Source organism: Pseudomonas sp. CC11G, from assembly GCF_056174845.1.
On record NZ_JBWBZC010000027.1, the window covers coordinates 1 to 57671 of the forward strand.

The window sequence follows — 57671 nt, forward strand, 5'->3', positions numbered from 1 at the left end:
AACGAGCTGTCCGTTTCTCAAGCAAAGGAACTCATGGAAGTGCAGAAGTGCGCTTGAGCTTTCTCGCTACCAAGCGTCGCTAGCGAAGCGCCTGCGGCGTGTCGACATCCTGCAAACGCCTGGGTCATCAACCTTCACTCGCTGCACGGCCTCGGGATGCGCCTGCAGGACGGACCTGGCGCCTGTATCGCCTGTGACGAGCAGCAGCTCGGGCCAGAAACGGCGACCGAAGATCACCGGGTGCCCTGGTTGCCTATTGAATTCCGGCAAAACGATTCGATCAGCAGCCGCGGCTGCAACCAGGCGATCAATGCTTGCTGCTGTTATCCAGGGCATGTCGCCAAGAAAAATGGCCACCGCGTCCGCGTGGAGTCACGGATGAGGGTACTCATGCCACTGGCCAAACTATGCCCTAGGCCCAGCTCGGCGGATGGGCTGTAAACCACATTCACACGGTGAGTGAGGCCCAGCGCGTCAGCGGTGTCTGAGGGGCGCAGCACCAGCCAGGTATCAGGTAAACGAGCAACTACCGCGGCTACGCTGGCACTTAACAGTGTGAGCCCGGAGCTCATTGGCGCGCGCCGTTTTGTCACTACCGAACCGACGTCCGAACCCTGCTGCCAAAACCAGGCCTGCAACTGAGATCATGGATTGTTCCGTGTTGGTGGCTGGCAATTTGCAACTGGCTAACAGTGCCGAGAATAACCTTCGCCGTGGACTCCACCAGCAGATCGATGGGCAGTTCGTAGCGGTTGTATACCCAGAGCGCACCGGTCTGGATGACCGAGCCGGCCAGTGCCGTTCCAACCAGTTGCATTTCGCGCGGGTCATGGGCCGCGACTGGCACTCCGGCGCTGCTGAGCAAGTCCATCATCAGCGCCGCAAAATCAGCGACCGACTGCATGTACAAGGCATCTACCCGCGGGCTGACCCCGAGCACTTCACCATGGGTGATTCGTGCAAAGCGTGGGTTGGACATGGCCTCGAAAAAGCAGGTGAGCCCGGCCCGCGTGCGGATTTCCACGTTGGCGGTCGCGTCACTCAGCACTTCACTCAATTGCGCGCGATAGTCGCCAATCAGTTGCTCGTAGCAGGCCACCAGCAAGTCTTCCATGGTCTCGAAAGACTCATAAAAGTAGCGATTGGTCAGGCCCGATGCGGCCGTCAGGGCGCGCATGGTGGTGCCGTGAAAGCCCACGGTGCCGAACAGTTCAATGCCGACTTCGATAAAGCGCTGGCGGCGCGAGGCCGCGCGCTCGGTGACGGCGATACCTGAGTAGGTTCGCTCACTCGAACTTTCGATTGGGAAGTTGGGGTCATCGGTCATGGGCGAATCCTACAGATTGACAACGCTTGTTGCCACAATCAAAGTAGTGAGAACGAACGTTGTCACATTGAGAGTGAACCCATGACCGAAGCCCGCTCCAGCCTTGCGCCTGTCGATGTACTCATTATTGGTGCCGGTGTATCGGGTATCGGCGCGGCGTATCACTTACAGAAGCGTTGCCCGACGCTGTCGTACACGATCATCGAGGCGCGCGCTGACTTGGGTGGCACCTGGGATTTGTTCAAGTATCCCGGCATCCGTTCCGATTCCGATCTGTTTACGTTCGGCTACGACTTCAAACCGTGGGAGGGCGAGAACGCCATCGCCGACGGCCCGTCGATCAAGGCCTACATTGCCGAAACCGCCCGCGAAAACGGTATCGAGCCGAACATTCGCTTCCAACAGCGGGTGGTTGATACCAATTGGCTGAGTGCCAAACGCTGCTGGGAAGTCACTCTGCGGCAAGAAGAAACGGGTGACGAGGTGACCATCGAAGCCCGCTGGCTGTTCAACGCCGCCGGTTATTACCGCTATGACGAGGGGTTCACACCCGACTTCCCGGACCAGGCGCAGTTCCAGGGGCAGATCGTGCACCCCCAGCACTGGCCCGAAAACCTGGATTACACCGGCAAGCGCGTGGTGGTGATTGGCAGTGGCGCCACTGCGGTCACCCTGGTGCCTGCGCTAGCTGACAAAGCAGCGCACGTAACCATGCTGCAGCGCACGCCGACCTATGTGCTGGCCGTACCGACCAGAGACCCGATTGCTCGACGGATTCGCCCCTTGCTGGGGAACACCATCGCTCACTCGTTGGCGCGTCGTTTCAATATTGCCAAGCAGCGTTGGGTGTTCGCGTTCTGCCAGCGTTACCCGGCTGCTGCACGCAAGCTGATTCGCAACATGAACGCCAAGATGCTGCCTGCTGGCTATCCCGTGGACGTGCACTTCAATCCGCCTTACAACCCTTGGGAACAGCGCATGTGCGCGGTGCCCGGTGGCGATTTGTTCAAGGTGATATCCACTGGTGCGGCATCCGTCGTCACGGACCAGATCGAGCGCTTTACGGCCACCGGTATTCAGCTGCGTTCGGGGGCGCATATCGACGCTGATGTGGTGGTCACCGCCACCGGGCTGAACCTGCAGCCGTTGGGCGGCATCCTGCCGAAAATTGATGGGGTGCAGGTGCGTTTGTCCGAGCATGTCGCCTACAAGGGCATGCTGCTCAGCGGCATTCCGAATTTCGCCATCGCGATCGGTTACACCGCGTCGTCGTGGACCCTGAAGATTGGCTTGCTCTGCGAGCACTTCACTCGCCTGCTCGGCTACATGGAAGCGCATGACTATGCCGTCTGCACACCCAAGGCCGACCCAAATATGGAAACCGAGCCGCTGTTGAATTTCGGTGCCGGCTACGTGCAACGCTCCTTGTCGCAACTGCCACGGCAAGGCAAGGCGTACCCCTGGACCATGTCGTGGAACTACGTGGCGGACGTGAAAATTCTGCGCAACGGCGAGGTCGGTCACCCGGCCTTGCAGTTCCTGCCCAAAGCGGTGCAGCCATGAGCCTGGCTACCCATAACGAGCAGTTCGCCACGCTGCCGAACGGCCTGCGGCTGTGCTATGCCAGCCATGGGCGCGAGGATGCGCCTACCGTGCTGCTTATTGTCGGGCTTGGCCTGCAGTTGGTGTATTGGCCGGCGGTATTGATTGATCAGCTCGTGGCCGGGGGCTTTCGCGTTGTCTGCTTCGACAACCGCGATGCCGGGCGCTCGCCGCGTATGGCGACGCCGCACCCGAGCAAATGGCAGCAGCTCACCGGCAAGGCGCCTGCAGGTGCTTACGGCCTGGAAGACATGGCCGACGACAGCGCACAGCTGCTCGATCATCTGGGAATCGACAGTGCTCATCTGGTGGGTATGTCGATGGGCGGAATGATCGCCCAGGCCCTGTCGTATCGACACCCGCACAAGGCCAAGTCGCTGGTGTCCATTTTTTCCACGACGGGCAATCGCAAGGTTGGCCAGCCCGCTGCGTCCACGCTATGGCGCATGGCGCGAGCCAAAGCGCCGCGCACCGAAGCCGAGGCGGTAGAAAGCTTTCGGCAAACGATGCTGCACATTGGCGATGCCAAGGCAGCCGGCGCTCCCACCTTGTGGGCGCACTACGCCAGCCAGGCCTGGAAGCGCAACGGCGAACGGGCCGATGCGCGTGCGTTGTTCCGCCAAATCGGGGCCATATTGAAGTCAGGTGATCGAACCCCGCGTTTGAGCGCCATCCAGGCGCCCACCCTTATCGTGCACGGTGGGTTGGACCGCATGGTGCACCCCTCCGGCGGCGTCGCCAGTGCCCGTGCGATACCGGGCGCCAGCCATGAAGTCATTGCCGATATGCGCCATCAAATCGACGCCCCTCAGGCGAACGCCTGGCGGCGTTGATCCTCAACCACATTCGCAGCCAACCAGGACAACAAGCATGAAACTCGATAATCAAGTAGCGGTTCTGACCGGGGCGGCAAGTGGTATCGGTCGCGCCTTGGCGATGTTGTTGGCTGAGCGTGGGTGCCACTTGGCGCTGGTTGACCGCGATGATGCCGGGCTGCGCGAAACATTGGCCTTGCTGCCACAACGCGGCAAAACCTTCAGTACCCATGTGGTCGACCTGGCGGACCGGCAAGCCATCCGCGCCTTGCCAGGCGAAGTGCTCAAAACCCACAAGACCGTTCACCTGCTTATCAACAACGCCGGTGTGGCACTCGCGGTACGTTCGAGCAGGTAACGGAAGAAGACTTCGACTGGATCATGGACATCAACTTCCGCGCGGTGGTGGACAGCACCCGCGCGTTTTTGCCGATTCTGCGCGGCAACGGCGCGCCGGGCCGCATCGTCAATCTGTCGAGCCTCTTCGGGCTGGTGTCTCCGCCGGGCAGGCCGCTTACAGCGCCAGTAAATTTGCCGTGCGAGGTTTTTCCAACAGCCTGCGCCACGAGCTGGCGAGCACCGCTATCGGGGTCACCGTCGTGCACCCGGGCGGTATTGCCACGTCTATTGCCGACAACGCCAGAGCGCCAAAAGGCGCCGATGCGTTGGAAGTTGCACGGCATAAAAAAGAAATGAACAAAGTGCTGAAAATGCCCGCGACCAAGGCTGCGCAAATTATTGTGCAGGCATTGAAGGCGATAAGGCACGGGTAATTGTGGGCACCGACGCGCTGATCCTGTCGATACTCGAGCGCCTGATGCCGGTAAGTTATTGGGGCGTGGTAGAGCGGCTGATGAAGCGGTCGCAGCGCTAGCGGCTTACTTGCTCAACCGCACCCGGGTTACGCGTCGTTCGGCCACCCCAACCACAGTCAATTGCCAGCCGGCCCATTGCACACGGTCACCCATGACAGGTAGCCGATCCAGCAGGCTCATCACCAGCCCTGCGATGGTTTGGTAGTCGTCGGTTGGCGTCGCTTCAAAACCAATGCGCTCGCGCACCAGGCTCAGGTTAAGCGCGCCACTGACCAGAAACGCGCCGCCCTCGTCGACGATATCCGGCCCATCGACCTCGCTGGCGTCGGGCAGCTCGCCGGCGATGGCTTCGAGAATGTCGGTCATGGTCAAAATGCCCATAAAGTCACCAAACTCGCTGACCACAAAGGCGATATGGGTCGACTCTTTGCGCATCTGCTCCAGCGCATTGAGCAGGGTGAAATGCGCAAGCACGTTGATGGCTTGCCGCGCCAGGGTCTGCAGGTCGGGCTGGTTGCCGGCGAGCATTTCTTTGAGCAGTTCTTTCTTGTGCACAAAGCCCAACGGCTCGTCGATACGCCCTTCACGAATCAGCGGCAGGCGCGAGTACGAGGAGTGCATCAGTTTCTGGCGGATGTCTTCAGGGCTGTCGGCGACATCGAGGTACACCACCTCGGGGCGGGCGGTCATGGCCGCGCGCACCGGGCGTTCGGCCAGTTGCAGCACGCCGCTGATCATCACGCGCTCGCGGCGGTTGAAGACCGGCTCGTGGCCTTCACCCACCAGGTCGGTGATGTCTTCGCCCACTTCGTCCGCACTCAGCGCGCGGCCCCCGAGCAAGCGCATCACGGCGTGGGCGGTGCGTGCTCGCAGCGGGCGCTGGCCTTGGGCGGAGCGTTTACGGCCACGGCGGGCCAACTGGTTGAACAGCTCGATCAGAATCGAGAAACCAATGGCGGCGTACAGGTAGCCTTTGGGGATGTGAAAACCCAGACCCTCGGCGGCCAGACTGAAGCCGATCATCATCAAGAAGCCCAGGCACAGCATGATCACGGTGGGCCGCGCATTGACGAATTGGGTTAACGGTTTGCTGGCCACAATCATCAGGCCGATAGACACCACCACGGCAATCATCATCACCGCCAGGTGTTCGACCATGCCTACCGCCGTGATCACCGCGTCCAGCGAGAACACCGCATCGAGCACCACAATCTGCGCGACGATGGGCCAGAACAGCGCGTAGCCGCCACTGCTGGAACGTTCGGCCATATGGCCTTCGAGGCGCTCGTGCAGCTCCATGGTGGCTTTGAATAACAGGAACACACCACCGAACAGCATGATCAGGTCGCGGCCGGAGAACGCCTTGCCGTACACCTCGAACAGCGGTGCGGTCAGCGTCACCATCCAGGAAATACTGGCCAGCAGGCCCAGGCGCATGATCAGCGCCAACGACAACCCAATCACCCGCGCGCGGTCGCGCTGCTCGGGCGGCAGTTTGTCCGCGAGAATGGCGATAAACACCAGGTTGTCGATGCCGAGCACCAACTCCAGAACGATAAGGGTAAGCAGGCCCAGCCAGGCCGTGGGGTCAGCGATCCATTCCATGGTGGTTACGCACCCCGCTTGGCGGTGGAAGGTGAGGTAGCCCGGTGCGCGGGCAGGGCGGCGGTAGCGGTGGTGCGGCAGTAAGTCGTGCGCGGTTGCACGCGACTCGGGGGTTCCTGGAGGGTGTTCATTGAGGCCTAAACTGATTTCGGGCGGCCATGCTAGCGCTAAAAAACCGCCGGGTTTGCTGACATGTATTTCGGAATTTGTACCGGCGGGTTTTTCGGCGCGCTGATTGACACCTCGTTGCAGCAACTACTCACGCCCATAAACCACCACCGAGGCGCGTAGTTTGTTCGCGCCGAAACAGCTCATGCGCTGAAAGTCGGCATGGCTCACCGGCATGTGTTGGCAGTCGAGGGCCGAGCGGTGTTGGCTGTGGTCGATGTCCGGGTCGTGAAGGTAGACAAAGTCTTCATCGCAGTCGGTGACGATCACCCAATGCGGCGCTTTTGAGTGGGTGAGCCGGTAGCTGCTGATCAGCACCAGGGGCTGGCCGCCGTCGCTTAGTAGCTGGCGCAAGGGGCTGGCGTGCTCGCGCACCTGCTGCACGTCGCTGTCTGCCAGTTGCGCGCAGAACTCGTCGTGCACCAGGCGCATCAGTTGTTTCTTGTGTTCGCTGCGCACGCCGTTGAGAAACAGCGGCCCGCCCACATTCACCTGCAAGCACACGCGAAAACCCCGGCGCCATGCCGCCAAGGCCAACCCCTGCGGGCTACAGCCGCCGTGGCCGGCGGTCATGAACACGGTGGTGGCTTCCCGCCAGAGCTGCACTTCTTCACGGCGTTCGGCTTTACGCGGCGTTTGCAGGGCGGCCATCGCCATCAACAGGCACGCCGGGCCGCAGGTGAAGTCGGTGGTTTGCTGGTAATAGGGCACCTGGCGCTTGCCGGTCTGGCGGTAGTGCGCGATGCGCTTTTCCAGGCGCAAGGCGGTGCCGTGGTCTTCGTAGTAATCGCTGAGCACGGCAAATTGCCGGTAGCCGCTGCGCTCGTACAGGGCGATGGCAGCGTGGTTGTCGGTGCGCACTTCCAGGCGCAGGTAGGCACAGTCGTGCGCCAGTGCGTGCTCTTCGGCCCGCGCCAGCAGTTGCGCACCAAGGCCCCGGCCGCGCGTTGCCGGGCTGATGGCCAGCGAATACAAGCGCGCCAACGACGTGCCGCGGTGAAACAGCACCAAGGCATAACCCAGCAACTGGTCGCCGGCTTGCGCGACGGTAAAGCTGGCGTGGGCGCGGCTGAGCATCCACTGAAAGCTGCGGGCCGATAACCGATCGTGGGCAAAACACTGGCTTTCCAGTTCCAGTAATGCCGGCAAGTCGTCCGGGCTGGCAGGGCGAACAATGCATTCCATATAACCACCGTAAAAGTTGCGTAACGAAAGGAGACTTTTCCAAAAGCCCGTGCTTAATAGAAAAGGACTTGTTCTCCAACGGACCCAACTCCATGTCAGCGGTAAACAGTAGCGTACTTGTTCCGGCAACAACGGTATCGACCACGGCGTACTCTAAGCCCAGTTATTTGGCAGATACAACCAGAAGTTCCAGTCAGTTCATTATCATTGTTGAGCGCAAAGAAGACTGGGCCTCTTACTTGCCCTACGAAGATGTAATGACGGCGCAGGAATACCTGGAGCATTCCTGCGAAGTTGAAGGCGGCAAACGGGTGCAAGTAATCAACTTGTGCCGCAGTTATAAATACCTGGGGCACGGCTATTACTGTTCGTTATTGGCTGAGGCGCGTGGCCATCGGGTATTGCCGTCGGTGCGCACCATTAGCGAACTTACCCGCAAGGCGCTCTATGGCCTGGCACTCGATGATTTGGATAAGACCCTGGAAAAGGCGTTGAATAATCACCCCTACGGTAATACCGAGGGGTTTACGTTGAGTCTGTACTTCGGCAAGACCGACCTTGAACCCTTGCAGGATCTGGCTCGCCAGGTGTTTGAAGTGTTTCCCTGCCCGATTCTGCTGGTGGAGTTTCGCAACGCCAACGGCTGGCACATCGAGGGCATCAAGGCCGGCGCCCTGCCCAAGCTGCGCGATGACCAGGAACACCAGTTTGCCAATTCCCTCGATGCCTTCAGCCGCAAGGTCTGGCGGTTGCCGCGCTCGCGGCGCCTGGCGCGCTACGACCTGGCCATTCTGCACGATCCCGACGAAGGCCTGCCGCCGTCCAATGCCAAGGCGTTGGAGAGTTTTATCCGCGTGGGCAAAGGGCTGGGCATCGATGTGGAGCTGATCGAGAAAAAAGACTACCCGCGCCTGGCCGAGTACGACGCCCTGTTGATTCGCGAAACCACCAGTCTGGACAACCACACCTACCGCTTCGCGAAAAAAGCCGAGAGTGAAGGGCTGGTGGTGATGGACGACCCGACCTCGATTCTGCGCTGTACCAACAAGGTCTACCTCACTGACCTGCTCAAGAGCCACCAACTGGGCATGCCTGCCACCGAGATTCTCTACAAAGACCGCCCCCAGGAGCTGGAGCAGGTGGCTGCGCGCCTGGGCTTTCCGCTGGTGCTGAAAATTCCGGACGGTTGTTTTTCCCGCGGGGTGACCAAGGTCGAGAACCAGCAGGCGTTGCTGGAGGCCACGGCGCAGCTGTTCGAGCACTCGGTGCTGCTGTTGGCGCAGGAATTCTTCTACACCGAGTACGACTGGCGCATCGGCGTGCTCAACCGCAAGCCCATCTATGCCTGCCAGTACTTTATGTCCAAGGGCCACTGGCAAATCTACAACCACAAGGCCAAGGGTCAGGACATCAACGGCGAATGCCGCACCCTGGCTGTGCATGAGGCGCCCAAGGCCGTGGTGGAGCTGGCGGTGCGCACCGCCAACCTGATTGGTGATGGACTGTACGGCGTGGACCTCAAACAGGCCGGCGACAAGGTGGTGGTGATTGAGGTGAACGACAACCCCAACCTGGATGCCGGCATCGAAGACGCCTATCTGCAGGATGACCTCTACGCCTTGGTGCTGGAGGAGTTCATTCGCCGTCTGGAACTCAAACGCCGTGGTCAGGCCTGGTAGTTGCCCGAATAACGAGGACTGCGCGTGATCAATAGCTTCCAAATAGCCCGCCAGGCGCTGGTGCCGGTGTCGCACCTGAGCGCGCCGGTGCTGCTGTTCACCAACCCCGACACGGCCGAGCGCGATGTTCTGCTCTGCGATTTCAAATTGGACGAACACGCGTTGGCCTCGGCGCTGGACCCGGACGAGGTGTCACGCATCGAGTTTCACCCCGAGCACCTGTTTCTTATCTGGAAAAGCCCGGAGAACTACTGCGGCGGCGACAGCCTGTCGTTCGAGGTGTCGTCGTTTGGCTTGCTGTTCTGCGGTCAGCGCCTGGTGGTGATTTCTACCGACAGTGGGCAATTGACCGGGGTGGGCGCGCGGCAACCGTTGCACACGCCGCTGGATGTGCTGCTGGACGTGTTGTTCAACAATATTCACCACTACCTGGGGCATTTGAAAGTAATCAAGTTGGTGGCGCGTGAACTGCAACAGAAGTTCAACGCGTCCATGGAAAACCAACACCTGATTCAAATGTTCAACCTCAGTGAAAGTCTAATTTATTACATCAATGCTATTCACAGTAATGGCGCGGTATTGACCCGCTTGCGTAATCACGCTGAGCAACAGCAGTTTGGTAGCGAAGCGCTGGCGCGTATTGATGATCTTATTATCGAAAACAACCAGTGTTACAAACAGGCGGAAATTTATTCGACGGTGTTTTCCGGGCTTATCGAAGCGCGCGGCAACTTGATGAACAACAGTATGAACTCGCTGCTGCGCAAATTGACGTTGATTAACGTGGTGTTTCTGCCGTTGAACTTGATTGCCAGTATTGGCGGCATGTCGGAGTTCAGCATGATGACCCACAGCATTCCTTGGTGGTACGCCTACCCACTGTTTCTGTTGGCGATGGGATTTATGGGGGCACTGGTGGTGTTTGCGTTAAAGCGCATGACCCCAAAAGTGCTAACGGCTAACTGAGTGTTGCAACGTCAGCGTAATTTTATGGGGGGAAATAACCATGACTTCGACCGAGATAGGTCTGTTGATGGTGAGCGTAATTGTTCTATTTGGTGTGGTGAATTTTTACTGGGATCGCGTCAAGCAATCGCGCCACAAACGCGAGTGACCGCAGTTGCCGGGCCGCCGAAACGACCCGGCCGGCGGCTACATTTCCACCTGCGTACCCAACTCGATCACCCGGTTCAGGGGCAGCTTGAAGTACTTGAGGTTGCTGTTAGCGTTCTTCAGCAAAAATGCAAAAAGGTGTTCGCGCCAGCGCGCCATGCCGATGCGCTTGGTCGGGATTACCGTTTCACGGCTGAGGAAGTAGGTGGTGCGCATCTGCGTAAAGGCCAGGCCATCGAACTGGCAGAGGCTCAGGGCGCCGGGCACATCGGGTTCTTCCATAAAGCCGAAATGCAGACTCACGCGGAAAAACCCTTCGCCATACGGCTCCACGTCCAGGCGCCGGCTGGCCGGCACCCGTGGGCTGTCTTCGAACACCACGGTCAGCAGCACCACCTGCTCATGCAGCACCTGGTTGTGCAGCAAGTTATGCAGCAGCGCATGTGGCACGGCGTCGGCCCGGGCGGTAAGAAACACGGCCGTGCCTTGCACCCGGTGCGGCGGTTGCGCGGCAATGCTGCTGATAAACAGCGGCAGCGGCAGTGCGGTTTCGTCCAGGCGCTCGACGATGATTTTTCGTCCGCGTTTCCAGGTGGTCATCAACACAAACAACCCGATGCCGGCGATCACCGGAAATGCGCCGCCTTGCAAAATTTTTGGCGCGTTGGCGGCGAAATACAGGCTGTCTACCAACAGAAAGCCCAGCAGCAACGGAATCGCCAACCAGCGTGGGGTTTTCCACGTCAACAGTACGACGGCAGCGGCGAGGAGGGTGGTAATCAGCATGGTGCCCGTCACCGCCACGCCATAGGCAGCGGCCAAGGCGCTGGACGATTCAAAGCCGATCACCAACAGCACCACGCCGACCATCAGTGCCCAGTTCACTGTACCGATGTAGATCTGGCCTTGTTCATGGCTGGAGGTGTGCTGGATAAACATGCGCGGCACATAACCGAGTTGAATCGCCTGGCGCGTCAGGGAGAAGGCACCGGAAATCACCGCCTGCGACGCAATAATGGTGGCCAGAGTGGAGAGGGCGACCATGGGCAGCAGCGCCCAGCTTGGTGCCAACAGGTAGAACGGATTTCGCACCGCTTCAGGGTTCTGCAAAATCAGCGCGCCCTGGCCAAAGTAGTTCAGCACCAGCCCCGGCAACACCAATACAAACCAGGCACGGGCGATGGGCTGGCGGCCAAAGTGACCCATGTCGGCGTACAGCGCTTCGGCGCCGGTGAGGGCCAGCACCACGGCGCCCAGAATGGCCACGCCCATGCCCGGATGCACCAGAAAAAACTGCACGGCCCACCATGGGTTGAGCGCCTGCAACACTTCCGGGCGTTGCACGATGCCGTACACCCCGAGCGCGCCCAACACCACAAACCACAGCACCATGACCGGGCCAAACAGAATGCCGATGCGCGCGGTGCCATGTTTCTGAATCAGAAACAGCCCCACCAGCACGATCACCGACAACGGCACCACCCATTTTTCAATGCCATCGAACGCTAGCTGCAGCCCCTCGACCGCCGAGAGTACGGAAATGGCCGGGGTGATCATGCTGTCGCCGTAAAACAGCGCGGCACCAAACAGCCCAAGCAGGACCAGCACCTTGCTCAAGTGCGGATACGCGGCGGCGGCACGTCGGGCCAGGGCGGTCAACGCCATGATGCCGCCTTCACCCTGGTTGTTGGCGCGCAGAATAAACAGCACGTACTTGACCGACACCACCCAGATGAGTGACCAGAAAATCAGCGACAGAATGCCCAGCACCCCGTCATGGCTGACCTGTACGCCGTAGTGGCCGGAGAACACTTCTTTCAAGGTGTACAGCGGGCTGGTGCCGATGTCGCCGTACACCACGCCAATAGCCGCTATCAGCAAGCCGGCGGCTGAGGTTTTCACGTGTTGTGTTGGCTGGGCCAAGGCTGCTGTTTCAGTCAAAAGTGCACGCTCACGCTAGGTCAAAGAGAAGCCCGTCGTGCCGGCAAGCAGCCTTTAGCTGGCTGGCTCCAGGGGCAAACGGCGAGCAAAAAAACGTCGCCAGTATCATCTCGGCCGGCAGGAGCGCTCGTAAAGAAAGCGTAAAAATTCTGGAAGTTCTTGGGATGCACGCAAGTGGAACTGTGCGTTGGCTAGAGCGTTCGCGATCAGCCTACGGCGAGCTTTTAGAGTAGGGAAGATGCGCACGAGGCATTAGTTCGGCGAACGCGTTGGTGCGCCAAATACACCCTGCGCAAAAGCGGTTTCGTGCTTTGGCCGAAGGGAAAAGGGGATAAATCTATTTTCACTCCTTTGAATTCAGGTCCGTCAGAAAATGTAGAGCAGCAAAAATCAATCCGTCCTTTTTTCAGTCCCTTTTGCTCACTTTTTTAATACTTGAGTCCGGCCCCTGCCACTGGGGAAAAACAGACACTGATTGCGGTTGAGTCATTCCTTGCGACGATACCTTGAAGATTCAAAAACGATTGGTCGCTCTCATTGGTTTTTGTTCCATTTCCCTATTCCAACGCCGTGCGCCTCGCCGAGGTTGGAGTGTGTCGCTCAAGGATATCCACCCACAATAAATCTAATTAAATGGATGCATGGAATGAACAATAATTTAACCACCAAGGCTCTTGCCGGAGCCTGCGTGTTGGTAGCGTTTGTCGCCAACACGGGCGCCGCAACTGCGGCAGTGGAAAAGAAAAAAGAGACGGTTCCCGACTTCGGACCGAATGTGACTATCTTCAAGCCATCCACACCGCTTGCGCAGATAAACCAGACGTTGCAGCGCTTCTCCGAAGAACCCGAATTCAGCACCAATCGCCATGCCGTGTTCTTTATGCCGGGTACGTATGGCAGCGAAGCTGGCAAAGACGATCCCGCTACGGCAACAGGCATCGTCAACGCTGAGGTGGGCTATTACACCGCCATCTATGGCCTTGGGCGCTCACCAGAAGACGTTCGAATCAATGGGGCGCTCCACGTTGAGCCTGTTCAATACAACCCCTCCGGTAACCCCCAGGACGATAACCTCGAGTCCAACTCGCTTACCCAGTTCTGGCGCTCGATGACCAACCTCACCATCAATCCCATCCAGCGGCCGGTTGGCAAAGACGCTGAACGGGCTTACCCAGAAGGAGTGGCACCGCCTTATACCCTGCGTTGGGCGGTGTCGCAGGCAGCACCGCTACGGCGGGTCAATGTGCTCGGTGATCTGCAACTCACCGGGCAATACGGCGCTTATGCCTTTGGCACCTATATCGCCAACAGTCGAGTGCAAGGGTCTGTAATCAGCGGCGATGGCAAGGTGCAGAAAGCTCAAGCCCATTGGTATACGCGAAACAGCTCGATCGGCTATTGGGACGGGCGCGCGGTTAACTATATGTTTTCTGGAGTAGATGGCGCGCCGGTCACTGACTTTGACCCGGGCAGCATTACCAGCCTGCCCACAACGCCGACCTCTCGTGAGGCGCCATTTATTTACGTCAATGAAAAAAACAACTTCTACGTGTATGTGCCGCACGCGAAAACCCATAGCTCGGGGTTTGACTGGTCAACGTCTTCGCGGGACGGCCGCCAACTTTCCATTCAAACTTTTTACATCGCCAAGCCCGGTGATTCGGCGCCAGCCATTAACCGGCAGTTGCGCGAGGGCAAAAATATTATTCTGACACCGGGGATTTACATGCTTAGTGAGGCATTAAAAGTCTCCCGCCCGGACACGGTAATACTTGGCCTTGGTTACCCCTCGCTGGTAGCCGCTAATGGAACGGCTGCCATTGAGGTGGCCAGTATCACCGGCGTTATGCTTTCCGGTTTGCTAGTTGAGGCAGGCCCAACCCCCTCAAAAGTGCTTCTGAAAATAGGTGAAAAGGGCAGCTACGCGGGCGAGCCCCATGACCCCACCACGGTGAGCGATGTGTTTGTACGGGTGGGCGGCCCGCTGCTGGGCCAAGCCAAAACCAGCATCGAGGTGAACAACAACAACGTGATTCTGGACCACACGTGGTTATGGCGTGCCGACCATGGTACCGGTGCAGGGTGGGACTCCAATAAGGCCGACCATGGCTTGGTGGTAAACGGTGACGACGTCAACGCGCTCGGGCTCTTTGTTGAGCACTACCAAAAAAATCAGGTTATCTGGAATGGCGAGCGGGGCAGGACGCTCTTTTATCAAAGCGAAATGCCCTATGACCCACCCAGCCAAGCGGCGTGGAAAAATGGCGCTAAGGACGGCTTTGCATCCTATGTAGTGGGGAAGAATGTTAAGTCCCACGACGCTGCCGGGTTGGCGATCTATTCGCTGTTTGTGATGGGGCAGAATGTGCATGCCTCCAGCGCCGTTGAGGCGCCAGCTACTCGCGGCGTACGACTTAGGTCCATTAGCAGTTCCGTTATCGCCGGGGATGGCGGCATTTGGCATGTGGTCAATGACCAGGGGCCGTCTGCGCTGGCGAACCAGCCAAACTCAGAGGTGTATCGCATGACCTCGGTGATTCGCCTACGTGAGTTCCCGTTATCCGGTCCGCGCCAAAAGGACTGAATACTGAACGCTTGAGTAAAGGCTTTTGGCTGTGGCTGATGCTCCAGCCAAAAGCGACTTGCAAATCTCTCGACGCAGCGCCAACACCTTGCGTACCGCCAGGCCACCCAAGAAACGGCTGCATACTCAGGCCGTTGGGAACGCCATAAGGCTTTGATGATCCAGACATTACGTAACCGTCCTGGCAACAAACCTTCCTGACATTGGTGGCCAACTCATTGGTGGCCAAGTCTGTACGTCCGCAGCCAATGGCAGCTTTTCAGGACGGCTTTTATCCTTCAGATTTACCGTCTTCTTTTCTCCGCCTGGAACATCTCGAATGCACCTGCCTACCCTGACCTCCACGCGCCTGCGCCTGATGCCGCTGCGCACCGAGCATGCCGCACGCCTGGCTGAATTGGGTGACGATCCGCTGGTAGCCGCCTACACGGCCGGCATGCCGTCGCCCTATACGTTGGCCGCCGCACTCGACTTTATCGAGCGCTCGGCACTGGCCGCTGAGCGCGACGAGAACGGCGTGTTCGGTATTTTTTTGCCCACGCAGGAGCTGATCGGAGTCATCAATTTGCGGCCGTTACCGCGCCATCGCAGTGGGCATCTCGGCTACTGGATGGGAGCGCCGTATCGCAACCAGGGCTACGCCACTGAAGCCGTGCGGCTGGTTATCGAGTTCGCCTTCGAGACCCTGAGTCTGCACCGCGTACATACCGCATGCATGGCCGTTAACGGGGCATCAGCGCGGGTGTTGGAAAAGGCTGGGTTGCGGCAAGAAGGGGTGAGCAAGCAGGCGTTTTTCAAGCAGGGGGAGTTTCATGACCTGTTGCAGTTCGGGGTCGTCAGTGAGGACTGGCGTCGCACGTAAACGGCGTGCCCCATTGCGCTTTTAGTCACTGCTTTGAGCCTTTCCGATACTCGCTCGGTGACTGCCCATGCCAGCGCCGAAACGCCCGCGCGAAGGCGGTCGAGTCTGCGTAGCCAAGCTGAAACGCCACATCCTCCTGCTTCATCTCGGTGTTTTCCAACAGCTGCCCCGCGAGTTGTTTACGCTCCGCCTCGACGAGCGTGCGCAGGCTGGTGCCTTCCTCTGTCAGCCGGCGGTGCAGGCTGCGCGGCGCCATCGCCAGCTGGCTCGCAACGTCTTCGAGAGAGGCCGCCAAACCCGTTGTCCCCAGGAGCAGTTGTCGAACCTGGCCGGTAATGCCGCCGACCTGCCGTCTCTCCAGTTGCGTGCGGCACTGCTCTTCCAGCAGGCGCACCAGATGCGCGTCGTACATCGGCATCGGCACGTCCACATCCTGGCGCCGCAGCACGATGGCGTTGCGCGAACAACCATAGCGGGGCGCGATGCCGCCGAGTGCTTCGATGTGGTCCGCGTGGGCCGCCGGCTTGCCCTGGAATTCGAGCCGCAGCACCTGCAAGCCGGATAGCGTCAGCTCGTCGAACAGGCGCATGGCGGTGGCTGTGTCGCGCTCCAGCAGAAACTGCTGCAGGTGAGGCGGGATCGCCGAGGCGTCCAGGCTGGTGCCGTATTCGTGCTGATCGCAGACTATTTCCAATCGGCAATACGCCGTGCTCAGCGGCAGGTAACGCAGCGCATACTGGATGGCCTCGCGCAGCGTACGACTGGTGCGCAGCGCAAACCCCCAAATGCCGAACGTCGCCACGTTGTAGCGCAGGCCCAGTTCGAAGCCGAGCGCGGGCACGTCCGGCAAGGCGAGCATCAGGTTTTCGATCAGGCGCATTTCCTGCTCGCGTGCGATCAGAGCGTCCGCGTCGCGCAACTGCGCTTCGCTGATGCCAGTGCCTAGCAGGCAGGTTTGTGCAGTGACGCCGTAACGCGCGGCGAAGTTCACCATCACCTGGCTGATGGCGATGGGGTGCTGAAAGCGCGCGTGTGTGGGTATGCCCATGGCGGATCTTCTGAAACAGCTGAGCGATACGACCTGGCCAGAAATGCATGGTGAAAGGCCGCCCTTATCCTTCTAAAGGTACACGAGTACCCGATAGGGTTGCGCCACCAACAATAAGAACGTCCGGGAGGACGACCATGGATGCGGATCTCACAGCGTTGAACAAACAAGCCATCGCCACGGCGCGCGAATACACCACGGAACTCGCCTGGCCAACATTGGCACTGGTGCTCCTGGTGTGGGCAGCGCTTATCGGCAACTTTTACCTGTTCGCCACAGGCCAGTTGTCGCTGGCAACGGCCACCCTGATTTATGCCGTCGTCACCTACATGTCGTACACACCCCTGCATGAGGCCGTGCACGGCAACGTTCATGGTCGTCATGAGCGACTGCAGTGGCTCAATGATCTGTGTGGGTATCTGGTCGCACCGTTGATCATGGTGCCGTTCTCTACGCACAAGGTTGAGCATTTCACACACCATCGCTTCACCAACCAGCCGGACAAGGATCCGGACTATGTCGTAAAGGGCATGAGCGGTGGCTTGCTCGCCTTTCTGGTGTGCGGACTTCGTTTTCTATGGCTTCAGAACACCTTCCTGTTCCGCGAATTTTGGCCGACCGCTGCGCGGCGAGTGAAGGTGGCTTACGTAGTGGAAGTGTTGATCGCGATCGGCTGGCGTGTCGCGTTCGTTACGCTGATTGCGCGAGAACATGCTTGGGTATTGTTGATGGTTGGCTACCTGGTCGGTGCATTCTTCGTCGTGTACTGGTTCGCGTATCGCCCCCATCTGCCATACAACGACGCTGCGCGTTACCGCACCACCAACAGCCTGATCATGCCGCGGTGGATGAAACCGTTGGAGTGGTTCTGGCTGGGCCAGAACCTGCACTCCGTGCACCACCTGTTTCCGCGCGTGCCGTTTTACCGCTACCACGCATTACACCATCGGATTGAGCCGATCATGCGCGCTCACGGTACGCCCATGATCGGCATTTTCAGCCGACGCAACGTTGAATCCGCGCGGCGGTCCGGCGATTCAAAATGACGTGGCCGCCCAGCCTCACCACCAACCGTTATCGACTTCCACGGTCTTTTATAGAAGTCGATATTGGCGCGCAGCCCGTAAACCGCGGCGAGGCCAAAGTGCAGGGAGCGGGCCAGCGTGCCAAAGCCAAAGTACTCAAGCAGCAGCCCAACGATCACAATCGCGACCGCACCCAGCGCGAAGTAAACCAGGCCGCGTTTCCACATGCCTTTGGCGAGGTAGTAAAAGGGGCCGAAGAGAAACGCCAGCACGTTCAGGCCCATGGCTTTGCGTCTTTCGGTTTTGGGCAACTGTTTGAAGTGGGGCAGTTTGGGGCCGCCGGCATGGGCGATGGCGAGAAAACGTTCTTTCCACTTCGCCGATACGTCCAGCGCGTTGATGCGCTCATCGGAAGGGGGCAGGTCGGCTGCGCTGGAGGCAGGCGGGGCATAGGGGTTTGGCGATTCCATGGAACGTCCTTGTGTCGGAGGAGGCGAGTGCCTGCGCGCAGTATGCTGGGGCAGCTCGGGTCACGACAACACGCGCGCCTCATCGATCTGCAGAGAAAAATGATCAGCCTGGCCGGCCCTCATCAAGGGGCGGACGCATGGCGACGTTGCCGACGGTTGTCGAGCAGATACACCATCGCACAGGCATACAGCGTGACCAGAATAAACAGCCCCATGCGAATGGCGAAGGCGGTGTATACATCTTTGCCAGCGGCACTGTCTTGCACCGACTGGCCGAGCAGAATGATCAGGGTCGTCAGGCTGTTGAGCCAGAAGCCCGGCGTGTAGGTGCCTGGGCTCAGCCCATAGAGTTTTCGGCCCAGCAGCAGCCCGAACAGAAGCATCCATAGAAAGAACATCCACAGGTTGACGAACAGGCCGAGCGCGAACCAGAAAACAATCGCCAGCAGGCCGCCGAGCAGAGTTGAGCCGAGCAGTTCGCGCCCGGCCGTGCGCGCCCTGGTGACCGTGCTCTGTTGGCCGAGGTTGACCGCCTTCATGATGATCGGCATGTAGCTGGCCGGATCGATCAGCGCCAACAGAAATGCCGGCATCACCACCAGCGCTGCACGCAATGCCAGCCAACTGATTGCCTCGGCCGAAGGAGCAGGTGCGGGGGCGGGCGGTTGGGCGCCGAGCGGGTCGGGGAACAGCCAGTGGCTGATCGACACCGCCGTGACGGCCAGGAGCAAGCCCTTGACCAGCGAAACGACCACCTGCAGGGCCAGGTCGAAATCGCTAGCGCCGGCCGCGCTGATCATCGTCAAGCCCACCACCATGAAAGTGGCGACCAGCGAGTTGCCGCCACGCATGCCATACCTGAAAACCAGAAACAGGCACAGGCCGACCAGCATCACGCCGGTTGCCGCGTAGTAATGCAACAGCGGTATCAACAGCAAGCCACTGCCGGTAGTCACCATCAGCACCATGGCCAGGCCCAGGCTGGCCTTTAACGGCAGCGGTCGATTCATTGCGGCCAGCATCGTCAGCGCCAGCATCGGTGCAATGAAGGGGATGGGCAGCGCCAGGCCGAAGCTCGCGGCCAGGCACAGCGCAGTGCAGTGGCCAGGCGCAGGGCTCGCCGCGCCCGAACCTGTTGCTCAGTAGGCATACGACAACCAGCTCATCACCCGCAGGAACAGGCGACCAAGCGGGTTCAACGGGTTGCCTTCGCTGGGGAACGCCATGACTTCGGCCTGGCCACCGACCCGAATGCCGCTGATGTCGCTCAACTGGCCGGGTTCAAGCTCGATGATCACGGGAAAACGCTGGGCCGGGCGTAGCCAGTCTCGGCTGTTCTGCACCGTGGGCAAGGAGCCGGCTGGCGTACTCTGGCCGGTGCTGACGCCATAGCCCACGCTGCGCACATGGCCTTCGAACAGGGTGCCGGGAAGGGCATCCAGCACGATGCGCACCGGGGTGCCGGGCCTTATCTTGCCGAGGTTGTTCTCGGTCATGTCGGCCGTGACCCACGCATCGTGGATGGCGATCAAGGTCATCAACGGCGCACCGGCTGCAGCGAACTGGCCGACATCGGTGCGCAGGTCAGTAATCAGGCCGTCGGAGCGGGCACGCACGACGCTGTTGGCCAGGTCCAGCTCGGCCTTGTCCAGCGTGGCGATGGCGCTGAGCAACACGGCATTCTTCTCGTCGCTGCCACCCTGGGTTTCGCGGGCACGTTCTACTTCCGCCTGCGCTGCCGAGACGTGTGCGACGGCCGCATCGAGGGTGGAACGGGACACTTCCAGCCGACGCAGGGAGATGGTCCCCGCGTCTTCTTTGTACAAGCGTTCAAGGCGTTGCAGGTCCTGGCGGGACATGACTTCGTTGGCCTGGGCCGCATTCAGCGACGCCGTCTTGGAGTCGATGCCAGCGGTGTTGGCGCCGATCTGCTTGCGGGTGGTCTGCAAGTCGGCACGCGCACGGTCTACCGCGATCTGGTACGGCTGCGGGTTCAATTCGAACAGCACATCGCCGGCCTTTACCTCTTGATTGTTACGCACATTGACCTTGGTGACCCGGCCTGCGACCTCCGCTGCCACCGGAACCACAAACGTCTGCACCCGCGCCTGTTGCGTATAGGGGGTATAGCGGTCGGCCAGCAGGTACCAGATCAGGCTCAGGAGGATGAGCACGGCAACCCCACTCACGGTTTTTTTCGCCGGGTCGGCTGCAGGCGCAGGGGCGGCTTCTTCTGTTTCGTGTTGGCGGTCACTCACTGGGCACCTTCCTTTCCTTCATCGAGCAGGTTGCCCCAGTCGGTGCGTTGCTGCATCTGTTGGCGAGTGGCGGGGTCGAGCAGGGGGCGGTCGCTGTACCAACCGCCGCCGACGGCCTTGTACAGAGCGATCAGGCTGTTGATGGCCGTGCTGCGATTGACCAGGTAGTTATCCTGTTGGGCGAAGAGGGCCGCCTGGGCATCGAGTACCCGCTGGAAATCCGAATAGCCTTCGCGGTACTGGGCATTGGCCAGGGATACCGAGCGCTCGGCGGCAATCGACGCTTCGCTGAGGATACGCTCGCGCTCCAGCGCCTTGATCAGGCCGGTCGCCGCGTCATCGGCCTCACGCGCGGCCTGGCGAACACTGTCTTGGTAGACGACGATCAACTGCTGCAGACGGGCATCCTGAACACGCACGTTGTTGGTAATTCGGCCATGGTCGAACACGTCCCAGCGCAGGCTTGGGCCGCCGATCAGGTCCAAGGTATTGGACGTGCCGTCAAGGGAGTTCGCAGACCAGACGATGCTGCCGAACAGGCTGATAGAGGGGTAAAGGTCGGCCTCGGCGACACCGATCAGCGCCGACTGGGCTGCGACCTGGGCTTCTGCGGTACGCACATCCGGGCGGCGCAACAGCAAGTCGACCGGCACACCCTGCAGCACGGCACGGTCAACCAAGGGCACCACTCCCGTGCTGGTCTGCAGTTCCGGCATCGCGCTCGGCGGGCGGCCCATCAGGGTGGCCAAGGCATTGCGCGTGCTGGCGACCTGCGCCTCGAAATCGGGGATGGTGCTCAGCGTGCCGAGGTACTGGGTCTTGGCCTGTTGCAGATCGAGTTCGGCATTGTCGCCGCTGGCGAACAGGCGCTCGGTAATCTCATAGCTGCGCTTTTGCAGTGTGGCGTTGTTCTTGGCGATCAGCAGGCGTGCCTCGGCGGTGCGCAGCGCGTAGTAGGTTTGTGCCACCTGCGCGTGCAGCAGCACCAGCGCGTTTTCATAGTTGCTCTGGGCGGCGAACCAGGCCGCATCGGCTGACTCGATGGCGCGACTGAACCGGCCCCAGAAATCCAGTTCCCAGCCGACATCGAACCCCGCACTGTGTTGCCAAAGATGGCTGTCCTGCGGGTTATCGCCGCCCCATTGGCGACGCTTGAGGTAGGCGCTGTCGGCGCTGACCTGTTGCACTTGCGGGTAGCGGCTGCTGAGCGCGATACCCAATTGTGCGCGCGCCTCCATTACCCGCAGACCGGCGATTTCGAGGTCGGCATTGTGGGCGTCGGCCTCGCTGATCAGGTGGTCGAGCACCGGGTCGGCAAACACGTGCCACCACTGCCTGCTATCGGGCTGTGGGTGTTGCTGGCTGGCCAGCGCCAAGGCTGGCGTATTCCAGTGCTCCACCCAAGGCTGGGTCGGTGACTGAAAGTCCGGGCCCAGGCGCACACAGCCGCCCAGGCCCAGGGCGCCACACAGCACTAACCGGCTCATGCGAACAGGGCACGCCTTGAAGCGCATGCGCTCAGACCGGCGGAAGCGTGTTCGCCGTCTCAGCTCGCAGTTGCTCATCGCTCAGCTGTTCATCCAGCGCATCGACGTGCGGCTGGTCGTCGACCCACTGCCAGAACAGCTGATAGGCCACCGCCAGCATCACCGGCCCAATGAACAGGCCGATAAACCCGCCGCTGACCATCCCGCCCAAGGCACCAATCAGAATCACCGGCATCGGCACATCCACGCCGCGGCCCAGCATCAATGGCTTGAGCACGTTGTCAGACATGCCGGCAATCAGGCTGTAGATGCAGAACACGACAGTACCGAGCGTGGTGCCGTCAGTGGCAAAGACATAGGCGATTACCGGCACCGTCACGAGAATCACCGGCAACTGCATGATGCCCATCAACAGCGCGACCATGGCCAGCAGCCCGGCACCGGGCACCCCATAAGCACGAAGCCGACGCCCACCAGCAGCATCTGGATAAAGGCGATACCTACCACGCCCTGGGCGACCGCGCGGATGGTCGCGGTGCACAGGGTGGCGATGCGCGGACCGCGCTCAGGGCCGGACAGGCGGGTGGCGATCGCGATGGCGCTGCGTTCGCCGGTGTCGCCATAAGCCATCAGCACACCGGCAATGATCAGGGCACCGATAAACAACAAAAAGCCCACGCCAACACCGGCCAGCTTTTCCAACACCGTTAAGCCGATCGTTTTGAAGTACGGCATCAACTTCGCCACCACGCTGCTCATGTCGGTCGCCGACTGATACCAAAAGGCGTAGAGCGGTTTGCCAATGAGCGGCAGGGTGGCGATTTTTTCGTTGGGCAGCGGAATGGTCACGCTGTCGGACTTGAGTATCGCCAGGGTGCCGTTGACCGACTCACTGATCGATGTGCCCAGCAAGTAAATCGGCACCATCAGCAAGGCCAGGGCGACCACCACGATCAGGGTCGCGGTGCGGCCATCCTTGTTGCCCAGCTTGCGCTTGAGCAGGGTGTGCAACGGGTACAGGGTTATGGCCAGGATCATTGCCCAGAGCATCAGATTGAGGAACGGTTCGAAGATCTGGAAACAGAACAGCACCAGTACCGTGATCAGCCCGGCGCGAATCAAAACATCGAGCAAACCACCGGATAACGCCCTTGCGGAAATGTTTGTACCTAACATGGCTGAGCTCCTTGCTGTGCGATGTGAATGCCGCTATCCGTCACTGGCTACCGGCGGCGCCGTCTGTATCGTTCACTGCCTGCCAACTGCTGTCAGGGTCGAAGCGGGTCATGGCCGAGGCCTGCTTGCCACCGTCGGGGCCCAGGTCTTTTTCGAAGACGCTGCCGTCATGGCTGATCATAAAACTCATCACCCCGCTGTCGCCGTAGGTTACCGGCCAGGCGACCAAGGCGAAGCCACGGCTCATGTTTTCGCCCAACAGGTAGTTATAGGCGCCGCCGGGCGCCGAGGGCCCCTGGGCGGTAAGGATGCGGTAGTGGTAGCCGTGCCACCCGCCGCTGGGCAGCCCATCGACGAATAACGCGCCCAGCGGGCTGGGCGGCTCACCGTTCTGATCGGGCCAGTACAGGCCGTCGTGCTGGCCCTTGCTGCTCACGAACTTTTGCGCGTATTCGAGAACACCATCGCCGTCGCGGTCCACCTCGGCGTAATCCATCTGCGCGTCGTGGTAAGCGCGTACGGCCTGCAAGGTCGCCTCTTCGTTGCGGCCAATACGCCGCTGACGAATAAGCGGCACGCCGGCCTTGGCATCGAAGCCCCAGCCTTGTTTGCCGTGCACCAGCGGCAACGGCAACTCCCAGCCTTGCTCGCCCACGGCCAGCAACGAATAGCCCTCGGCCTGGCTGCGTATTTCGTGCTTTTCCCGGTACAGCGTGAGGAAGGCTTCGACGTCTTCACGCTCCACGCCCACCGCCGGAACATAGCGCCGCCAGTCTTCGCCGAGCAGCGCGACCAGGCGTTTTTCGTCTGCTTTCGTCGTACCCAACGCGGCGACAAACGCGTCGGCCGCCGCCTGGGGATTCTCGAAGTGTTGCTGGGCCTGCACGAGGGAAGCCGGTAGCACCAGCAGGGCAAGCAACGCAAAGCGCATCACTGCATTCATAACCAAGCTCCTTGTCAGCGCCGCCGGGCGGCACCGCGGGAAGAGGACGCCGCCGGGCGACTGACAGCATGCCCGCCGGTACGCGCCGACTGAGGTCGCCGGGCCGCGGCCTGGCTGGCGTGCCCGCGTTGTTGGTTGGCGCGCGCGCGGTCCGGTTCACGCGCCCCGGCGAACGCATTGTCGCGGGTGCTGCGGGTAGCGGGGCGCTGTTGTTCGCGGTGCTGTTCGCGTTTTTGACTGTGGTCGGCAGTGCGCATGTTGCGGTCCGCTGCCTGAGCGCGGTCACGTGCCTCGCGGTTATTGGTGGCCGGGCTTTCAAAACCACTTTTTTCCAGGCTCTGCCGCGCACGGTCGCGCTGGGCGGCGGTGTCACGGCCACGCAGGGCTTCGCGTTGGTCGCCATTGGCCAGACGCTGCCCGTACTGCTCGCGGCTGGTGCGGTCACGGTAGGGCACACCGTCACGGTGCGTCGGGTCGTGCTTCCAAGTGTTGTTCTGGGCGTTGATCTGGCGGTTGACGTTGATGTTGTTGTAGCGGTTCACGTCGATATCGACGTCGCCGCGTCCCCAATTGCAGTCGCCCCATAGCGAGTCGACCACCGCCACGCCGACGGCAAAACCGATTCCTGCCACCACCGCGCTACCAAAGTAATAACCGGGCGGCGGCGGGTAATACACCGGCGGATACGCCGGATACGGCCAGGTGCCATACACCACCGTGGGGTTGTAGCTGGGCACGTAAATCACCTGCGGGTCGGCCGACTCGATGATGATGGTCTGGGTGCTAGTGGAGGACGAGGTGGTCGTTACCGGCTGTTCGCTCACTTTCTGTTTGTCGTTGGAACTCAGGTTCCCGGCTTCCATGGCCTGACGGCGCAGGCGCTGCACCGACTCCATCACCGCATCCGGCTGGGCCAGAAACGCATCGCCGACGCGCTGTACCCAGGCCGGGTCCTGGCCAAGCGTGGCCAGCACCGCCGGGAAGGCCACCAGTGATTGCACGCTGGGGTCCCAGGGTTTATCGGCCACCTGGCGCACCGCATCGTCGCCCGTGGCCTTTGGATTGGCCTTGGACCAGGCCGCAGCATCGGCGACATCGCCGGGATAGGTGGCGGCCATCAGCACCTGAGCCAGCAGGGCGTCGGGATATAGCGCCAGGGGCGCGAGCATCTGATCCCGTTCCTGCGCGCTAAACACCTGCTCGGTGGCGGCCGGAGCGCCGGCCTCGGCAGCCCAAAGCGAGCACGGCATGGCGGCCAACATGACCAGTAACGACCACATCGGGATGCCGCGAAGGACATGCATGACGATTCTCCTGAGGGTTACAGGCAGGGCGCAGACGAATGAATTGAGTAGTGGGCTAGATCGGTCTAGCACAGCATTGCGTAACGTGCCGTAAATTGGGCGTGCGGCAGCCCTACGCGGTTACAGATTTTCCACGCACCATTTCACCCGTCTTCAAATTGAGCGATGCTTTGCATTCATTTGAATCAGTGTGCTGAAAAAAATACCTGTGGCTGTCGTTGGGAGATCGGTTTGCCTACTGTTCCGGTAAATACATACGGTGATGAGGCCTTGTCTCATGTGCTGAATGCCAGTGAGCGGCTGGTGATGGCCGGTTCGGTAGACGAAGTCGTGGCCGTGCTGCGCGACACCGCGCGGGCCACTGTCGGCGCGGAAGGCATTGCGGTCGTCATTGCCAGTGACGGCTACTGTTCGTATGTCGCCGAAGATGCGGTAACTGCGCTTTGGCAAGGCCAGAGCTTTCCTGCCGACCACTGCATTTCCGGATGGGTGATGCGCCACGGTGAAACGGTCGCCATCCCTGACGTGCGGCTGGACTCGCGCATTCCGCAGGACGCCTACGCGCCAACGTTCGTTCGTAGCCTGGTGATGGTGCCCATCGGTAAACCGGTGCCCGTCGCCGCGCTCGGCGCTTACTGGTCGGATGTTCGCAGCCACGACCCCGATACGATCAAACGCCTGGAAAGTCTGGCGCGCTTGGCCACGATTGCCATTGAGAACGCGCGCCTTACCCGAGCGCGAAGCCGCGCGGCAGAACTTGGCGCTGCGCAGAACCGCATTCTGGAACTGGCCGTTGAAGAAACGCCCCTCAACGTCACGCTTGATGCAATCGTCCGCGAGGTTGAAGCGCTGTCCACGTCCTGTTTTCTGGGAAACATCTTGCTTCTGGACGAGGAGGGCAGGTATCTGCGCCATTGCGCAGGACCAAGCCTGCCGAGCGCTTTTACGGATGACCTGGAAAGCATCGCTGTCGGCCCGTGCATAGCAGGCGAGTCTGATCTCCCATCGGATATCGCGCGTGACCCCCGTTGGGCCGAGTTCCGAGAGCTGGCCACGAGGCATGCTCTGAACGTGTGCTGGTCAACCCCAATTCGTTCGGCGCAGGGCAGCGTGGTCGGCACCTTTGTGCTGTACCACCCTGAGTCGCGCACGCCACGCTCGGAAGATACCGAGATCGTTGACTTCGTGGTGCAAACCATCGGGCTTGTGGTGCACCGCGCTCACGCGCAAACCGCCATCCGGGTCAGCGAGGAGCGCTTGCGCCTTGCCGTCGACCACGCCGAGGTTGGCTTCTGGGACGTGGACCTGGTGCAGAACACGCTGATTTGGCCGCAACGAACCAAAGCGTTGTTCGGCATCTCGGCCGATGTGCCCGTCACCATGAATGACTTCTACGAGGGCTTGCATCCCGACGATCGAGAAGCGACCAGCGAAGCCTTCGCCGCCGCTGCCGACCCTGATCGCCGTGCGGTCTACGACGTCGACTACCGCACCATCGGCAAGGAGGATGGCGTGGTTCGCTGGGTGGCGGCCAAGGGCCGGGGCGTGTTCGATTCGGCTGGCCGCTGCCTGCGCGTTACCGGCACGGCAGTGGAAATCACCGCCCGCAAGGCCGCCGAAGAAAACCTACGCGTGCTCAATGCCACACTCGAAGGCCGCGTAGCTCGGGCCGTTGCCGAGCGCGAAGAAGTTCAGGCGGCGCTGCGCCAGAGTCAGAAAATGGAAGCCATGGGGCAGTTGACCGGTGGCGTGGCCCACGACTTCAACAATCTGCTCACCCCCATCGTCGGCACGCTCGACTTGCTGCAACGCCGGGGCGTGGGAAGCGAGCGGGAACAGCGGCTTATCGCCGGCGCCATGCAATCGGCCGACCGAGCGGCGACCCTCGTCCAGCGCTTGCTCGCCTTCGCTCGCCGTCAGCCGCTCCAGGCCGTAGCGGTCGACGTGGTGAAACTGGTGAGCGACATGGGCGAACTGGTGGCCAGCACCAGCGGGCCGCAAATCAAGGTGGTCGTCGATGCGCCGGGCAATCTGCCGGCAGCGATTGCCGACCCGAACCAGCTCGAAATGGCACTGCTCAATCTCTCCGTAAACGCACGCGACGCCATGCTTGAGGGCGGAACGATGCGGATATCGGCGAGCACCGCATCGGTCAGCACGGGGCACCGTTCTGGCCTTCCGGCAGGCGAATATCTGTGTCTGTCGGTCGCCGATACCGGCACCGGCATGGACGCGGCCACGCTCGCCCGAGCGGTCGAGCCATTCTTTTCCACCAAGGGCGTCGGTAAAGGAACGGGCCTGGGCCTCTCGATGGCACACGGTCTGGCCTCCCAGCTGAACGGCGCGCTGACGATTCAGAGCTCGCCCGGTCTGGGCACCAACGTGGAGCTTTGGTTGCCGCGCAGCCAAACCGTGCCGGTAGCGGCGTCGCGCAGTGTCGACGCGCCGGAGCCCCGCTCGGTGCGAGGCGTGGTGCTGCTGGTCGACGATGAAGAGCTGGTTCGCACCAGCACCTCCTACATGCTCGCAGACCTGGGCTTAGCGTGATCGAGGTCGCGTCTGGCGAGGAGGCCATGCGGCTGCTCGACGCCGGGCAGCCGTTTGACCTGCTCGTCACGGACCACCTTATGCCCGGCATCAGTGGTACCGACTTGGCCAGGCGGGTGCGTACAACCCGGCCCGACACGGCCGTGCTCCTCGTCTCAGGCTATGCCGAGCTTGAAGGGCTCGACCCGGACCTGCCGCGCCTTGCGAAACCGTTCCGCAAGAGCGAGTTGGCAGAACGTTTAGCTGAACTTGGCGGCGAGTCTTGAAACAGCCCACAAGCGTCTCTTCTTCGGAAACCGTCCCTATGCCTGCCTACTTGAGTCGCCCTATGCCCGCGCCGCTGCTCGCCCACGGAGAAACCGTGGTGCTCTTCGACGGGGTCTGCAAACTGTGTAACGGCTGGGCCAAGTTTCTGATTCGTCACGACGCTGATCGGCGAGTTCGACTCGCCACCGTGCAGTCACCCGAAGGCCAACTGTTGCTCGCCTGGGCCGGGCTGCCGGTGAATGAATTCGACACCATGGCCGTCATCAGAAACACCCACTACTGGGTGCGGTCAGACGCGTTTTTCGAAGTGATCGCGCAGCTGCCAGCACCGTGGCCCCTGCTGAGAGCGCTGCGCGTTTGTCCCCGGCCAATACGGGATTGGCTTTACGACCGTATAGCGCTGAATCGGTATCGGCTGTTCGGTAAACATGAGGCTTGCCCACTGCTTACTGCTGACCATAAAAACGCTTTTTAGAAGCGGCGCCCTGACCCGCCCTGACGACGCTCAGGCTCTATGCCGTGAACAAATACGCTGTAGGTATCCGCCGGGCGTTTGCCGCCGGCCAGATCCAGAGCGTGACCAATCGCCCCCCGGTGGTAAGTACCGTGATTGATCAGGTGAAACAGCATTTCCTCGCACGTCATAGCCCCGTTCTGCCCGTCGGCAAACACAAAGACTACCAAGCGACCAAGCTGCGCCGAATTGGTCCGCGCCAGGTAATCGGTTGCCCAGGCATTGCAGGCTGCCAGGCGCTGCGTGAGCGCTTGCAGGCTGGGAACCACCTCGGTGTTGGTCGCGCGATGTGGCGCTTGCTCGCCAGCAGACGGGCTTTAAACAGCTCCTCAACGATGACCATATGGTTGAGTTGTTGGCGCATGAACGCCAGCGAGGGCGAGGCAGGGTCCTGCCGTTCAAGGTCTGTTACGGCCTGCAGGGTGCGCTCATCGGCCCACACTTTGTAGCGGTATGCATCCACCAACATGACGTTCTCCCCGGCGCGTCGACTTCAGTTCGGCGCATAGGTTAACCCGCTGCGATAGCGCATGTTTTTATAAGCGGGGAACACCGCTGTCAGGCGAGCTCGGTGTCTGCTGCTGGCCGATTGCAGCCAGTCGCCACAGGCTGCAATCCGCCAGAGGCGGACATCGTGCGTTTGTGATTTTCGAGAACATTTCGTTGATCCATACTCTTGCTGCGTCAACAATGATGAAGCTGATGGTATCCGGCTTCGTACCCATGAAGTTCGCCCGCTACAACGCTCACCTGCGCGACCTGCGCGGCACTGCAAAACCTGAAAGGAGTCAGGCGATATGGAAATCGATCCGAATGCTTCATTGAAAGAAGCAGTCACTCAGTTCTACAGCCATAATGGATTCCCTGCCGATGGAGGCATCCGTGACAAACGCTGGTCCCTCCTGGGTTGCCGCGACCTAAAGGTCTACCTTCCCAATTTCGAGTGGCGCCGCCAAGCATTGCCTCTCCACGACATCCACCATGTCCTCACTGGCTACCCGTTCCGCCCAACGGGCGAATTCGAAATGGCCGCCTGGGAGTTTGCCGCTGGCCGGTACCCCAATCCTTTCAGCACACTGTTTTGCCTTCCGCTGGTCAGCATGGGCACATGTCTCGTTCCCAAACGCAGCTTCTCGGCATTCGTGCGCGGGAAGCACAGTCGAACTCTGTATCAGGGCTACTCCTATCCGGAGCTGCTGGAGCGCAGAGTGGCTGAGGTTCGGGCCGAGATACTGCCTTCCGGCCCGGTATCTCCGACGCCCAGGCATTACTTCGAGTACCTGATTCTTGTTGCCTGCTCGGCAAGCATGATTGCGCTGCCGCTACTGGCCACCGCTTTTGTCCTATCGGAGATTTCTGATGTCCACTCACGCAGGTGCTGCGTCCGGCGCGTTCAAAGTCAATTCGCTAGTTCTGGACAACGGGGCCAGCCCACTGACAGGAACCATTGTCTGGGACAAGTGGCGGTCGCTCTGGAACAGCTTCATCTTTAGCAGCGCCCTAGTACTGGCCCCCCTCCATTTCAGCTGGGGCGCGTTCCTGGTCTTCCTTACGCTAAGTGCGGTGACCCTTTGTGCGGGGCATTCGGTGGGTTTTCATCGGCGCCTAATTCACCGCAGTTTTAAATGCTCCAAGTCCACTGAGCGCTTCCTGGTGTGGATGGGGACCATCGTCGGCATCGGCGGCCCGTTCTGGACCATTCGCACACACGACACTCGCGACTGGTCCCAGCGGCAGCCTGCATGCCATGACTACCTTGCCCACAGGGAGGGGCTTTTCAAGGACGCATGGTACAACCTGCACTGCAAGTTCGTGCTCGATCACCCGCCAGGCTTCAATCCAGGCCCGGAGATAGCGAACGACCGCTTCTACCAGTTCCTTGAAAAGACTTGGATGCTCCAGCAGCTTCCCATCGCGATTGCCCTTTACCTGATCGGGGGCATGCCTTGGCTCGTGTGGGGTGTGCCGGTCCGGGTGGCGGCTTGTACAACCATGCACTGGTTCATTTCCTACTTCGCCCACACCCAAGGTCCCCAGACCTGGCAGGTGGATGGCGCCGGGGTACAGGCCCATGACGTTCCGATTGCCGCCATCCCTACCTTCGGTGAGAGTTGGCACAACAACCACCATGCGTTTCCGGCCTCAGCTCGCCATGGTCTATATCCCGGTCAGATCGACCTTGGTTGGCACTTTATCCAGCTTCTCCAGCGTGTTGGCCTCGCCTGGGATGTGAATGTGCCAAGCAACCTGCCACCCCGCGAAGGGATCACCGCACTGAAAGTGGGGGCTGAAGATGTCATGTACCGCAACGACTAAAGTGTGCTCGCGTGAATGTATGACCGGCAGCTAATGGCCGATACTGCCAGTGAAGACCGGCTGCAATCGGCCAGAAGCGTCTTGTCTGCCCGCCACGTAAGACCAAAATCATCGCGGCTGAAGCCGCTCCCACAAGTAGCTGCGACCCCCTGTAGGAGCGGCTTCAGCCGCGATGCTTTTTGATGCAGGGAGGGCGCATTGCTGTCTGCAGCGAACGCCAGCTATTGGCCGTTACCAACCTTTCACCAACGCTGCTCAAGTGACAGCGGCAGCCGCAGCGGTTCTATCGGCCCTTCGCGCGTGCCGCACATTTCGTCGTGGACGCAGTGCTGGATCAGTTCACAGGGCAAGCGGGGCAGCTCCTGCAGCAGCTCGCGCACTTGGGTGGTCGAGCGCAGGTGCAGCACCTTGCCTTGCTCGTCCCGCACGAGCTGAATACCCGAGGCGAGCCGTGCTTGCAGGAGGTAAAAGCCGCCCTCCAGGGACACCACTTCAAATCCCTCGATACGGCCTGCCCGCGCCGCCTCGCCCAGTTGATGGAGATTCATTGCCAGGTCCTCCTGCCAGTCAGACGTTCTCAGTTATTCGCCGCCGGGGCGGGGCTGCGTCGGAAGAAGAGGGTCACCTGGCCGAGTTCCACGCCGAGCTTGCTCATGCTCGACCGGTTGATGAGGGTGTCCTCGTCCATCAGGTACATCCAGTCATCGAAATCGACATTCCAGGTCGTGCCATCCACGTCCAGCTTCAGTTGATAGCGCCAGCGCAACGCGTTGCCGGCGAGCTCGCCCTTGGCTTCACCAATAACATCGGCGGCGCGGCCTCGCCACTGGCCATCGGCAGTCGGCACCAGAGTCCACACGCGTTGCTGGCGGGTACCGTCGCTGTAGAGAAAGCGCTCATCGAGAATCAGCTTCTCGCCTTCACGGTGGCTGGTGATGTCGACCGTGAAGCGCTTGACCACTTCGCCCGAGCGATTCTGGAAGATGCCCCAGGCCTGCATCGGCCGGGAGAAGAAACCGGGCAAGTCGAACTGCGGGCGCTCTGCCGCGTAGTGACTAACCTCTACACCGCCGCAACCGCTTAGCAGCAGGGCGCATAACAACCAAATTTTGGCTCGCATTGTCGTTCTCCTCGGAGGCGGCTTGCCTTGCCTGACAGGCAACGTGCGGTGCCGCGTCTTGGGGAAATACTTATACAGATATTATTTGGTGTATAGGTTTTTGTGGGCAAGGGCGGAAGAGGGTGAATTTCTGTGCTTGAGATTTTTGGCTGATAGCTCTTGGTCTGATCATGAGGATTCAGCGCATTTTAATGCGCTGAAGGACGCATCTTTAGATGAATTGGTGCATTATATTGCTCTATTTTTTCGTTATGGCTATTCTCAGTAGCATTATAATGCGCTGATGATGGGTTCTATCGTGGCCAAAGAGCTTACTGTTCAAGTGTTCGCTGAGGGTGTCTGGCAAGACGCCTACAGCTTGAGGTTCGAAGATCCGTTGAATCCGCGTGAGGGCACCTGCATCACGGGTTACCTCACGCGTTTCTACGTCAACAACATGGAGCACGAGAACTCGTTCTTCGAGAACTCCGTAAGCGTTGTGCATCGTCTGGACATGAACATAAGCACCTCGCGAGGCTACCCGGCATTCCTGCTGGATATCATTCCGGCAGGCGCAGCTTTTCGTTCGCTCAAGAAGCGATTCGCGACCCGCAAGCCTGATGACATCGCCCTCGATCTGTTCCTTCTGGAGCGCTGTACGCCATCGCCAATCGGGCACATGCGGATCAAGCAATCGCTTCCCTACCTGAATGAAGGCGAACCCATGGGCTTCACCCGCCAGGAGGTGGCCGAGCGCAACGCCGATTTTCTGGAGTATGCCTACGAGCAAGGTGCCGCTATCGGCGGCGCGACAGGCGCTGGTGGTGAAGCGCCCAAGCTGTTGCTGGCGGAAAACCATAACGGCCAACTGTTCGCTGAGGCCACGCTAGCGGTTGAGCAGACCAAGCGGCATTGGTTCGTAAAGTTCCCCAGAAACCGAGCAGCGGCTGTCGATAAAGACATCCTGAGAGCCGAGTACCAGTACTACTGCGCGATCACCGAGATCGGTATGAACACCATCTCGATGGATGGATTGGAGCTTATTGATGACGATGAGCACAAACCCAGCCTATGGATGCCCCGCTTTGACCGCGAGGTAACGGAGCAGGGCATTCTTCGCCACCCGGTAGAGTCTATTTACTCGCTATGTGGCGTTACTGAGAACGGCGCATTTCTGGGCCATGAATTCGTGCTTGGCCGTCTTGGTGAAATCTGGAAGATGGCAGGGCAGGAGGATGAGCTGTTTGACCTGGCCGTCGAGTACATCGCCAGGGATCTACTGAACCGCATTCTGGGCAACTCGGACAATCATGGCAGAAACATCTCGATCATTCGGGGCGGCGGCAAGTTGAAGCTAGCGCCTATCTACGATTTGGCGCCCATGGTTCTCGACCCTGACGGAATATCCAGGGTGTTGAAGTGGGAGCACGAGAGGGCGGGAGCACCCGATTGGAGGCAGGCATGCCATTCGCTGGCGGGCGCGGCTTACGAGGATGTGTATTTCGATGCGCTGCGCGACAAGGCCCAACGCTTTCGCGCGTTGCCCGACTTGCTGGTGAACCTGCCCGCCAGCGTGCGCAACGCGCGAAGCATTCCGCTCAACAATCTGGATACTCGCCTGAAGGAATGGGGGTTGATATGAAAGAGATGCCTCTGGAAGAACGCAAAGCCTACATTCAATCCGTGGCCCAGGAGGTCGCCCAAGGGAAGTTGACGCTCGGTGGCGCCGTCAAACGCCTGCGCGAAAACCTTCTGGGCATCAACCAGGAACGGTTCGCCATTGCCTGCAAAATTTCGAAGCGGGCGCTGTCGCAGCTAGAGGTCGACCGCGGCAATCCGACGCTAGCGACGCTAGAAGCCGTATTCAAGAAGTTTGGCCTGACGATCGGCCTGGCCCACCTCAGCCCGGTAGATCTCAACGCCGCCGATGCGCAGAAAAACAAGGCCGGCTTTGCCGTTCCCTCCGTTTCACCGGCGCGGTCTTCTTTTCCTAAGAACGACCGCGTGGCGCCTTGATCCGGCTGGACCATTCAGCGAGCACAAAAAAGGGGACTAAGTCCCCTTCGTTTCACTCTCGGCAAACCGGCCTTACGGCTTAACGTCGCTGACCTCAGTCACGCCACCTTTGCTCACCTTGACCAGCGCTTGCGCCATTCAATGGCTAGCGGAAAACCGCCCGGCCATTTGTGCCTACAACGACGACGTGGAAACCCGTGGAGTGTTCAGCGACGGCTTACGTCGCTTCTGACGAAAACTGGACGTAGCGCGTGATCGATGCCGTGGCCCAATACCGCACGGCTTGCGTCCTGGGGTAAAAAAAACCGCATCGTTAGCCGCAGCGGTGGAGCAGGGCGCATAAGTGCTTCTCATGCGGTCACTTCGCGCAGCAGGGGCGTTCGGCGTCCCACTGAAAACACCGCCTTTCAGCCTCGATAAGACAGGGACGTCATGATCACCATCGCTCGTTATTCATTAGCCATCGAAGCGCACATCGCCCGCGCCAAACTGGAATCCGAAGGTATTCCCGCGTTCGTCGCCGACGAACACACCATCACCGCCGACTGGCTCTACTCCAACGCCATGGGCGGCGTGCGACTGCAAGTGCCAGACGCCTTCGTCGAACAAGCCCGCACCATATTGGCGACCGATTTCAGCGAAGACCTGATCGCCGAGCAAGGGCACGAAGCACCCAAGGCGTGTCTAGTCCTGAAATAGGTTTACACCTGTTTCACTCTCAAAACGCCCGATGCACCGCATCGGGCGTTTTGTATTCCAAGGCCAGATGTGGCCGCTCTTCGTTATAAATCCCCACTGACTCGTCCACCATCTTCCGTGCGTGCGCGAGGTTTTTGGGGCGATGCAGCAGGAACTCCATCTTCAAAATCCCGTTCACCCGCTCGGCCATCGCGTTCTGGTAACAGTCGTAGCCATCGGTCATGGAGCAAGTGATGCCGTGCTTGATGTGCAGACGTTGGTAAAGGTCCGAGCAGTACTGCGCGCCACGGTCTGAGTGATGGACCAACTGCTGATCAGTTTTTCGCTCGCCCACGGCTTTTTTCAAAGCCTTGAGTACCGACTCTGTGTGTAACGTCTCATGCACGTGGTGTCCCACAATTTTTCGCGAGAAGGCATCTGTCACCAGGCTTAGATACGCCACGTTTTCTTGGGTCGGCAGGTAGGTTATGTCGGCCACCCAAACTTGCTCAGGCCCCGTAGCAACGATTTGTGCAGGCCCTTCTTTTAGCAGGTTGGGATGGCGCCGGAACCGATGATGGCTGTGGGTGGTTTTGTGGTAGGCACGCTTGCGAGGCACCAGTTCTCGGGCCTCTCGCAAGATCGTGAACAAGCGATCCCGACCAACTTGTAGGCCCGCTTCAGCGTCGATATGCAGCAAGTGATGCAGCTTGCGCGTCCCCAGTCTTGGCTGGCGACGGCGCTTCTCCAAGACAAACTCCAGCACGTTCTGATCATGCTGGTCGCGGGCTTCGGCGGCCCAGATTCGCTTGTAGTAAGCCTGGCGCGAAATCCCCATGAACAGGCAAGCCCTGGTAACACTCAGGCCTTCGATTTGCCCTTGCGAGAGGACTTGCCGGGTCGCTTTTTTACGATGGAAACGCCGTAGTCGTTCTTTAGAACATTCACGACAGCTTCAAAAAATTGAGCCTTCTGGTTGCTCAAGGCGAGCTGCTCTTCAAGCTCTTTGATCCGCTGTTCTGGCGTCAGCGGTGCAGATGGCTCGTTCACGGCACGGGTCCTCTGAACTCGAATGGAGGCGCCTTGGCTCCAGTCCTGCCGACCATGCTTGCGTAACCACACCAACACTGTCGACCTGCCCTGGATGCCATAGCGGGTTTGAGCGTCTTTATAACTCAACTCGCCTTTTTCGACTTGATCAACGACCGCCAGTTTAAAAGCCAAGGTGTAATCGCGCTGGCTGCGCCTTTTCCCCGAATCCATTGAGTCCTCCTGAAAATAGGTCAGAAGGTGTAAACCTTATTCAGGACGGGACAGCGAACACAAAAAAGCCCCTCAAATGGCGGTATGTCATCCTGTTGGCCATCGCGGTTGGGGTAATAGGAAAGTGGATTGTGGGCATCGGGCCGGCACCCCGTCAGGCAGCTTCGCTAGCCGAGCAGGCGAGGGCAGAGGTCGAAAAAATCAACGCGAAGACGCCAATACAGCTCGATGAAATCAGCGTGCTGACCAAGGCTACGTTCACTGACGACTACGTTATTGCCGTCAATGTGACACTCCTTGATTTCGATACCTACGCGAAGGAATTTGATCTCAGCGCACTGCGTGCTTCCGTGGTTGAACGACAATGCGCTGGCCAGACAAGTGAAAACTCACCGTTGAGCATGGGGTTAACGCTTCGGTTTGTTTATTCGACAGAAAGCGGTCGGTTGCTTGATAGGTTTGATATTGATAGGCAGGCCTGCCGGTAGAAATTGGCCTGGGATGGGGCAGATTTATTTGACTGCTTTAATTTGCAGTCGATTAATGAATCTGAACTCCCCCCATTTTCTCGCGAACTATCGCAACGACCAGGAACCGTGGCTGGCTCACTAACAACCCGAAAGTGTTTTTACACGTTCTGGGCCAGAAACGGACATTTGCAGCAGGAGAAAAGCTGTGCTGCGCACACCTAGCGCTAGATCCGCGCATGCCGAGGTGCGTACAGCACCCCTTACGCGATAGCGTCTTATCTTGAATTTGAGGCCCGCCTTCGATTAGATGCAAGGCGAAGCGTTGGGACGTGAAAAGCACCATAAACCACAAGGGAATGACACTACATGGCAAGGATAGAACCCGTTTTCGGCAGCATCCGCAGCGAAACCGAAAACCCGTACCAACCGGGCGACGCCCAACTGATTGACGAAGAGGTTGTCGCGCTTTCAAAACCCAAGATTTTTGATTTTTCCGGGCGTATTTCGCTGACGCGGTTCTGGCTGATTCATGTGCCCTTGGTGCTGGTTCTTCCGTGCGTTTTGCTGGCGTTCTTTATGGTGGGGTTGCGCCATCAACTGGTAGTTTTGCTGATAGTCGCTGTCACCGTTGTCGTTCCTGCCATCCTGCTCAACCTGTCTCTATTGGTACGCCGGGCACGTGATCTGGGCTGGAGCCCGACATGGGGGATTCTCTCCGTGCTCCCTGTTTTAGGCTTTGTGATAACGCTCCCGCTCATCATGCTTCCGGGGCGTAAAGCGATTAATAAATACGGCCCGCCCAATCCACCTCTGTCGACATCGGTAAAGCTACTTACCGCGCTGTTGGTCGTGCTGACACTTGTAGCTTCAACCGTGCTGGTTGCGTATTTCCCGCAATACCACCCACAGGCACTCTACGAGTGGTTTGTTAATGCGTTGGCTCAGGCATGACGTTAGCGTATTGGCCGTTTGCAGCCGGTCACGACCGGCAGTAAACGGCCAATAGCGGACGCCTGGAGTAGAAAAATAAGTCTGCCCCCATTTCCCATCGGTGCTGCTGCCCGTCCACTGCAGCAGCACGTTTGCGTCTATGCCGCAAATCCGGCAGGACTATTGTTGAAATTGCTCGAACTGGTCAGCCAACTTGAGTGCCGGCTGGCCCTAGCAGTCATGACTATTCAGTAGCCCGTCCTGGGCGCTGGCATTGGCGTTCTCAATTGCTTCGTAGACCGTTACCGCGATCCCCAGCAGGTCCAGAACACGACCCAGACCCCACCCGGCCCGGCGCCGACGATGCTCAACGATACGCTCATTGCGCCGCCCACTTCATGACGAACTCCGGGTATCTCAGACCGACAATGGCATCGGCTGCGAATACCCGTTCCAGTTCGGCCAGTTCATCAACGCTGAACCGGACCTCCAGCGCTGCCAGGTTGTCGGCAATGCGGCTCGGCTTGGTAAAGCCTGTCAGTGGCACCACATCGTCGCCGCGTGACAGCACCCAGGCGAGCGCGAGCTGCGCGGGGGTAAATCCTTTGCGGGCCGCCATGTTCTCAAGGTGTTTTGCGGTGGCCATATTGCGCGCATAGTTTTCGCCCTGCATACGTGGCGTCAGGAATGTCGCGCCCTCAGGCGGGCTTCCTTGCGGCAGTCTGCCGCTCAGCATGCCCTCTGCAAGAACGCGATAGGCGACAACGCCGATACCCAGTTCGCGCGCGGTAGGCAGAATTTCTCGCTCGATGAAGCGACTGGCCAGCGAGTATTCGATTTCCAGGGCTGTTACCGGGTGCACCGCGTGGGCTCGGCGCAGCAAATCCGCGCCGACTTCCGATACACCGAGATAACGCACCTTGCCTTCCTGGATAAGGTCGGCGACAGCGCCGATGGTTTCCTCGTAAGGCACATCCGGGTCGGCACGACACGGCTGGTAGAGGTCGAGCACGTCGACGCCAAGTCGCTTGAGGGAATAGGTGGCGAAATTCTTTACCGAGTTCGGCCGTCCGTCGAGGCCAATAACGCGGCCGTTGGGGGCGACCTGGGCGCCAAATTTCACACTGAGGAATATGTCGTCACGCCGCTGTTTGATAGCGCGACCCACCAGCATTTCACTCTGCCCACTGCCGTAGAAATCACCGGTATCCAGAAACGAAAAACCCGCATCGATCGACGCATGCAGGGTGGCCAGGGCATCACGTTCCTGCTGCTCCTCACCCATTCGAAACCCCATGCAACCCAGGCCGAGCGCTGACACGGTAGGGCCGTTCTTCCCAAGCTGTCGTGTAGGCATTACTGTCATTTGCCGATCTCCTGCTGACGAGGGGAATTGCACCAAAGTTACAATATTTATAATTTGTAAGTTTCAGCGCTGTCAACGAGGAATGCAGGTTGTGCCGAGAACAGGCTTGTCCAGTGAAGAGATCAAAGAGAAGGCAATTTGCGCGGCGCTCCAGCGCATACGTTCGCAAGGCTTCGACAAAGTTCGCCTGAGTGACGTGGCGAGGGATACCGGGGTAAGCCATGCGGCGCTCTATGCGCACTTTGCCGATAAGGCCGCCTTGTTGGATGCCGTGATCGGACTCTGGTTGGTGCAAAGTGAAGACAAGCTCGCTGCTGTCATAGCCATGGCAGGCTCTCCCGAAAGCCGCATCGTCGAGTGGTTTGTCACCCTCTACCGAATGAAGCGCGAAAGAGCGCTCTCTGACCCAGAGCCTCACCGGGCGTTCGACATGGCCTCTGCGCAAGATAAACCATTCGTGGTGCAGCACCTGCAGAACTTGCTCGACCAGTTGGCCGCCCTGTTTGTCGAAGCGGGCGCCGCGTCTGCAGCCGCACAGCGCTACGCCTCGCTGGTCTTTCAGGCGACCGCGCGTTTTCATCATCCGACCCTTGTTGCCCGGACGGCACAGGACGATCTCGAACCGCAGCTTCGGGACGTACTCGCGTTACTGCTGTTGGGCCTGAGGGCGGAGAAAGTCTTGAAGTGAGGCTGTCCGCCTCGCTAAACGCATGCATCCGCGAAGGCGCCATCCTTGTCGGCAGCAAACAGCTAATCGCTGGGCGATGATTCAGAGGCTGCCGTGCGTCGCTTTTCCTGCGTGACTCACGCTCCCGATCTTCGCCATTGACTCCACCTGGTCGCAGGTCGTGATGCGCTCCAGACAGTCCACTTCTCTATACGAGCGCTGAGGCGCCTTTCTTCGAAGGTTCCAGAGTCGCTTTCACCTTTGTCAGCAAAAGTATATTGACGATATTTGTCCAGATTTACATCCGGTTATGCATTGCTTAGTCTGCATTCCGCGATCAGTAGATAACTGGATCTATATATAGATTTATTATCCAGTTTAGTCCTCCTATCGCTTGCGCGGCGGCCTGGCCGTGGCGTGAACAGAAAATAAAAACAATAGGAGAGTGCTGGATGAAACCATCCACGACCGCTGTGCCAATTCCTCGCCGTAAGCCGGTAAAGGGCGCGTTGTTGCTGACGCCTCTGGCGTGCGCGATTTCGTTCAGTGCAATTGCCGGTGATTTCGACGTTGGCGAAATTTCCGGTCGTGCCAATGGCAGCCTCAGTGCAGGCGCCGTCTGGAGCGCTGAAAACCCCAATACAGCAGCTATTTACCAGGGTAACGCTACCCATGCGGGCTATGGCTCGCCGGGCGAGTTCAATACTGCCGGTGGCCGTAATGGCGACGACAGCCGTTTGAATTTCCAAAAGGGCGATCTGGTATCCGCGCCGATCACGTTGCTCGGTGAGATGGAATTGAAGTGGCAAAACTACGGCATGTTCCTGCGCGGCAAGGCTTGGTATGACGCGGCGCTGAGTACCAAAAACGTAGACTTTGGCCATTCCTCCAATGGCTATCAGCCCAACAGCCAACTCGACGACAGCCACTTCGATGAGCTGGCCAAGTTCCAGGGTTTTGCCCTGTTGGACGCCTATGTGTTCGGTGACTTCGACGTGGCCGATCACCCGCTGACGCTCCGCGCCGGTAACCAGGTGGTGAACTGGGGCGAAGGGCTGTTCTTCCAGAACGGCATCAACGCCGTCAACCCGGTGGACTCAGTAGCCCTGCGTCGCCCCGGTTCGCAGTTGAAGGAAGCCTTGCTGCCGGTACCGATGCTGTACGGCAACTTCGGCATCACCGACAGCCTGAGCCTGGAAGCCTTCTATCAATTGGAGTGGCGCCAGAGCGTACTGGAAGGCTGCGGCACTTATTTCGCCACCAACGACTACATCCCCGAAGGTTGCTTTGGCGTGCCGCGTGCGGGTGCCAACGACCAGGCGTCCTTCGCGGCCAATCAATATATTCGCCGGGCCAAAGATGACGAGCCGTCCGATAGCGGCCAGTTCGGTCTGTCGTTGCGCTACTTCGCCGACGAGATCAACACCGAATTCGGCGCCTACGCGATGAACATCCACTCGCGCACGCCGTATGCCAGCTCCATCGCCGACAAGCGCACCAGCGGCGCCGGTTGGCAGAACCCGGTAACCCCGGCCATTGATGCTGCCAACGGGGCGTACTACGCAGCCTTTCCGGAAGACATTCGTATTTTCGGCCTGAGCTTCTCCACCACTGTGCTCGGCACGTCGGTATTCGGCGAGTACAGCTACCGCCCGAACCAGCCGGTGCAATTGGCGCCGTCCGACCTGATTCAGGCATTTGCCACCAACCCGGCGCCGGTAATGGGCTTGGGTATTCCATTGCCTTTGGGCGATGAGGCATTGGCGGCAGGACCGGGGGCGAAGTTCAACGGCTATGACCGCCTGAAGATTTCGCAATTCTCCCTGGGCTTTATCAAGACCATCCCGCAGGTGCTCGGCGCCGACAGCCTCAACCTGATGGGCGAGGCGGCCATGAAGTACGTGCACAACCTGCCGAGCCTGGATGACCGCCGCTACAACCGCACCGACCAGTACGGCACCGACATGGCCAACGGCAGCAAGCTCGGCTGCCAGTTGGGCACCACGGTGCAGAAGTACAAGAAATACGCCTGTACCTCGGACGGTTTCACCACGCAGTTTTCCTGGGGCTATCGCTTGCGCGCCGAACTCAATTACCCGGGCGTGATGGCTGGCGTGAACCTCTCGCCGTTCGTGGCCTTTGGCCAAGACGTGCAGGGCTGGTCGTATGACAGCAACTTTGTCGAAGACCGCCTGGCTGGCTCGGTTGGCCTGCGCGCCACGTACCTCAGCAAATACTCCGCAGAAGCGTCGTGGGCAGGCAGCGGCAACACGCCGTACGCCGCTACCGACAAAGACTTTATCGCCCTCAGCCTGCGTATGGGCTTCTGATCATGAGGCAGACCATGAACACTCAATTGTTGTCCCGGGCCATTCTGCTCGGCGTGTTTACCCTGGCGAGCGGCCATGCATTGGCCAAGGCTGACGCCAAAGATATCGCCCGTCTGGGCCAGGACCTGACCCCGGTCGGCGCCGAAAAAGCCGGCAATGCCGCCGGTACCATTCCGGCCTGGACCGGCGGCATCACCCAGCCGCCTGCGGGCTATAGCGCCGAGAAGGGCTATATCGATCCGTTCAAGGACGAGAAGCCGCTGTACACCATTACCGCCAGCAACGCCGGCCAATACGCCGACCAGTTGACTGCCGGCGCCAAGGCCATGCTGGCCAAGTTCCCGACCTACAAAATGCTGGTGTACCCGACGCACCGCACCGCCGCATTGCCGGCGGCCGAGTACGAGCAAATTCGCAAGGAAGCCGGCACGGTCGAGCTCGCCGACGGCGGCAACGGCTTGCTCAATTACCAGCAAACCAGCGTGCCGTTCCCGGTTCCGGCCAATGGCATCGAGGTGATCTACAACCACATCACCCGCTACCGCACTTCGGGCCTGAAAACCTTCCCGACCGAAATCGTTGTGCAGGCCAACGGTAACTTCAACCCGGTGCACCGCGAGAACTCGTTGGTGATGGCCTGGGCCATGGGCAATCCCGAGCCGAACCGCCTGTATTACTACATGGCGAAAATCACCGCTCCGGAAAGCGTCGCCGGCAGCATCACCCTGATGCACGAGCCGATTGACCAAGCCAAAGAAGGCCGCCTGGCCTGGACGTATAACCCAGGGCAACGCCGCGTACTGCGCGCGCCGGAAATCGCTTATGACTCGCCAAACTCGATGAGCGACGGCCTGCGCACCATCGACCAGACCGACATGTATAACGGTGCGCCGAACAAGTACGACTGGAAGCTGCTCGGCAAGAAAGAAATGTTGGTGCCCTACAGCACCTACAAGCTGGCCGACAGCAGCCTCAAATACAGCGACATCCTGCGCCCCAACCATTTCAACCAGGACCTGCTGCGTTACGAGCTGCACCGTGTGTGGGTGGTGGAGGCCACGCTGAAACCGGGTGAGCGGCATATCTACGCCAAGCGTGTGTTCTACGTCGACGAAGACAGCTGGAGCATTCTGGCGGCCGACCTGTACGACGGCCGTGGCGAGTTGTGGCGTGTGCATGAAGCACATCAGGTGCAGCGCTATGACGTGCTCTCGGCGTTCCATATCAGCGAAGCGGTGTACGACCTGCAAGCCGGCCGTTACCTGGCCTACGGCCTGGAAAACGAAGAGAAACATGCGGTGTTCAACCTCAAGGCTGATCTCAAGGATTACAGCCCGGCCGCCCTGCGTCGCAGCGGTCACTAAGGCATTCGAACGAACACGTTACTCCGTGTGATTTTGGAGTGGGGCGCGTAAGCGAACCACTCCTTTTTTTCTATCGTTGTTGCCGCGCGTGCGGCTTTATTGCGCTACAGAGACACCCCCTATGACGTTAATCGCTCGCTCTTTCTGCGCGTTGCTTGGCGCTGGTTTCAGCGTCGCTTGCCTGGCTGCCGTCCCCCTGACCGATCGCCTGGACCGCCCGTCAAAAAGCAGTGTGATGGCCACCCGCTCGCCGCTTACGGCTGTGCAGCCGGTGGCCGGTCGCTTGGTGATGGTCGGCGAAAGCGGGCATGTGCTGGTACGCCAGGCCGATGGCAGCGTGCTGCAGGCGCAGGTGCCGGTCGACTTGCTGCTCACTGCCGTGCATTTCCCCGATGTGCAGCACGGCTGGGTGGTCGGGCATGACGGCGTGGTGCTGCACAGCGACGACGGCGGCAGCACCTGGCATAAGCAGTTCGAAGGCAAAACCATCGCCGCGCTGATGCTGACCGCTGCCCAGGAGCAGTTGGAGCAGGCACAGGCCGCCAGTGATGCGGCGCCCGCTGATCAGGCTCTGAGCTCGGCATTGGATAACGCCAGCTTTGCCGTGGATGACGCCCAGGCCGGCGTTGACCAAGGCGGCTCGCGCCCGCTGCTGGATGTGTGGTTTCGCACCGCGTCCGAAGGGTGGGCCGTGGGTGCGTATGGCATGTTCGTGCACACCACCGATGGCGGCGCCAATTGGCAGTACATCGCCACATTGAATAACCCCGAGCGCCTGCACCTGAATGCCATTGTCGGCTTGCCCGGCGGTGAGCTGTTGGTGGCCGGCGAAGGCGGGCGGGTGTATCGCTCGCTGGACAACGGCCAGCACTGGTCTGAAGCAACCCAGCTAAGCAAAGCCTCGCTCTACAAACTCCTGCCGCTGGCCGATGGTCGCGTGTTGGCGCTGGGCTTTGGCGGCAGTCTGTTCAGCACCGCCGACCACGGCTCCAGCTGGCAAAGCCTGACCGTGCCGACCCAGGCCAGCCTGTATGGCGGCCAGCAGCTGGCCGACGGCAGTGTATGGCTGGTCGGACAGGGCGGGGCGCTGTTGCGCAGCCGCGATGGCGTGCAGTTTTCGGTGTTGCCTTCACCGGTCAAGGCGCCCTGGATGGGCGTGGCTGAAGGCGCAGATAAACAGTTGGTGTTGATTGGTAGCGGCGGGATGCAGGTCGTACCGATGGCGACATTGAGTGGGGCCGCGCAATGAACTCGCAGATGAATATTCCACCCGTGCCGGCCGCTGCCAGTTCGTTCCAACGCTTGGTAACTGCGGTTGAGCGCGTGCTGTTTGGCCGCCGCGTACGGGTGTTGGGCGCGTTTTTACTGGTCTCGTTGTTACTCGGTTTTGAAGCGCTGTCGCTGCGCCCGGATGCCAGCTTTAGCCGCATGATTCCCAGCGACCACCCCTTTATCAGCAACTACCTCAAATACGAGGACGAGTTGCGCCCGCAGAGCAACGTGCTGCGCGTGGTGGTGCAAAGCCCGGATGGCGATATTTTCAGCGGCCCGTTTCTGGAAACCCTGCGCCAGGTAAACGACAAGATTTTCTACGTGCCGGGCGTGGACCGCGGCAACCTCAAGTCGCTGTGGACACCCAATGCGCTGTGGTCGGAAGTGACCACCGAAGGGCTGCGCGCTGGCCGGGTGATTCCCGACACCTACGATGGCAGCGCCGCCTCTCTGGCCCAGGTGCGCCAGAACGTGCAGCGCGCCAATATGATCGGCAGCTTTGTCGCCAACGACTTCAAGTCGGCGGTGATCCGCGTGCCGTTGCTGGACAACGACCCGAAAACCGGCAAGCCGTTGGACTACGGCTTGGTGACCAAGGCCCTGCAGGAACAAGTGCGTGATGCCTTTGCCGCCCAGGGCGTGCAGATTCGCATCATCGGTTTTGCGCAAATCATCGGCGACCTGCTGGGCGCGGCGGTGGACATCGCGCTGTTCTTTGCGGTGACCGTGGTGCTGATTACCGCGCTGCTGTTCTGGTATTGCCGCTGCTGGCGCAGCACGGCGGTGACGGTGTTTACCTGCCTGCTCACCGTGGTGTGTCAGCTCGGCTTGCTTAGCCTGTTGGGCTATGGCCTGGACCCGTACTCGATTCTGGTGCCGTTCCTGATCTTTGCCATCGGCATCAGCCATGCGGTGCAAAACATCAACCTGATGATGAGCGAGATGGGCAAAGGCGCGAATTCGCTGGACGCCTCGCGGCAAACCTTCCGCGCGTTGTTCATTCCTGGCTCCACCGCATTACTGGCGGACGCCGTGGGCTTTATCACCTTGCTGGTGATCAATATCGGCGTGATTCAGCAGTTGGCGATTGCTGCCAGTATCGGTGTGTTTGTGGCGGTGTTTACCAAGATGTTTCTGCTGCCGGTACTGATGTCGTACGTGGGCATCAGCGCTGGCGGCATGCGCAAGCAGCAGCGTCGCCTGACTTATACGTGGCCGATTTTCAGCCGGGTGAAACGTGTAGTTGAGCCGAAATTCGCCGTGCCGTTGCTGGTCGCCAGCCTGGTGTTGCTGGGCTACGGCTACCACGCCCGGCAAGACTTGAAGATCGGTGACCTGGACCAAGGCGCCCCGGAGTTTCGTGCCACGGCGCGCTACAACCAGGACAACACCTACCTGCTGCAGCACTACACCACCAGCACCGATGTTTACGTACTGATGTTCAAGACTGCGCCCGAGCAATGCTCGCGCTTTGCCGCCGCCGACCTCGCCAACCAGCTGGAGCAGACCTTGCGCCAGGTGCCAGGCGTGGAGTCGGTGCAGTCGCTGTACCGCACCATGCGGTTCAATATCGTGGCGCGCAACGAAGGTAACCCGAAGTGGGCCGAGTTCTCCCGTGACCAATACGTGATGAGCAATGCGCGGCAGAGCGTTTCGTCTGAACTGGTCAACGCCGATTGCAGCATGGCGCCGATCACCCTGTACCTCACCGACCACAAGGCTGAAACCCTTAGCCGGGTAGTGGCGGCCGTAGATGGGTTCGCGCAGCTGTACAACACCGATTCGGCGCAGGTGCTGCAAGCGGCCGGCAATGCCGGCATTGAAGCGGCCACCAATATCGTGATCAAGCAGTCGGAAAAGCTGATGCTGATTCTGGTGTTCGCCATTATCAGCGCCGTGGTGTTGTGGGAATTCCGCTCCGTGAGAGTGACGGTGGCGATCATGGCGCCGCTGTACCTCTCCACCGTGTTGTGTGAAGCGGTGATGGCCAAGATGGGCCTGGGCGTGAAGATTTCCACGTTGCCGGTAATCGCCCTGGGCGTGGGCATTGGCGTGGACTACGGCATTTACCTGTACAGCCGCATCGAAGGCTATATGCAGCAGGGGTTGGAGTATCCGGCGGCGTTTTTCGAGGCGCTGAAAACCACCGGCACATCTGTGGCGTTCACTGGCATGACGCTCGCGCTGGGCGTGTCGACCTGGTTCTTCTCGGCACTCAAATTCCAGGCGGATATGGGCATGCTGCTGGTGTTGCTGTTCCTCTGGAATATGGTCGGCGCGCTGGTGCTGATGCCGGCGTTCGCGTCGTTGCTGCTGGGGCGGCGGCGGGCAGCCGTGGCTTCTTGATTTAACCAACTGACAAGAGCCCATGCCGGCGCGAAACGGAGAGCACAGATGGTTATGTGGTTAGTGCCAGGCATGCGCCTGCTCAATGGTGTGCGGTTGCGTGGCAAATTCGCCTTGATCAGCCTGTTCATCGTCTTGCCGGTGGTGTTCGCCAACTACCTGTTGGTGACGCAGCGCCTGAAGGAGCAGGCCGGCATTGCTGTCGAGTTGCAAGGTTTGGCGCCGTTGGAGGGCGTGCTGACGGTACTGAGCCGTCTGCAGGCGCTGCATGATTTCAATTTGGCGCAAAAGAACCTGCGGCTCTCCACCGACGGCCAGGTGAGCATCGAGCCGCTGGTACAGCAGGCACAAGGCGCTTTGCAGGCCCTGGCGGCTACTTGGCCGGAGCCCACCAGCGCGGCGCGTTTCGCCCAGTTGCGCGACGAACTCAGTAGTAGCGTGCAAGGGCTGGCAGCGCTGCCCTACACCGAGCGCCAGAACCGTATTCGGCAGGCAATGGACCGTGCGCCGGAGTTACTTGAGCTGGTAGCCAGCGGTACAGGTCTGAGCCAAAACCGCTCCGCGCGTGTGCGCCAATCCATAACCTTGCTCAGTCGTTATAGCGTCAAAATCCGCGAGCTGACCGGGCAGGTTCGTGCAATAGGTGCGCAGGCTTTGAGCCTGGGGCGCTTGCAAGGCGTATTGAGCGGTCAGTTGGATGGCGCGAGTGTGGAGCTCGATGGCGTGGCTGACGAGCTGAATACCCTGCTGACCCGCGCCGATCTGCCGAAGGACCTGGCGCAAAGCGTTCGCGACGGCGGGCAAGGTATGCGGGCCATCAAGCAACTGGTCGATGAGCGCATTCTCTCCGCCGACACACTAAACACGCCCTGGCAGCAGTATTTTGATGAGGTGTCCGCTCAGGTGCCGGTGGTGCTGGGCTTTGAGCAGGCGACGCTGGCGGCCGTGCGTCAGCAGCTACAGGCTAGCCAGGCCCATGCGCGACGAGCGACCTTGCTGCAAGCAGTGCCCATGGCGGTGATGGTGCTGCTTATTGTGTACCTGTACATCGCGTTTTATGCGGCCATGCGCGGGTCGCTCAATGGCTTGGCCCAGGCATTGGAGCGCTTGGCGGCCGGGGACCTGCGCGGCGGCTATCAGGGTGGCAGCCGCGATGAGTTCGGTGAGCTGGGTACAGTGTTGAGTGCCAGCGTGCAGCGGATTCGCGAGTTGATTGCAGCGGTGCACGGAGCTGTCGCGCAGGTTGAGGGCCAGGCTAGCCAAGTGCAAATCGGCGCCTCGCAAAGCACGGACGCAATGGCGGCCCAGCGGCGCATGGTCGAACAGATTGCCTCCGCCATGGAGCAACTGGGTGTTACCGCGCAGAACGTTGCCCATAATGCGCTGAGTACCGCCGACAGCGCCCAGCACGCCAGCGCCGCGACGGCGCAAGGGCGTGAGCTGGTGCAGGCGCAGGCCGGTGGTATCCACCAGTTGGCAGCAGGAATTGAAGCAGCAGTGCAGTCGATTCAGCGCCTAGCGCAATCCAGCAACACCATTGGCCAGGTGCTGGAAGTGATCAAGGGCATTGCCGAGCAAACCAATCTACTGGCGCTGAATGCGGCCATCGAAGCGGCAAGGGCCGGCGAGCAGGGGCGCGGCTTTGCCGTGGTCGCGGATGAGGTGCGCGGCCTGGCCCGACGTACCCAGCTTTCCACCGGCGAGATCGAGCAGATGATCAGCCAGCTGCAATCGGGCGTGGCGGCGGCGGTGATAGCGATGGAGGTCAGCCAGGCATGGCGACCGGTAGCGTGGCGCAGTCGGTACAGGTGCAGCGAGACCTGGAACGCATCCTCAGGAGCATTGCGGCCATCGCCGAGCAGAGCCAGTCGATCTCGACCAGTGCGGAAGAACAGACGGCTGTGGTTGCCGACATCAAGCGCCACGTCGGGCAAATCGGCGAGGCCGCTACTCGCACCCTGGGCAGCGCCCATCAGGCCAGGACGCCAGTCAAGGGCTCGGCCATTTGGTGGCCCGGCTCAACGGGTTGATCGGCGCCTTTCACCTCTAATAACTGTTGAATGGAGTCGCGTAATGGCTGCACGGACTGTGCTATTGGGGTTGTATGTGGGTGTGCTCGGGTTGCCGTTGTGCGCGCTGGCCGCGCCACCTTCGGGGGTGTTGCATCACTGGGTATGTGAAGCGGCGGTGGAAGCCATGCTGCAGAGCGAGCCGGTGGCCACGGCCGCCTTGCGTCAGGCGCTACCCGAGTTGGAAGCGCGGCAAAAGGTTGCGGTAACCACGGTGTTGGCCGTGCTTCCGTCGATGCGTGAACGCGAGCAGCCGTTGAGTGCCAAGGCGTTGGAAACTCTTAGTACAACGCTGACCAATAGCCTGGCGGCGTTGCAGAACGTGCCCGACACCCAGGTGACCCGCCAACCGTTGGCCGACTTGCCCGAGCGCCTAGATTTCGCCCTACTGCTATATGTGTCCCATAGTCAGATCGGCATGCTGCGCCCGGCCAGAGAGCGGCAGGGCAGTTACCTGAGCGAAGACCTGGTGCAGCTGGCCACGGAGATTGACCGGGATATGGCGGCGAACCTGTTACCGGATAACGCCAGTCAGGAACAGCTGCAGGCAGTGGCCGATGTTCGCCAGCGCTGGGGATATATCGCCAAGCAGTTGCTCGACTATCGCCGCCAAGCCACCGCACCTTTGACGGCAGCGGTACAGATACGGCGCATGGGAGACGAATTGCGGCAACTGCGCGGCGACGTTGAGCGGGGAAATGCCACTACACCGCGCAATTCGTTGGAGCGACTTTAGCCTTGATGCTTTTAATCTGGTAACACCCCGGTGTACTTCGCCCGTGGTCGCAGTAGCGGTTGCTGCTGGTATTGCTCGCAGGCATGGGCGATCCAGCCGATCACCCGGCCAACGCCAGCCAGCGCCACGCCTTCCAGGTTGAATTTGCGCCCGACAAAACTCAGTAGCAGCAAAAACGCAGCCGATTGCTCGGTGAGCTCCTGGGCGACTTCAGCGGCTTTTAGCAGCTTGTTGAACTCGGCATCCCCGGCAAATACTTCGCTCATGGTGGCAAACAGGCTTTGTGCACGCGGGTCGGCCACGGCATGCATGTTCGATTCAAAGCCCGGAATCGCCTCGCCTTGGCGGTAGCGCTGTAGCACCGGCGCGGTGGGGTCTTTGGCTTGACAGATTTCGTCGAGCAAGCGGCTGACGGTTTCGCCACGGCCGTAGTTCAGGCGTCGGCCACGGCTGGAGGCGAGGCCGGTGATGGCGGCGTAATAGGGCGTTACCCCAGCGTTGGCGGCCACGCGGACGGTGTAGGTGGTGGGGTCCAGCTCATGATCAATGGACAGGATCAGCGTACGGCGAATCAGGTCTTCAAACGCGGCGTCCACCCCCAAGCTCTGAGTAATGAGTTGATGCAGCGGTTGCGTGGAGGGCGCGTCTGCGCCGACGACCAGTGCCGCCACCCAGCGCACCACATCCACGCCGGTACGGGCATAGCCCTCTGGCGAGAGGTCATGGGCGCGCGGGTTTTCATGTTCGATCAAGGGGAAGAGGGCGATGGCCTTTTCCGAGGAGCTCATGCCGTCGAAGGCTTTGAGCAGCGCATTGGCCGCTTTCGGGCGCTTGGGCAGCACGCTTTTGTCGAAAACGCCGGGCGCTTGCCACATCAGCTCGGCGACCTCTTCTACGCTGTGGTGCGCGGCCAGCTCGGTCACGTCCTGGCCGCGGTAGTACAGGCCTTTATCGGTAAGCAAGGTAATCGCGCTGCTGGTGGCGACGCCTTGCAGTGGCTCGCTGCCAGGCGCATCGGCTTTGTGTTTGCTCAGGCGCTCGATATCGGCTGCCCAGTAGCGCCGGCTACGGGTGCCTTCCACCTTGATGGACCGCAGGTTCTTGCGGCTGACGTAGGCATACAGCGTTGGCAGGCTGACACCTAGCAGGCTCGCGGCTTCGTCTGCCGAGAGATAGAGGTCTTGTTCGTTCGCATCCATCGAGCACTCTCAGGTTGATGATTTTTGTACAGATTTACACCCGGTTTTGGCTTGTATATCTTGCCGTCAACAACGACAACAATACATGTGTTGATCAACATGTGGCAATGCTTGGAGGCACGACGGTGGAAGTTCGAGTATTAGCGCCCAGTGGCGTAATTGGGGCCGGGTTCAAGGCCAGTTCATTGGCCCGCGGCGTGGCGCTGAAACCCCATGTGATTGCCTGCGATGCCGGCTCCACCGACTCCGGCCCGGCCGCGTTGGGCAGCGGTAAGGCCAAGCTCTCGCGGGATGCCTGCAAGCGGGACCTGCGCCTGCTGCTGTTGGCCCGCGCTGAGCTCAATGTGCCGCTGATTATTGGCTCCTGCGGCACCAGCGGGCGCGATGCTGGTGTGGACTGGATGGCGGATATCGCCCTGGAAATCGCCGACGAGGACGGCCTGAACTTCAAGCTGGCCCTGATCTACGCCGATCAACCCGCGGAGTACCTCAAGCAACGGTTGCAAGAAGGCCGTATTCAGCCGCTGCAACCCGCGCCGGAATTCAATGAACAGGTGATCGACACCAGCCATATCGTCGGCATGATGGGCACCGAGCCCTTATCCGAAGCACTGAATGGCGGCGCCCAGGTGATTCTCGCCGGCCGCGCCAGCGACTCGGCGTTGTATGCCGTGGTACCCGAGCGTATGGGCGCGCACCGCGGCCTGATCTGGCACGCGGCCAAAACCATCGAGTGTGGTGCGGCGTGCTGCGTTACCCCGGCTGCCGATGGCTTGATGGCGTATATCCGTGACGACCACTTTGAAATCGAACCGCTGGACCTTGAAGCCCGCGTAACGCCATTGTCAGTGGCCGCGCATACGCTGTACGAAAACTCCAACCCGTTCCTGCTCACCGAGCCGTCGGGCGTGGTGGATACCGAGCATGCGGTGTACACCGCCACCAGCGACCGTTCGGTAAAGGTCAGCGGCTCGGCGTTTCACCCGGCCGAGGTCTACACCATCAAGTTGGAAGGCTCGCAGTTGGTGGGCTTTCAAACCGTGGTGGTCGGCGGCATCCGCGACCCGAAAGTATTTATGGCCCTGGACAAATTGCTGCCCAAAGCCGCCTTGTATTTCCAGGCGCGCATTGCGGAATTGTTCGGCAGCCAGCTGAGCCCGGCCGACTACGACATCAACTTCCGCATCTATGGCCGTGGCACGGTGATGGGTGAGTTGGAAGTGGACACCACCACTATTCCCACCGAAGTCGGCGTGCTGATCACCATCACCGCTCCCACCCAGGACTTCGCCAGCAAGATCGCCAAGATGGTCAGCCATGTGAGTGCCCACTTGCCAGTGCCGGGCTACGAGGGGCTGATCAGCACCATCGCCTATCCGTTCTCGCCGCCGGAAATGGAACGCGGGCCGACCTATCGCTTCAGCGTTAACCATGTGGTGCAGCCCAGCGATCCGCTGGAGATGTTCCGCACCAAGTACATTGAGGTTTGAGCCATGACCACCATTGCCCAACTGTGCAGCCTGATTCGTTCGAAAAACGCCGGTCCGTTTGTGCTGACTTTCGACTTGATGTTCACCGACCAGGCCAACTACGAGCGCGTGCGCCGTACCCAGCCGATTACCAAGGCGCTGCTGGCGGACATCTACAAGCAAAAAGAAGAAGACATCACCCTGGTTTACCACGACCAGGCGCGCGCCATTAAAGCCTCGTTCCCGCGCCCGGTATTTCAAGGCGAATTGCGGGACAGCGACTGCTACGGTGGCCAGCAATATGTCCCGCTGATGTCCATCCCGGTGCCTGAGTAGTCGGTTCGGCCGATTCACCCAATAACAAGGATAAGAAAATGAGTGCTGCTTTGGGTCCTGTGGACAGCGTGTTGCCGAACGTGCACAGCGCGGAAATGATCGCCGCGCGCCTCGACCGGTTGCCGGCCAGTAAAAGCCTGTGGCGCTTTGTGATGCTGCTGGCACTCGGCGGTTTCTTTGAAACCTTCGAGATGTTCTCCACCTCGTTCGTGATTCCCGGCATGGTGCGCAGCGGCGTACTGGTCGCCACCACCGAGGGCTTTTTCGCCCTCAATGGTGCCGCCGCCTATATCGCCGCCACCTTTATCGGTTTGTTCATCGGCACGCTGGGCTTCGGCATGATTGCCGACAAGTTCGGCCGTCGCGCGGTGTTCACCTTTGCGTTGCTTGGCTACGCCTCGTGCTCGCTGATCATGGCCTGCCAGACCGACCCGCTGTGGTTGAATTTCTGGCGACTGATGACGGCCATTGGCTTGGGCATCGAGGTGATTGCGATTGATGCGTACCTGAGCGAGTTGGTGCCGCCGACGCTGCGGGGCCGGGCGTTTGCGATCAATCGGATCATGTCCTACCTGGCTGTGCCCGCCTGTGGCATCACCTCGTTTATCTTTGTGCCGCACGAGCCGTTGGGTATCGACGGATGGCGCTGGGTGATCGCCATTGGTGCGGTGGGCTCGATTGTAGTGTGGGTGTTGCGCCGCAAGCTGCCGGAAAGCCCGCGCTGGCTGGCCGACAAAGGCCGCCTGGCTGAAGCGGATGCCGAAGTCAGCCGCATGGAGCAGGCCGTGGAAAAAGAAACCGGCCAACCGTTGCCCGCTGCGGTGCCATCGGTGGCGGAACTGGTTGAGCACAAAAGCCGTTTCAGCGAAATGTGGGGCCTGCGCTACCGCAATCGCACCATCATGCTGGTGATTTTCCATGTGTTTCAGGCCATGGGCATCTACGGCTTCCTGAACTGGGTGCCGACCTTCCTGATTGAGCAGGGCGTAACGGTCAGCAAGAGCCTGGCGTATTCGGTAGCGATGGGCCTCAGTGCGCCATTGGGGCCGATCCTGGCGATGTTCTTTGCCGACCGCGTAGAGCGTAAGTGGCAGATCGTGTTTGGTGCGGTGCTGATTGGTGTGGCCGGTGTAGCGTTTGCCGAGTTCCGAGTGCCCGCACTGGTGATCGCCTGCGGTGCCTTGCTGACCATGGGTACGACTATCCTTTCAGTGGGCTATCACGCCTATCAGTCCGAGCTGTACCCAACGCGTATTCGCGGCATGGCGGTGGGGTTTGTGTACTCCACCGGACGCCTGGGCGGTAGCGTCAGCGGCTTTATGATCGCGTTCGCCATGGGCCATTTTGGCGTGCAGGCGGCGTTGCTGTCGGTGGCGGCGTGCATGGCCATCTGCGCTACGTCTGTGGCCTTGCTAGGGCCATTGACCGGTGGCCGTACCCTTGAAGAAATCAACGACTGAGCCACGCCATGCCTAACAACAAGAACGACGCGTTGAACATTGCCCATGACTTTTTCTATGTCGGCGGCGAGTACGTAGGGCCGGCCGGCCGCGAGGTGATGAGCGGGCAGATGTATGTTGAGGTGCTGCGGCCAGCCGAAGTGACCCGGCCTTATCCGCTGGTGTTCGTGCACGGTACTGCGCAAACCGCCACCAACTGGCTGAAAACCCCGGACGGTCGTCCGGGTTGGGCGTACGTATTTGTCGAGTTGGGTTACGAGGTGTACCTGGTCGACCAACCCGCGCGGGGCCGTTCCGCCTGGCATGCCCAGGTGGATGGCGAGCTGACAGTCGCGCCGGTGGTGGTGGTCGAGCGCCTGTTTACCGCCACCCAGCAAAGCGAATGGCCTCAGGCGAAAAAACACACCCAGTGGCCGGGGACAGGGTGCAAAGGCGATCCGGTGTTCGATGCGTTCTACGCCGGGCATGTGCCTTATCTGGCCGACACCGCGAAAAGCCAACGGCTGTTCCAGGCCGCCGGGGCTGCGCTGCTGGACAAGATTGGCGCGGCCATCCTGGTCACCCACTCGCAGGCTGGGCCGTTTGGCTGGTTGCTGGCCGATGTTCGCCCGTCGTTGGTCAAGGCGGTGGTGTCGTTGGAACCGCAAGGGCCGGCAGTGGTGAATATGTCCATGCAGCAGGCGCTCAAGGGCGAAAGCCAGACGCTGGACGACAGCCAGCGCCGTCGCTGGGGCATCGCGGATATCCCGCTGACCTTTGCACCAGCGCTGCAGGAGGACGAGCAGTTGGCACTCGTCCAGGTGCCGACTACCCGTGCCGATCGCTTGCCGGCCTGGCAGCAGCAGGAACCGGCGCGGCAGCTGGTCAACCTGACCTCGATCCCGTTTCTGATCGTTACCGGTGAGGCGTCGTTTCACGCGGTCTACGACCACTCCACCAGCGCCTTCTTGCAGCAGGCCGGGGTGCGCGTCACCCATTGGTACCTGGAAAACTTCGGCATCACCGGCAACGGCCATATGTTGATGGTGGAGAAAAACAGCCGCGACATCGCCGAGTTGCTGCATCGCTGGATCGCCGCCATCTGAGTCGTTGAAGCGCGCCGCCATCGCCGGATGGCGGCGTTTGGGCTTGTCTGCACGGAACCCCCAGCGATGCTGAACGCCGAATCTGAAGTCCCGGGCGGCCGGTCGTTGCTATGGCTGGTGGCCGGCGGTTTTTTCATGCTGAGCCTCGATGCCACGGTGGTCACCACCGCACTGCCCGCCATGGCTCGCAGCCTCGGCGAAAGCCCGTTGCGAATGCAGTCGGTGATCGTCGCCTACGTTATGACCATGGCCCTCTTAATACCTGCTTCCGGCTGGCTGGCAGATCGCTTCGGCACCCGCCGCGTGTATATCACCGCCATCGGTTTATTCACCCTGGGCTCGCTGTGTTGTGGTCTGGCACAGTCTCTGGAACAACTGATCGCCTCGCGAATCCTGCAAGGGCTAGGCAGTGCACTGATGCTGCCGGTCGGACGCTTGGCCGTGATTCGTGCGTTCAGCGGCAGTCGGCTATTGCCGGCCATCAGTTTTGTCAGCATTCCCAGTCTGATCGGGCCGTTGATGGGGCCTGCTCTGGGCGGCTGGTTAGTGGAGGTCGCCACCTGGCAATGGATTTTCCTGATCAATGTTCCGGCGGGCGTTATCGGGATATCGGCGGCCTGCCGGTATATGCCCGGACTGCCGTTGACCGGCCTCAGCCGTTTCGATTACGCCGGTTACGCGTTGCTCGCCAGCGGGATACTGAGCATTACGTTGGCGTTGGATGGTGTGGCCAGTTTTGATTTCGGCTGGGGCATAACATCGACGTTGGCTATGTTGGGTTTGGCCGCTATCTGGGGTTTCTGGCGCCATGCCATGCGCCACCGCGAGCCTTTATTTGCTCCCAGCCTGTTTACTGTTTCCAGCTTTCGTATCGGCTTGTGGGGCAACTTTGTTGCACGTCTGGGGTGTTCGTCGACGCCATTTTTGCTGCCGCTGTTTTTCCAGGTCGGCCAGGGATACTCACCGCTGCACACCGGGCTACTGATGCTGCCCATTGCATTGAGTGGCATCGCTGTGAAGTCCATAGCCCACCGCCTGGTAAGTCGTTTTGGCTACCGTAGAGTACTGTTCGCAAACACCCTGCTAATAGGTGCCACGATTGCCAGCTTTGCCATTGGCCCGCTGCCACGAGACATCTGGCTCCAACTGCTCGCGCTGAGCCTGTTTGGCGCATTCAATTCGTTGCAACTCATGGCAATGAGCACGTTGACCTTGAAAGACCTTAGCCCGCAGCAAACCAGTGCCGGCAACGCCGTGCTGACCATGGTGCAAATGCTGGCAATGGGGTTGGGAGTGTCCTGCGCTAGCGGGTTGGTGGTGGTGTTCAACCACCTGTTGGGGCAAGCGGATGTCACCCAAACAGCGTTTCAGGCGGCTTTTATCTGTATGGGTGCGTTAACGCTGTTTTCAGCGGCGATTTTCCGAAAGTTAAGCTGAGAAAATATACCCATGGAGCACCGAGCCCAGAAGTTCGGTGCTCTCTATCTTCTCGGTGGGGCTGACACAGCAATACGAGCAACGGCTGCTATTGGCCGAAAGCTGCCTCCCTATTTCGCCGGAAACCGCAAAAACAGCTCCTGCGCAAAATCCTTCAATGCGGCGAACTCGTTGAGGTTGGGCTTGTAGTCCATGCGCTTGGGCCATAGCTGGGCTGCGGTTTTGTGCCAATACAAAATGGCATCGTGCCCGGCAATGGAGTCGGGCACCTGGCGGCGGGTGAACTCCCAAGGCTCGCCGTTCACCCAGCGCCATTCGCGGCTTACGTCGTCGGGCTCATCCATGGTGTAGGCCTTCACCAACTGGCCGTCGGCGAAGTTGTAGAAGTAGCGCACATAGCTTTCATCGCCGGTGCCGGTGAGCCAGATGGTGCAAACCTCTCCGCTGGGCTTGCTGGTGACGTACACCTCGGTTTCATGGTGGTACGGCCAGCCCACCGCAGGCGGTAGCGTGGCGTAGTAGGTGCTGTTTACGTAGCTCTGTTGGTCGGGGATGGCGCAGTAGTCGCTGAGGTCGTTATTGCCCCGCGCCGGGTTCCAGAGCCAGGTGTTATCGGGCGTTGGAATTGCGGGAAACGTGCCGAGCAGTTCATGGCTGACCATTTGCTGCTCATCACCGAAATGCCCGCGAATGCGCGCGATGACTGTGTCGCGGTTCGACCAGGTGGTTTCATCTCCCCGCCTTAACCCGCAATCCGCCACCCCGGGGTGTGCTTTCGCGCCGCGTGAATAGCTGAGCGCCATGCCATCGGCAAGCACCTCGCCGTGATCGACGTCATCGGCGTAACAGCTCAGGCGAATGTCCATACGCTGCTCCTCGCAACCTTTGGCGCAGGTCACATAGACGAGCACCAGATCGTCGATGGCGAACGTGCCACCGTGATCTTCAATCACCGGGGCAAAGTCTAGGTTCAGCGCCCGCGGGCCGGCCGCTTTTAGTTGCGCGGCAGGCAGCATCCGTTGCACCTC

The 57671-nt window shown here is 60.2% G+C and carries 45 protein-coding genes and 5 pseudogenes (1 of these 50 running past the window's edge); 30 read left to right on the forward strand and 20 right to left on the reverse strand.

Translation table 11 applies throughout. From position 1 onward, the window contains the following. Positions 1 to 66: 66 nt before the first annotated feature. Both AC0V2S_RS23640 and AC0V2S_RS23645 read right to left on the reverse strand, forming a co-directional pair. Positions 67 to 336 (reverse strand): nucleotidyltransferase family protein, encoded by a 270-nt coding sequence (locus tag AC0V2S_RS23640; protein WP_475511898.1) that lies wholly within the window; start codon positions 334 to 336, stop codon positions 67 to 69. A 256-nt stretch (positions 337 to 592) separates the two neighbouring features. Continuing rightward, positions 593 to 1327: a TetR/AcrR family transcriptional regulator gene (locus tag AC0V2S_RS23645; protein WP_475511846.1), complete on the reverse strand. Its 735-nt coding sequence runs from the start codon at positions 1325 to 1327 to the stop codon at positions 593 to 595. Between the two features lie 81 nt (positions 1328 to 1408). On the opposite strand from AC0V2S_RS23645, the gene AC0V2S_RS23650 reads away from it, so the two are divergent. The 3 genes and pseudogenes from AC0V2S_RS23650 to AC0V2S_RS23660 form a co-directional block, all read left to right on the forward strand. Next, positions 1409 to 2890, forward strand: a complete 1482-nt coding sequence (locus tag AC0V2S_RS23650) for a flavin-containing monooxygenase (RefSeq protein WP_475511847.1) — start codon at positions 1409 to 1411, stop codon at positions 2888 to 2890. Continuing rightward, on the forward strand, positions 2887 to 3762 hold the full coding sequence (locus AC0V2S_RS23655) for an alpha/beta fold hydrolase (RefSeq protein WP_475511848.1): 876 nt from the start codon (positions 2887 to 2889) through the stop codon (positions 3760 to 3762). Before AC0V2S_RS23650 ends, AC0V2S_RS23655 begins: the two co-directional genes overlap by 4 nt. A 64-nt stretch (positions 3763 to 3826) precedes the next feature. Then, positions 3827 to 4517 (forward strand): annotated as a pseudogene (locus tag AC0V2S_RS23660) (SDR family NAD(P)-dependent oxidoreductase); the annotation flags it as partial. A 105-nt stretch (positions 4518 to 4622) separates the two neighbouring features. On the opposite strand, the gene AC0V2S_RS23665 reads toward AC0V2S_RS23660, so the two are convergent. Both AC0V2S_RS23665 and rimI read right to left on the reverse strand, forming a co-directional pair. Further along, positions 4623 to 6164 carry a TerC family protein gene (locus tag AC0V2S_RS23665; protein WP_475511849.1) on the reverse strand — a complete coding sequence of 514 codons (1542 nt, stop codon included), beginning with the start codon at positions 6162 to 6164 and terminating at the stop codon, positions 4623 to 4625. 255 nt (positions 6165 to 6419) lie between these two features. Further along, complete coding sequence (rimI, locus tag AC0V2S_RS23670) at positions 6420 to 7517, reverse strand: ribosomal protein S18-alanine N-acetyltransferase (protein ID WP_475511850.1); 1098 nt, start codon at positions 7515 to 7517, stop codon at positions 6420 to 6422. Between the two features lie 92 nt (positions 7518 to 7609). Here rimI and AC0V2S_RS23675 point away from each other — a divergent pair, with 92 nt between their 5' ends. Then, positions 7610 to 9196, forward strand: a complete 1587-nt coding sequence (locus tag AC0V2S_RS23675; protein ID WP_475511851.1) for a RimK family protein — start codon at positions 7610 to 7612, stop codon at positions 9194 to 9196. 24 nt (positions 9197 to 9220) lie between these two features. Next, complete coding sequence (locus AC0V2S_RS23680) at positions 9221 to 10162, forward strand: magnesium transporter CorA family protein (protein ID WP_475511852.1); 942 nt, start codon at positions 9221 to 9223, stop codon at positions 10160 to 10162. 186 nt (positions 10163 to 10348) lie between these two features. Here the strand turns inward: AC0V2S_RS23680 and AC0V2S_RS23685 are convergent, their stop codons facing one another. Further along, positions 10349 to 12250 (reverse strand): potassium transporter Kup, encoded by a 1902-nt coding sequence (locus AC0V2S_RS23685; protein WP_475511853.1) that lies wholly within the window; start codon positions 12248 to 12250, stop codon positions 10349 to 10351. A 646-nt stretch (positions 12251 to 12896) separates the two neighbouring features. Between AC0V2S_RS23685 and AC0V2S_RS23690 the strand changes: the two genes are divergently transcribed. Together AC0V2S_RS23690 and AC0V2S_RS23695 are read left to right on the forward strand one after the other, a co-directional pair. Then, positions 12897 to 14834: a hypothetical protein gene (locus AC0V2S_RS23690; RefSeq protein ID WP_475511854.1), complete on the forward strand. Its 1938-nt coding sequence runs from the start codon at positions 12897 to 12899 to the stop codon at positions 14832 to 14834. 319 nt (positions 14835 to 15153) lie between these two features. Then, positions 15154 to 15696, forward strand: a complete 543-nt coding sequence (locus tag AC0V2S_RS23695) for a GNAT family N-acetyltransferase (RefSeq protein WP_475511855.1) — start codon at positions 15154 to 15156, stop codon at positions 15694 to 15696. Between the two features lie 25 nt (positions 15697 to 15721). Here the strand turns inward: AC0V2S_RS23695 and AC0V2S_RS23700 are convergent, their stop codons facing one another. Continuing rightward, complete coding sequence (locus AC0V2S_RS23700) at positions 15722 to 16744, reverse strand: AraC family transcriptional regulator (protein WP_475511856.1); 1023 nt, start codon at positions 16742 to 16744, stop codon at positions 15722 to 15724. A 137-nt stretch (positions 16745 to 16881) separates the two neighbouring features. Between AC0V2S_RS23700 and AC0V2S_RS23705 the strand changes: the two genes are divergently transcribed. Continuing rightward, positions 16882 to 17790, forward strand: a complete 909-nt coding sequence (locus AC0V2S_RS23705) for a fatty acid desaturase family protein (protein WP_475511857.1) — start codon at positions 16882 to 16884, stop codon at positions 17788 to 17790. Here the strand turns inward: AC0V2S_RS23705 and AC0V2S_RS23710 are convergent. The 7 genes and pseudogenes from AC0V2S_RS23710 to AC0V2S_RS23740 all read right to left on the reverse strand — a co-directional run bounded on the left by AC0V2S_RS23710 (position 17715) and on the right by AC0V2S_RS23740 (position 25407). After that, a complete protein-coding gene (locus AC0V2S_RS23710) occupies positions 17715 to 18239 on the reverse strand; it encodes a DUF2628 domain-containing protein (protein ID WP_475511858.1) in 525 nt (174 codons plus the stop codon). The genes AC0V2S_RS23705 and AC0V2S_RS23710 overlap by 76 nt on opposite strands. A 122-nt stretch (positions 18240 to 18361) precedes the next feature. Further along, positions 18362 to 19389: pseudogene (locus AC0V2S_RS23715) on the reverse strand (DUF2955 domain-containing protein). After that, the gene (locus AC0V2S_RS23720; protein ID WP_475511859.1) at positions 19379 to 20497 is read right to left on the reverse strand and encodes an HlyD family secretion protein; all 1119 of its coding nucleotides are present in this window, start codon (positions 20495 to 20497) and stop codon (positions 19379 to 19381) included. Before AC0V2S_RS23720 ends, AC0V2S_RS23715 begins: the two are co-directional and overlap by 11 nt. After that, positions 20494 to 21984 carry an efflux transporter outer membrane subunit gene (locus tag AC0V2S_RS23725; RefSeq protein ID WP_475511860.1) on the reverse strand — a complete coding sequence of 497 codons (1491 nt, stop codon included), beginning with the start codon at positions 21982 to 21984 and terminating at the stop codon, positions 20494 to 20496. The genes AC0V2S_RS23720 and AC0V2S_RS23725 overlap by 4 nt, the downstream gene beginning before the upstream one ends. A 31-nt stretch (positions 21985 to 22015) precedes the next feature. Continuing rightward, positions 22016 to 23160, reverse strand: a pseudogene (locus AC0V2S_RS23730) (AI-2E family transporter). Positions 23161 to 23200: 40 nt separating this feature from the next. Then, entirely contained in the window at positions 23201 to 24103 is a 903-nt protein-coding gene (locus AC0V2S_RS23735) for a DUF2950 domain-containing protein (RefSeq protein ID WP_475511861.1), read from the reverse strand. Between the two features lie 14 nt (positions 24104 to 24117). Beyond that, positions 24118 to 25407: a DUF3300 domain-containing protein gene (locus tag AC0V2S_RS23740; RefSeq protein WP_475511862.1), complete on the reverse strand. Its 1290-nt coding sequence runs from the start codon at positions 25405 to 25407 to the stop codon at positions 24118 to 24120. 279 nt (positions 25408 to 25686) lie between these two features. On the opposite strand from AC0V2S_RS23740, the gene AC0V2S_RS23745 reads away from it, so the two are divergent. Genes AC0V2S_RS23745 through AC0V2S_RS23755 form a run of 3 tightly spaced genes read left to right on the forward strand, consistent with a single transcriptional unit; the run spans position 25687 to position 28696 of the window. Next, complete coding sequence (locus AC0V2S_RS23745; protein ID WP_475511899.1) at positions 25687 to 27954, forward strand: GAF domain-containing hybrid sensor histidine kinase/response regulator; 2268 nt, start codon at positions 25687 to 25689, stop codon at positions 27952 to 27954. Between the two features lie 26 nt (positions 27955 to 27980). Continuing rightward, the gene (locus tag AC0V2S_RS23750) at positions 27981 to 28220 is read left to right on the forward strand and encodes a response regulator (RefSeq protein WP_475511863.1); all 240 of its coding nucleotides are present in this window, start codon (positions 27981 to 27983) and stop codon (positions 28218 to 28220) included. A gap of 38 nt (positions 28221 to 28258) precedes the next feature. Then, entirely contained in the window at positions 28259 to 28696 is a 438-nt protein-coding gene (locus AC0V2S_RS23755) for a thiol-disulfide oxidoreductase DCC family protein (RefSeq protein WP_475511864.1), read from the forward strand. Here AC0V2S_RS23755 and AC0V2S_RS23760 read toward each other — a convergent pair. Next, a pseudogene (locus tag AC0V2S_RS23760) lies at positions 28693 to 29204 on the reverse strand (DinB family protein). The gene AC0V2S_RS23755 and the pseudogene AC0V2S_RS23760 sit on opposite strands and share 4 nt — an antisense overlap. Before the next feature lie 328 nt (positions 29205 to 29532). Here AC0V2S_RS23760 and AC0V2S_RS23765 point away from each other — a divergent pair. Both AC0V2S_RS23765 and AC0V2S_RS23770 read left to right on the forward strand, forming a co-directional pair. Continuing rightward, positions 29533 to 30228 (forward strand): hypothetical protein, encoded by a 696-nt coding sequence (locus AC0V2S_RS23765; RefSeq protein WP_475511865.1) that lies wholly within the window; start codon positions 29533 to 29535, stop codon positions 30226 to 30228. Between the two features lie 13 nt (positions 30229 to 30241). Then, on the forward strand, positions 30242 to 31051 hold the full coding sequence (locus tag AC0V2S_RS23770; protein ID WP_475511900.1) for an acyl-CoA desaturase: 810 nt from the start codon (positions 30242 to 30244) through the stop codon (positions 31049 to 31051). 242 nt (positions 31052 to 31293) lie between these two features. Here the strand turns inward: AC0V2S_RS23770 and AC0V2S_RS23775 are convergent, their stop codons facing one another. Together AC0V2S_RS23775 and AC0V2S_RS23780 are read right to left on the reverse strand one after the other, a co-directional pair. Then, positions 31294 to 31599 carry a DUF6482 family protein gene (locus AC0V2S_RS23775; protein WP_475511866.1) on the reverse strand — a complete coding sequence of 102 codons (306 nt, stop codon included), beginning with the start codon at positions 31597 to 31599 and terminating at the stop codon, positions 31294 to 31296. Positions 31600 to 31628: 29 nt separating this feature from the next. Next, a complete protein-coding gene (locus tag AC0V2S_RS23780) occupies positions 31629 to 32171 on the reverse strand; it encodes a DUF3833 domain-containing protein (protein ID WP_475511867.1) in 543 nt (180 codons plus the stop codon). A 286-nt stretch (positions 32172 to 32457) separates the two neighbouring features. On the opposite strand from AC0V2S_RS23780, the gene AC0V2S_RS23785 reads away from it, so the two are divergent. The 4 genes from AC0V2S_RS23785 to AC0V2S_RS23800 all read left to right on the forward strand — a co-directional run bounded on the left by AC0V2S_RS23785 (position 32458) and on the right by AC0V2S_RS23800 (position 34865). Further along, positions 32458 to 33792, forward strand: a complete 1335-nt coding sequence (locus AC0V2S_RS23785; protein WP_475511868.1) for a HipA domain-containing protein — start codon at positions 32458 to 32460, stop codon at positions 33790 to 33792. Continuing rightward, positions 33789 to 34166 (forward strand): helix-turn-helix domain-containing protein, encoded by a 378-nt coding sequence (locus tag AC0V2S_RS23790; RefSeq protein ID WP_475511869.1) that lies wholly within the window; start codon positions 33789 to 33791, stop codon positions 34164 to 34166. Before AC0V2S_RS23785 ends, AC0V2S_RS23790 begins: the two co-directional genes overlap by 4 nt. A gap of 118 nt (positions 34167 to 34284) precedes the next feature. Next, the gene (locus tag AC0V2S_RS23795) at positions 34285 to 34398 is read left to right on the forward strand and encodes a type II toxin-antitoxin system CcdA family antitoxin (protein WP_475511901.1); all 114 of its coding nucleotides are present in this window, start codon (positions 34285 to 34287) and stop codon (positions 34396 to 34398) included. Between the two features lie 200 nt (positions 34399 to 34598). Beyond that, positions 34599 to 34865 (forward strand): putative signal transducing protein, encoded by a 267-nt coding sequence (locus AC0V2S_RS23800; RefSeq protein WP_475511870.1) that lies wholly within the window; start codon positions 34599 to 34601, stop codon positions 34863 to 34865. 19 nt (positions 34866 to 34884) lie between these two features. On the opposite strand, the gene AC0V2S_RS23805 is transcribed toward AC0V2S_RS23800, so the two are convergent. Further along, positions 34885 to 36107, reverse strand: a protein-coding gene (locus AC0V2S_RS23805; protein WP_475508031.1) for an IS3 family transposase whose coding sequence is annotated in 2 segments (ribosomal slippage) — positions 34885 to 35756 and positions 35756 to 36107 — 1224 coding nt in all. Because the reading frame shifts where the segments join, the coding sequence is not laid out codon by codon here. Between the two features lie 95 nt (positions 36108 to 36202). Here AC0V2S_RS23805 and AC0V2S_RS23810 point away from each other — a divergent pair. Together AC0V2S_RS23810 and AC0V2S_RS23815 are read left to right on the forward strand one after the other, a co-directional pair. After that, positions 36203 to 36595, forward strand: coding sequence for a hypothetical protein (locus tag AC0V2S_RS23810; RefSeq protein ID WP_475511871.1), 393 nt, complete (start codon positions 36203 to 36205; stop codon positions 36593 to 36595). A gap of 348 nt (positions 36596 to 36943) precedes the next feature. Beyond that, a complete protein-coding gene (locus tag AC0V2S_RS23815) occupies positions 36944 to 37528 on the forward strand; it encodes a DUF805 domain-containing protein (RefSeq protein WP_475511872.1) in 585 nt (194 codons plus the stop codon). A 358-nt stretch (positions 37529 to 37886) separates the two neighbouring features. Here AC0V2S_RS23815 and AC0V2S_RS23820 read toward each other — a convergent pair whose 3' ends face one another. Beyond that, positions 37887 to 38873: an aldo/keto reductase gene (locus AC0V2S_RS23820; RefSeq protein WP_475511873.1), complete on the reverse strand. Its 987-nt coding sequence runs from the start codon at positions 38871 to 38873 to the stop codon at positions 37887 to 37889. Positions 38874 to 38979: 106 nt separating this feature from the next. Between AC0V2S_RS23820 and AC0V2S_RS23825 the strand changes: the two genes are divergently transcribed. The 6 genes and pseudogenes from AC0V2S_RS23825 to AC0V2S_RS23850 form a co-directional block, all read left to right on the forward strand. After that, a complete protein-coding gene (locus AC0V2S_RS23825) occupies positions 38980 to 39561 on the forward strand; it encodes a TetR/AcrR family transcriptional regulator (protein ID WP_475511874.1) in 582 nt (193 codons plus the stop codon). A gap of 431 nt (positions 39562 to 39992) precedes the next feature. After that, positions 39993 to 41870: a DUF1302 domain-containing protein gene (locus tag AC0V2S_RS23830; protein ID WP_475511875.1), complete on the forward strand. Its 1878-nt coding sequence runs from the start codon at positions 39993 to 39995 to the stop codon at positions 41868 to 41870. 14 nt (positions 41871 to 41884) lie between these two features. Continuing rightward, the gene (locus AC0V2S_RS23835) at positions 41885 to 43234 is read left to right on the forward strand and encodes a DUF1329 domain-containing protein (protein ID WP_475511876.1); all 1350 of its coding nucleotides are present in this window, start codon (positions 41885 to 41887) and stop codon (positions 43232 to 43234) included. Positions 43235 to 43355: 121 nt separating this feature from the next. Then, entirely contained in the window at positions 43356 to 44483 is a 1128-nt protein-coding gene (locus tag AC0V2S_RS23840; protein ID WP_475511877.1) for a WD40/YVTN/BNR-like repeat-containing protein, read from the forward strand. An 8-nt stretch (positions 44484 to 44491) separates the two neighbouring features. Next, positions 44492 to 46852, forward strand: a complete 2361-nt coding sequence (locus AC0V2S_RS23845) for an efflux RND transporter permease subunit (protein WP_475511878.1) — start codon at positions 44492 to 44494, stop codon at positions 46850 to 46852. A 1536-nt stretch (positions 46853 to 48388) separates the two neighbouring features. After that, positions 48389 to 48623, forward strand: a pseudogene (locus AC0V2S_RS23850) (methyl-accepting chemotaxis protein); the annotation flags it as partial. Positions 48624 to 49668: 1045 nt separating this feature from the next. Here the strand turns inward: AC0V2S_RS23850 and AC0V2S_RS23855 are convergent. Further along, entirely contained in the window at positions 49669 to 50856 is a 1188-nt protein-coding gene (locus AC0V2S_RS23855; protein ID WP_475511879.1) for a citrate/2-methylcitrate synthase, read from the reverse strand. A gap of 125 nt (positions 50857 to 50981) precedes the next feature. Between AC0V2S_RS23855 and AC0V2S_RS23860 the strand changes: the two genes are divergently transcribed. From AC0V2S_RS23860 to mdtD, 5 genes are all read left to right on the forward strand, one after another. Next, a complete protein-coding gene (locus tag AC0V2S_RS23860; RefSeq protein WP_475511880.1) occupies positions 50982 to 52346 on the forward strand; it encodes an acyclic terpene utilization AtuA family protein in 1365 nt (454 codons plus the stop codon). A gap of 3 nt (positions 52347 to 52349) precedes the next feature. Next, positions 52350 to 52661 carry a DUF4387 domain-containing protein gene (locus AC0V2S_RS23865; RefSeq protein ID WP_475511881.1) on the forward strand — a complete coding sequence of 104 codons (312 nt, stop codon included), beginning with the start codon at positions 52350 to 52352 and terminating at the stop codon, positions 52659 to 52661. A 38-nt stretch (positions 52662 to 52699) separates the two neighbouring features. Then, positions 52700 to 54121 (forward strand): MFS transporter, encoded by a 1422-nt coding sequence (locus AC0V2S_RS23870; protein ID WP_475511882.1) that lies wholly within the window; start codon positions 52700 to 52702, stop codon positions 54119 to 54121. Positions 54122 to 54129: 8 nt separating this feature from the next. Next, the gene (locus AC0V2S_RS23875; protein ID WP_475511883.1) at positions 54130 to 55206 is read left to right on the forward strand and encodes an alpha/beta hydrolase; all 1077 of its coding nucleotides are present in this window, start codon (positions 54130 to 54132) and stop codon (positions 55204 to 55206) included. Positions 55207 to 55272: 66 nt separating this feature from the next. After that, positions 55273 to 56643 (forward strand): multidrug transporter subunit MdtD, encoded by a 1371-nt coding sequence (mdtD, locus tag AC0V2S_RS23880; RefSeq protein WP_475511884.1) that lies wholly within the window; start codon positions 55273 to 55275, stop codon positions 56641 to 56643. Positions 56644 to 56753: 110 nt separating this feature from the next. Here the strand turns inward: mdtD and AC0V2S_RS23885 are convergent, their stop codons facing one another. Further along, positions 56754 to 57671, reverse strand: the 3' portion of a protein-coding gene (locus AC0V2S_RS23885) for a hypothetical protein (RefSeq protein WP_475511885.1). The gene runs 297 nt beyond the window's last position; only the last 918 of its 1215 coding nucleotides appear in the window; its start codon lies beyond the right edge, outside the window — the gene reads right to left on this strand; it ends in the stop codon at positions 56754 to 56756.

What these genes read in the sequence shown, in the direction of transcription:
- AC0V2S_RS23645 (WP_475511846.1), bottom strand. Translation starts at nt 1,327, where the DNA reads ATGACCGATGACCCCAACTTCCCAATCGAAAGTTCGAGTGAGCGAACC.
- AC0V2S_RS23780 (WP_475511867.1), bottom strand. Translation starts at nt 32,171, where the DNA reads ATGCGAGCCAAAATTTGGTTGTTATGCGCCCTGCTGCTAAGCGGTTGC.
- mdtD (WP_475511884.1), top strand. Translation starts at nt 55,273, where the DNA reads ATGCTGAACGCCGAATCTGAAGTCCCGGGCGGCCGGTCGTTGCTATGG.
- AC0V2S_RS23710 (WP_475511858.1), bottom strand. Translation starts at nt 18,239, where the DNA reads ATGGAATCGCCAAACCCCTATGCCCCGCCTGCCTCCAGCGCAGCCGAC.
- AC0V2S_RS23855 (WP_475511879.1), bottom strand. Translation starts at nt 50,856, where the DNA reads ATGGATGCGAACGAACAAGACCTCTATCTCTCGGCAGACGAAGCCGCG.
- AC0V2S_RS23755 (WP_475511864.1), top strand. Translation starts at nt 28,259, where the DNA reads ATGCCTGCCTACTTGAGTCGCCCTATGCCCGCGCCGCTGCTCGCCCAC.
- AC0V2S_RS23840 (WP_475511877.1), top strand. Translation starts at nt 43,356, where the DNA reads ATGACGTTAATCGCTCGCTCTTTCTGCGCGTTGCTTGGCGCTGGTTTC.
- rimI (WP_475511850.1), bottom strand. Translation starts at nt 7,517, where the DNA reads ATGGAATGCATTGTTCGCCCTGCCAGCCCGGACGACTTGCCGGCATTA.
- AC0V2S_RS23690 (WP_475511854.1), top strand. Translation starts at nt 12,897, where the DNA reads ATGAACAATAATTTAACCACCAAGGCTCTTGCCGGAGCCTGCGTGTTG.
- AC0V2S_RS23650 (WP_475511847.1), top strand. Translation starts at nt 1,409, where the DNA reads ATGACCGAAGCCCGCTCCAGCCTTGCGCCTGTCGATGTACTCATTATT.
- AC0V2S_RS23695 (WP_475511855.1), top strand. Translation starts at nt 15,154, where the DNA reads ATGCACCTGCCTACCCTGACCTCCACGCGCCTGCGCCTGATGCCGCTG.
- AC0V2S_RS23675 (WP_475511851.1), top strand. Translation starts at nt 7,610, where the DNA reads ATGTCAGCGGTAAACAGTAGCGTACTTGTTCCGGCAACAACGGTATCG.
- AC0V2S_RS23845 (WP_475511878.1), top strand. Translation starts at nt 44,492, where the DNA reads ATGAATATTCCACCCGTGCCGGCCGCTGCCAGTTCGTTCCAACGCTTG.
- AC0V2S_RS23775 (WP_475511866.1), bottom strand. Translation starts at nt 31,599, where the DNA reads ATGAATCTCCATCAACTGGGCGAGGCGGCGCGGGCAGGCCGTATCGAG.
- AC0V2S_RS23705 (WP_475511857.1), top strand. Translation starts at nt 16,882, where the DNA reads ATGGATGCGGATCTCACAGCGTTGAACAAACAAGCCATCGCCACGGCG.
- AC0V2S_RS23830 (WP_475511875.1), top strand. Translation starts at nt 39,993, where the DNA reads ATGAAACCATCCACGACCGCTGTGCCAATTCCTCGCCGTAAGCCGGTA.
- AC0V2S_RS23740 (WP_475511862.1), bottom strand. Translation starts at nt 25,407, where the DNA reads ATGCATGTCCTTCGCGGCATCCCGATGTGGTCGTTACTGGTCATGTTG.
- AC0V2S_RS23655 (WP_475511848.1), top strand. Translation starts at nt 2,887, where the DNA reads ATGAGCCTGGCTACCCATAACGAGCAGTTCGCCACGCTGCCGAACGGC.
- AC0V2S_RS23665 (WP_475511849.1), bottom strand. Translation starts at nt 6,164, where the DNA reads ATGGAATGGATCGCTGACCCCACGGCCTGGCTGGGCCTGCTTACCCTT.
- AC0V2S_RS23640 (WP_475511898.1), bottom strand. Translation starts at nt 336, where the DNA reads ATGCCCTGGATAACAGCAGCAAGCATTGATCGCCTGGTTGCAGCCGCG.
- AC0V2S_RS23765 (WP_475511865.1), top strand. Translation starts at nt 29,533, where the DNA reads ATGGAAATCGATCCGAATGCTTCATTGAAAGAAGCAGTCACTCAGTTC.
- AC0V2S_RS23865 (WP_475511881.1), top strand. Translation starts at nt 52,350, where the DNA reads ATGACCACCATTGCCCAACTGTGCAGCCTGATTCGTTCGAAAAACGCC.
- AC0V2S_RS23725 (WP_475511860.1), bottom strand. Translation starts at nt 21,984, where the DNA reads ATGAGCCGGTTAGTGCTGTGTGGCGCCCTGGGCCTGGGCGGCTGTGTG.
- AC0V2S_RS23835 (WP_475511876.1), top strand. Translation starts at nt 41,885, where the DNA reads ATGAACACTCAATTGTTGTCCCGGGCCATTCTGCTCGGCGTGTTTACC.
- AC0V2S_RS23875 (WP_475511883.1), top strand. Translation starts at nt 54,130, where the DNA reads ATGCCTAACAACAAGAACGACGCGTTGAACATTGCCCATGACTTTTTC.
- AC0V2S_RS23800 (WP_475511870.1), top strand. Translation starts at nt 34,599, where the DNA reads ATGATCACCATCGCTCGTTATTCATTAGCCATCGAAGCGCACATCGCC.
- AC0V2S_RS23815 (WP_475511872.1), top strand. Translation starts at nt 36,944, where the DNA reads ATGGCAAGGATAGAACCCGTTTTCGGCAGCATCCGCAGCGAAACCGAA.
- AC0V2S_RS23870 (WP_475511882.1), top strand. Translation starts at nt 52,700, where the DNA reads ATGAGTGCTGCTTTGGGTCCTGTGGACAGCGTGTTGCCGAACGTGCAC.
- AC0V2S_RS23785 (WP_475511868.1), top strand. Translation starts at nt 32,458, where the DNA reads ATGGGTTCTATCGTGGCCAAAGAGCTTACTGTTCAAGTGTTCGCTGAG.
- AC0V2S_RS23790 (WP_475511869.1), top strand. Translation starts at nt 33,789, where the DNA reads ATGAAAGAGATGCCTCTGGAAGAACGCAAAGCCTACATTCAATCCGTG.
- AC0V2S_RS23820 (WP_475511873.1), bottom strand. Translation starts at nt 38,873, where the DNA reads ATGACAGTAATGCCTACACGACAGCTTGGGAAGAACGGCCCTACCGTG.
- AC0V2S_RS23700 (WP_475511856.1), bottom strand. Translation starts at nt 16,744, where the DNA reads ATGGGCATACCCACACACGCGCGCTTTCAGCACCCCATCGCCATCAGC.
- AC0V2S_RS23735 (WP_475511861.1), bottom strand. Translation starts at nt 24,103, where the DNA reads ATGAATGCAGTGATGCGCTTTGCGTTGCTTGCCCTGCTGGTGCTACCG.
- AC0V2S_RS23750 (WP_475511863.1), top strand. Translation starts at nt 27,981, where the DNA reads ATGCGGCTGCTCGACGCCGGGCAGCCGTTTGACCTGCTCGTCACGGAC.